Origin of the sequence: Rhizobium sp. 2YAF20, from assembly GCF_052114685.1 — a bacterium.
GTDB lineage: Bacteria > Pseudomonadota > Alphaproteobacteria > Rhizobiales > Rhizobiaceae > Rhizobium.
The window spans coordinates 110,514-167,481 of record NZ_JBFRFF010000007.1 but is presented as its reverse complement, the minus strand read 5'-3'; the positions used below and the strand labels follow the sequence as shown (position 1 = coordinate 167,481).

54 protein-coding genes (2 of these 54 only partly in view) are annotated in these 56,968 nt (G+C 59.0%); 13 read left to right on the top strand and 41 right to left on the bottom strand.

The window, feature by feature from the left end; all coding sequences use genetic code 11:
- The 3 genes from AB4Z52_RS12585 to AB4Z52_RS12575 form a co-directional block, all read left to right on the top strand.
- Positions 1-1,600, top strand: partial view of an SDR family NAD(P)-dependent oxidoreductase gene (locus tag AB4Z52_RS12585; protein ID WP_442218252.1) — the 3' portion only. Its footprint begins 3,965 nt before the window's first position; the window shows 1,600 of its 5,565 coding nt (coding positions 3,966-5,565); its start codon lies off the left edge, out of view; its stop codon occupies positions 1,598-1,600.
- A 38-nt stretch (positions 1,601-1,638) separates the two neighbouring features.
- Positions 1,639-2,283, top strand: a complete 645-nt coding sequence (locus tag AB4Z52_RS12580; RefSeq protein WP_442218251.1) for a carboxymuconolactone decarboxylase family protein — start codon at positions 1,639-1,641, stop codon at positions 2,281-2,283.
- Positions 2,284-2,367: 84 nt separating this feature from the next.
- A complete protein-coding gene (locus AB4Z52_RS12575) occupies positions 2,368-2,790 on the top strand; it encodes an acyl-CoA thioesterase (RefSeq protein WP_442218250.1) in 423 nt (140 codons plus the stop codon).
- A gap of 163 nt (positions 2,791-2,953) precedes the next feature.
- Here the strand turns inward: AB4Z52_RS12575 and AB4Z52_RS12570 are convergent, their stop codons facing one another.
- From AB4Z52_RS12570 to AB4Z52_RS12555, 4 genes are all read right to left on the bottom strand, one after another.
- On the bottom strand, positions 2,954-3,412 hold the full coding sequence (locus AB4Z52_RS12570; protein WP_442218249.1) for an SRPBCC family protein: 459 nt from the start codon (positions 3,410-3,412) through the stop codon (positions 2,954-2,956).
- A 172-nt stretch (positions 3,413-3,584) separates the two neighbouring features.
- Complete coding sequence (locus AB4Z52_RS12565) at positions 3,585-5,018, bottom strand: hypothetical protein (protein WP_442218248.1); 1,434 nt, start codon at positions 5,016-5,018, stop codon at positions 3,585-3,587.
- 40 nt (positions 5,019-5,058) lie between these two features.
- The gene (locus tag AB4Z52_RS12560) at positions 5,059-6,177 is read right to left on the bottom strand and encodes a hypothetical protein (RefSeq protein ID WP_442218247.1); all 1,119 of its coding nucleotides are present in this window, start codon (positions 6,175-6,177) and stop codon (positions 5,059-5,061) included.
- A gap of 71 nt (positions 6,178-6,248) precedes the next feature.
- The gene (locus AB4Z52_RS12555; protein WP_442218246.1) at positions 6,249-7,511 is read right to left on the bottom strand and encodes a hypothetical protein; all 1,263 of its coding nucleotides are present in this window, start codon (positions 7,509-7,511) and stop codon (positions 6,249-6,251) included.
- 1,149 nt (positions 7,512-8,660) lie between these two features.
- Between AB4Z52_RS12555 and AB4Z52_RS12550 the strand changes: the two genes are divergently transcribed.
- Complete coding sequence (locus AB4Z52_RS12550) at positions 8,661-8,894, top strand: hypothetical protein (RefSeq protein WP_442218245.1); 234 nt, start codon at positions 8,661-8,663, stop codon at positions 8,892-8,894.
- Positions 8,895-9,056: 162 nt separating this feature from the next.
- On the opposite strand, the gene AB4Z52_RS12545 is transcribed toward AB4Z52_RS12550, so the two are convergent.
- Entirely contained in the window at positions 9,057-10,664 is a 1,608-nt protein-coding gene (locus AB4Z52_RS12545) for an inorganic phosphate transporter (protein ID WP_442218244.1), read from the bottom strand.
- A gap of 223 nt (positions 10,665-10,887) precedes the next feature.
- Between AB4Z52_RS12545 and AB4Z52_RS12540 the strand changes: the two genes are divergently transcribed.
- Positions 10,888-11,178, top strand: coding sequence for a GCG_CRPN prefix-to-repeats domain-containing protein (locus tag AB4Z52_RS12540; RefSeq protein WP_442218243.1), 291 nt, complete (start codon positions 10,888-10,890; stop codon positions 11,176-11,178).
- Positions 11,179-11,233: 55 nt separating this feature from the next.
- Here AB4Z52_RS12540 and AB4Z52_RS12535 read toward each other — a convergent pair whose 3' ends face one another.
- The 5 genes from AB4Z52_RS12535 to cyoA form a co-directional block, all read right to left on the bottom strand.
- A complete protein-coding gene (locus AB4Z52_RS12535; RefSeq protein WP_442218242.1) occupies positions 11,234-11,992 on the bottom strand; it encodes an SURF1 family protein in 759 nt (252 codons plus the stop codon).
- A gap of 106 nt (positions 11,993-12,098) precedes the next feature.
- On the bottom strand, positions 12,099-12,494 hold the full coding sequence (gene cyoD, locus AB4Z52_RS12530) for a cytochrome o ubiquinol oxidase subunit IV (RefSeq protein WP_442218241.1): 396 nt from the start codon (positions 12,492-12,494) through the stop codon (positions 12,099-12,101).
- On the bottom strand, positions 12,491-13,123 hold the full coding sequence (cyoC, locus tag AB4Z52_RS12525) for a cytochrome o ubiquinol oxidase subunit III (RefSeq protein WP_442218240.1): 633 nt from the start codon (positions 13,121-13,123) through the stop codon (positions 12,491-12,493). The genes cyoD and cyoC overlap by 4 nt, the downstream gene beginning before the upstream one ends.
- A gap of 4 nt (positions 13,124-13,127) precedes the next feature.
- Entirely contained in the window at positions 13,128-15,131 is a 2,004-nt protein-coding gene (gene cyoB / locus AB4Z52_RS12520) for a cytochrome o ubiquinol oxidase subunit I (RefSeq protein ID WP_442218239.1), read from the bottom strand.
- A 67-nt stretch (positions 15,132-15,198) separates the two neighbouring features.
- A complete protein-coding gene (gene cyoA, locus AB4Z52_RS12515; RefSeq protein ID WP_442218238.1) occupies positions 15,199-16,314 on the bottom strand; it encodes a ubiquinol oxidase subunit II in 1,116 nt (371 codons plus the stop codon).
- 382 nt (positions 16,315-16,696) lie between these two features.
- Between cyoA and AB4Z52_RS12510 the strand changes: the two genes are divergently transcribed.
- The 5 genes from AB4Z52_RS12510 to AB4Z52_RS12490 all read left to right on the top strand — a co-directional run bounded on the left by AB4Z52_RS12510 (position 16,697) and on the right by AB4Z52_RS12490 (position 23,412).
- On the top strand, positions 16,697-18,034 hold the full coding sequence (locus AB4Z52_RS12510) for an MFS transporter (RefSeq protein WP_442218237.1): 1,338 nt from the start codon (positions 16,697-16,699) through the stop codon (positions 18,032-18,034).
- Positions 18,035-18,252: 218 nt separating this feature from the next.
- Complete coding sequence (locus AB4Z52_RS12505) at positions 18,253-19,278, top strand: iron ABC transporter substrate-binding protein (protein ID WP_442218236.1); 1,026 nt, start codon at positions 18,253-18,255, stop codon at positions 19,276-19,278.
- Between the two features lie 108 nt (positions 19,279-19,386).
- The gene (locus AB4Z52_RS12500; protein ID WP_442218235.1) at positions 19,387-21,000 is read left to right on the top strand and encodes an ABC transporter permease; all 1,614 of its coding nucleotides are present in this window, start codon (positions 19,387-19,389) and stop codon (positions 20,998-21,000) included.
- Positions 20,997-22,070 (top strand): ABC transporter ATP-binding protein, encoded by a 1,074-nt coding sequence (locus tag AB4Z52_RS12495; protein WP_442218234.1) that lies wholly within the window; start codon positions 20,997-20,999, stop codon positions 22,068-22,070. The genes AB4Z52_RS12500 and AB4Z52_RS12495 overlap by 4 nt, the downstream gene beginning before the upstream one ends.
- Before the next feature lie 160 nt (positions 22,071-22,230).
- A complete protein-coding gene (locus AB4Z52_RS12490; RefSeq protein ID WP_442218233.1) occupies positions 22,231-23,412 on the top strand; it encodes a M20 aminoacylase family protein in 1,182 nt (393 codons plus the stop codon).
- 8 nt (positions 23,413-23,420) lie between these two features.
- On the opposite strand, the gene AB4Z52_RS12485 is transcribed toward AB4Z52_RS12490, so the two are convergent.
- From AB4Z52_RS12485 to AB4Z52_RS12440, 10 genes are all read right to left on the bottom strand, one after another.
- Complete coding sequence (locus AB4Z52_RS12485) at positions 23,421-25,208, bottom strand: adenine deaminase (protein ID WP_442218232.1); 1,788 nt, start codon at positions 25,206-25,208, stop codon at positions 23,421-23,423.
- Entirely contained in the window at positions 25,205-26,128 is a 924-nt protein-coding gene (locus tag AB4Z52_RS12480) for a nucleoside hydrolase (RefSeq protein WP_442218287.1), read from the bottom strand. The genes AB4Z52_RS12485 and AB4Z52_RS12480 overlap by 4 nt, the downstream gene beginning before the upstream one ends.
- Before the next feature lie 4 nt (positions 26,129-26,132).
- Positions 26,133-27,161: an ABC transporter ATP-binding protein gene (locus AB4Z52_RS12475; RefSeq protein ID WP_442218231.1), complete on the bottom strand. Its 1,029-nt coding sequence runs from the start codon at positions 27,159-27,161 to the stop codon at positions 26,133-26,135.
- A complete protein-coding gene (locus AB4Z52_RS12470) occupies positions 27,154-27,933 on the bottom strand; it encodes an ABC transporter permease (RefSeq protein WP_442218230.1) in 780 nt (259 codons plus the stop codon). Before AB4Z52_RS12470 ends, AB4Z52_RS12475 begins: the two co-directional genes overlap by 8 nt.
- A complete protein-coding gene (locus tag AB4Z52_RS12465) occupies positions 27,930-28,760 on the bottom strand; it encodes an ABC transporter permease (RefSeq protein WP_442218229.1) in 831 nt (276 codons plus the stop codon). Before AB4Z52_RS12465 ends, AB4Z52_RS12470 begins: the two co-directional genes overlap by 4 nt.
- 49 nt (positions 28,761-28,809) lie before the next feature.
- Complete coding sequence (locus AB4Z52_RS12460) at positions 28,810-29,832, bottom strand: ABC transporter substrate-binding protein (protein ID WP_442218228.1); 1,023 nt, start codon at positions 29,830-29,832, stop codon at positions 28,810-28,812.
- On the bottom strand, positions 29,829-30,908 hold the full coding sequence (locus tag AB4Z52_RS12455) for a LacI family DNA-binding transcriptional regulator (protein WP_442218227.1): 1,080 nt from the start codon (positions 30,906-30,908) through the stop codon (positions 29,829-29,831). Before AB4Z52_RS12455 ends, AB4Z52_RS12460 begins: the two co-directional genes overlap by 4 nt.
- A 190-nt stretch (positions 30,909-31,098) precedes the next feature.
- The gene (locus AB4Z52_RS12450) at positions 31,099-32,487 is read right to left on the bottom strand and encodes a M20/M25/M40 family metallo-hydrolase (protein WP_442218226.1); all 1,389 of its coding nucleotides are present in this window, start codon (positions 32,485-32,487) and stop codon (positions 31,099-31,101) included.
- Between the two features lie 117 nt (positions 32,488-32,604).
- Positions 32,605-33,021 (bottom strand): MarR family winged helix-turn-helix transcriptional regulator, encoded by a 417-nt coding sequence (locus tag AB4Z52_RS12445; protein WP_442218225.1) that lies wholly within the window; start codon positions 33,019-33,021, stop codon positions 32,605-32,607.
- A 379-nt stretch (positions 33,022-33,400) separates the two neighbouring features.
- The gene (locus AB4Z52_RS12440) at positions 33,401-33,775 is read right to left on the bottom strand and encodes a hypothetical protein (protein ID WP_442218224.1); all 375 of its coding nucleotides are present in this window, start codon (positions 33,773-33,775) and stop codon (positions 33,401-33,403) included.
- Between the two features lie 123 nt (positions 33,776-33,898).
- On the opposite strand from AB4Z52_RS12440, the gene polA reads away from it, so the two are divergent.
- Entirely contained in the window at positions 33,899-36,904 is a 3,006-nt protein-coding gene (gene polA, locus AB4Z52_RS12435) for a DNA polymerase I (protein WP_442218223.1), read from the top strand.
- 11 nt (positions 36,905-36,915) lie between these two features.
- Here the strand turns inward: polA and phnN are convergent, their stop codons facing one another.
- The 14 genes from phnN to phnG form a co-directional block, all read right to left on the bottom strand.
- Positions 36,916-37,527, bottom strand: a complete 612-nt coding sequence (phnN, locus tag AB4Z52_RS12430; RefSeq protein WP_442218222.1) for a phosphonate metabolism protein/1,5-bisphosphokinase (PRPP-forming) PhnN — start codon at positions 37,525-37,527, stop codon at positions 36,916-36,918.
- Positions 37,527-38,666, bottom strand: a complete 1,140-nt coding sequence (locus tag AB4Z52_RS12425; RefSeq protein WP_442218221.1) for an alpha-D-ribose 1-methylphosphonate 5-triphosphate diphosphatase — start codon at positions 38,664-38,666, stop codon at positions 37,527-37,529. The genes phnN and AB4Z52_RS12425 overlap by 1 nt, the downstream gene beginning before the upstream one ends.
- Positions 38,667-38,679: 13 nt before the next feature.
- Positions 38,680-39,375 carry a DUF1045 domain-containing protein gene (locus AB4Z52_RS12420; protein ID WP_442218220.1) on the bottom strand — a complete coding sequence of 232 codons (696 nt, stop codon included), beginning with the start codon at positions 39,373-39,375 and terminating at the stop codon, positions 38,680-38,682.
- 138 nt (positions 39,376-39,513) lie between these two features.
- A complete protein-coding gene (gene phnE / locus AB4Z52_RS12415) occupies positions 39,514-40,857 on the bottom strand; it encodes a phosphonate ABC transporter, permease protein PhnE (RefSeq protein WP_442218219.1) in 1,344 nt (447 codons plus the stop codon).
- A gap of 7 nt (positions 40,858-40,864) precedes the next feature.
- Positions 40,865-41,830 carry a phosphonate ABC transporter, permease protein PhnE gene (phnE, locus tag AB4Z52_RS12410; protein WP_442218218.1) on the bottom strand — a complete coding sequence of 322 codons (966 nt, stop codon included), beginning with the start codon at positions 41,828-41,830 and terminating at the stop codon, positions 40,865-40,867.
- A gap of 85 nt (positions 41,831-41,915) precedes the next feature.
- Complete coding sequence (gene phnD, locus AB4Z52_RS12405; RefSeq protein WP_442218217.1) at positions 41,916-42,821, bottom strand: phosphonate ABC transporter substrate-binding protein; 906 nt, start codon at positions 42,819-42,821, stop codon at positions 41,916-41,918.
- A gap of 90 nt (positions 42,822-42,911) precedes the next feature.
- Positions 42,912-43,766, bottom strand: a complete 855-nt coding sequence (gene phnC, locus AB4Z52_RS12400) for a phosphonate ABC transporter ATP-binding protein (RefSeq protein WP_442218216.1) — start codon at positions 43,764-43,766, stop codon at positions 42,912-42,914.
- A gap of 178 nt (positions 43,767-43,944) precedes the next feature.
- Complete coding sequence (locus AB4Z52_RS12395) at positions 43,945-44,562, bottom strand: DapH/DapD/GlmU-related protein (protein WP_442218215.1); 618 nt, start codon at positions 44,560-44,562, stop codon at positions 43,945-43,947.
- Positions 44,563-44,648: 86 nt separating this feature from the next.
- On the bottom strand, positions 44,649-45,368 hold the full coding sequence (gene phnL, locus AB4Z52_RS12390; RefSeq protein ID WP_442218214.1) for a phosphonate C-P lyase system protein PhnL: 720 nt from the start codon (positions 45,366-45,368) through the stop codon (positions 44,649-44,651).
- Positions 45,369-45,393: 25 nt separating this feature from the next.
- Complete coding sequence (phnK, locus tag AB4Z52_RS12385) at positions 45,394-46,170, bottom strand: phosphonate C-P lyase system protein PhnK (RefSeq protein ID WP_442218213.1); 777 nt, start codon at positions 46,168-46,170, stop codon at positions 45,394-45,396.
- Entirely contained in the window at positions 46,167-47,048 is an 882-nt protein-coding gene (locus AB4Z52_RS12380; RefSeq protein WP_442218212.1) for an alpha-D-ribose 1-methylphosphonate 5-phosphate C-P-lyase PhnJ, read from the bottom strand. Before AB4Z52_RS12380 ends, phnK begins: the two co-directional genes overlap by 4 nt.
- On the bottom strand, positions 47,045-48,154 hold the full coding sequence (locus AB4Z52_RS12375) for a carbon-phosphorus lyase complex subunit PhnI (protein ID WP_442218211.1): 1,110 nt from the start codon (positions 48,152-48,154) through the stop codon (positions 47,045-47,047). Before AB4Z52_RS12375 ends, AB4Z52_RS12380 begins: the two co-directional genes overlap by 4 nt.
- A gap of 3 nt (positions 48,155-48,157) precedes the next feature.
- Positions 48,158-48,766, bottom strand: coding sequence for a phosphonate C-P lyase system protein PhnH (phnH, locus tag AB4Z52_RS12370; RefSeq protein ID WP_442218210.1), 609 nt, complete (start codon positions 48,764-48,766; stop codon positions 48,158-48,160).
- Entirely contained in the window at positions 48,763-49,242 is a 480-nt protein-coding gene (gene phnG / locus AB4Z52_RS12365; protein ID WP_442218209.1) for a phosphonate C-P lyase system protein PhnG, read from the bottom strand. Before phnG ends, phnH begins: the two co-directional genes overlap by 4 nt.
- Positions 49,243-49,341: 99 nt before the next feature.
- On the opposite strand from phnG, the gene phnF reads away from it, so the two are divergent.
- Positions 49,342-50,079 (top strand): phosphonate metabolism transcriptional regulator PhnF, encoded by a 738-nt coding sequence (phnF, locus tag AB4Z52_RS12360; RefSeq protein WP_442218208.1) that lies wholly within the window; start codon positions 49,342-49,344, stop codon positions 50,077-50,079.
- Between the two features lie 38 nt (positions 50,080-50,117).
- On the opposite strand, the gene AB4Z52_RS12355 is transcribed toward phnF, so the two are convergent.
- From AB4Z52_RS12355 to AB4Z52_RS12325, 7 genes are all read right to left on the bottom strand, one after another.
- Positions 50,118-50,753: a 2,3-bisphosphoglycerate-dependent phosphoglycerate mutase gene (locus AB4Z52_RS12355; protein ID WP_442218207.1), complete on the bottom strand. Its 636-nt coding sequence runs from the start codon at positions 50,751-50,753 to the stop codon at positions 50,118-50,120.
- A gap of 22 nt (positions 50,754-50,775) precedes the next feature.
- Complete coding sequence (gene dapB, locus AB4Z52_RS12350; RefSeq protein ID WP_442218206.1) at positions 50,776-51,600, bottom strand: 4-hydroxy-tetrahydrodipicolinate reductase; 825 nt, start codon at positions 51,598-51,600, stop codon at positions 50,776-50,778.
- A 37-nt stretch (positions 51,601-51,637) separates the two neighbouring features.
- Positions 51,638-53,431: an ABC transporter ATP-binding protein gene (locus AB4Z52_RS12345; protein WP_442218205.1), complete on the bottom strand. Its 1,794-nt coding sequence runs from the start codon at positions 53,429-53,431 to the stop codon at positions 51,638-51,640.
- A gap of 92 nt (positions 53,432-53,523) precedes the next feature.
- A complete protein-coding gene (locus AB4Z52_RS12340) occupies positions 53,524-54,549 on the bottom strand; it encodes a glucokinase (protein ID WP_442218204.1) in 1,026 nt (341 codons plus the stop codon).
- Positions 54,550-54,587: 38 nt separating this feature from the next.
- Entirely contained in the window at positions 54,588-54,962 is a 375-nt protein-coding gene (locus tag AB4Z52_RS12335) for a methylglyoxal synthase (protein ID WP_442218203.1), read from the bottom strand.
- 108 nt (positions 54,963-55,070) lie between these two features.
- Positions 55,071-56,084, bottom strand: coding sequence for a penicillin-insensitive murein endopeptidase (gene mepA / locus AB4Z52_RS12330; RefSeq protein ID WP_442218202.1), 1,014 nt, complete (start codon positions 56,082-56,084; stop codon positions 55,071-55,073).
- A gap of 114 nt (positions 56,085-56,198) precedes the next feature.
- Positions 56,199-56,768 (bottom strand): hydrolase, encoded by a 570-nt coding sequence (locus tag AB4Z52_RS12325; protein WP_442218201.1) that lies wholly within the window; start codon positions 56,766-56,768, stop codon positions 56,199-56,201.
- Positions 56,769-56,806: 38 nt separating this feature from the next.
- On the opposite strand from AB4Z52_RS12325, the gene AB4Z52_RS12320 reads away from it, so the two are divergent.
- A protein-coding gene (locus tag AB4Z52_RS12320; RefSeq protein WP_442218200.1) for a TetR/AcrR family transcriptional regulator crosses the window boundary here: on the top strand, positions 56,807-56,968 show its start. It continues 474 nt past the right edge of the window; the window shows 162 of its 636 coding nt (coding positions 1-162); it begins with the start codon at positions 56,807-56,809; its stop codon lies off the right edge, out of view.

Here is a 56,968-nt window from a genome sequence, read left to right as displayed (position 1 = left end):
GGCCGCCACGCCCAATTGCAAGTGCCTTTCCATTGAATGGACCGTGTGGGGCGCCGGAGGGATGGGCGAGAGACTAGGCACGATCGAGCGACTACAAGCTCGCGGTGTCGATCCGATTTCAACTTCGGATGCAAGGCGTGTCTTCTGCTATATGCTTGAACACGGCGTTTCCGGCACGATCTGCGTGACGAGTCGATTTGGCGCGCCGTCTAGGTCGCTTATCGGCAGCAGCGATATTCCCTTCTTGAGGTTCGTTGACGATCTTTTAGTGGACTACCCCGGCGTTGAGATCGTGAGCGAAACGAAAGTTTCACATGGAAGTGATCCCTATCTGGCTGACCATGTTATCGATGGAAGACCGGTTTTTCCGGGAGTTATGGCATTGGAGGCCATGGGGCAGGTAACGAGTTGCCTTACAGGCTCCGGGCGGCTGACAAACGCCTCGAGCGTCATGTTTATGAGAGCGATCTCAGTGCCGTTCGGCTCGTCAACACTGATGCGAATCGCAGCATGCCGGCAATGGTCGGGAGACGTAAGAGCGGCGATATTCGCCGACGATGACGGGTTCTCGGTGCCATTTGCCACAGCCATCTTTCAGAGCGATCTGGAATTATACGCGCCCGCTCCGCCGACGGTGGAGGCAGTTCCACCCGCCGTTGGAGACTGCTACGGGCCGCTATTTTTCGGGGCAGGTCGCTTCCAGCGTATTGCCTCGCTCAATACGCTTTCGTCTCGGCTGGTCACTGGTTCCCTGCGAAATGACAAGGAAGACTCTTGGTTTGGTTCGTTCCACCATCAAGCACTAGCCTTTTGGGATCCAGGCAGCGCTGATGCCTTGCTCCATGCACTTCAGGCCACGGTTCCAACACAACGCGTCGTACCAACGGGGATTGGGGGTCTGTACGTGTTGTCGAGCATGCCGGTTGCAAGCTTGGTGGCGCGTGAGAACTGGGCTCATGGGAACGAGTTCTGTTTCGATATTTGGGGTTTGGGAGCGTCCGGCGAGGTAGTCGTGCATTTTGGTGACGCCCGGTTTCATGCCATAGCGCCGCACGAATGGCGCACAGCGGTTGATAGTCAGCCAGCGTTGCTTGGTCCGGTTATAGAAAGAATTGCGCGAAATCAAAAAGTGGGTGGGGCCCTATCGGCCTCTTTGCTCTACGATCCCAACATGGACCGGAACCAACGTAGGAAACGTGTTCTGGAAAGACTCGGGATTGACTATGAAATCGGTCACGGCGGAGATGGCCGCCCCCTTCTCCAGTTGGGAGACGGTCATGTTGGACTAGCACACTGCCAACACATGACCGTGGCCATTCGCAGTACTGTGCCGGTAGCATGCGACGTTGAGGCATTCCACCACTTTGAAGGAGATGGCACCGCCGAAAAAGCTCTCCGATGGACCACAAATGAGGTGGCGCGCAAGCTGGACCAGGGCCTCGCGATAGAGGGCAGTCCCATCGACGGCCAGTTTCGACCGAAATGCGGCTCTGGCGAATCGGCCTTCCAATTGAGGTTTTCGATCCACGGCGAGCAATACTGGCTCGCGGTGGGTGTCACCGCTTCTAGGGAAACGGATCGTATCACCACCAATAGATAGTCAACTATGCAACCACAGTAAAATAAGGGAGTTCAGTCATGAGCGATGCAAGACAAGCCGAAAGAATCGGGCGCTCCCTCGAACAGCCCGTGGTCAGCGGCCTCCCGGAGCTTCCGGGAATCTTGGCGGCAATGCATATTTCAAAGGAGCTTGCTCAACCCCTTCGGGCTTTGGCGGACGTTCTCCTCGTGGCGCCTTGGGAAGGCGCCACGATCGACCGAGCCGAACGCGAAATTATCGCAACTGCGGTTTCAGCGGCAAATGACTGTATGTATTGCATGGACTCGCATGGGGCTTTCAGCCGTGCGCTACTGCTTCAGCGCGAGGGCGCCCAGGAAATGGTTGCGGAAATAATTTCCCAAGTCAAAGCCGGAAATCTATCCAATCTCTCGGAAAAACTCCAAGCCTTGCTCGCTATCGCGCTGACGGTCCGACGGCGAGCCCTCGACCTTACGTCCACAGAGGTCGTTCTTGCCAAAGGGGTAGGAGCCACAGATCAAGACGTTCAACTCGCCGTGCTCATCGCAGCCGGCTTCTCGATGTACAATCGCATAGTCGACGGTTTTCGTTCTGCAACCCCTTCAGACACGTCAGCATATGAGGCAAGAGGTTTGCAGATTGCAGCCTTCGGCTATCGAGATCAGCGCCTCACGGCAGTCCCCGGCGGTCCTGAAAATCACTGAGAGGTCGGTCAAATGCGAACGGATCATAGACCTGAATGCTCTGATGCAGTGTCCAATGAAGCCCATTTTTCATGGTGCCATACCGTGACATTCCAGGAAACAAATGTCGTCGGCAATGTTTACTTTAGTCACCATATTGCGTGGCAGGGAAGATGTCGCGAAATGTTCCTCAAGGAATTTGCTCCCACCATTCTGGAGCGGCTGACACGCGACCTGCGGTTGGTCACACTACGAGTAACTTGCGAATATTATCAAGAGTTGACAGCATTCGATGAAGTTAGGCTACGCATGCGGTTAAGTTACCAACGCCAAAATCGCTTGGGTCTGGAATTCGATTATCTGGCGGGCGAACCCGAGAGGTTGGTCGCCGCTGGATATCAAGAGATTGGATGTATGTGCATTGTCGATGATGGGGGGCTCATTCCATGTGCGGTTCCGCCCGAGTTGGTAGTCGCATTCGCCCATTTTGAAGATAGGAAATTCGCGGATCCAGTAACGGGATCGTGACTATTCTGGGAGATCGCCGGGTGCCTAACTTTTGAAGGGGGCCTTTCGTGTATGGTTTATTCGCTGACTTTGAATTGCTCCGTGATTTCGGAACGGCCGAAGTTGGAATTTTCCGGGGTTAAGCTTCAATTCCGCAACTGGCATGAATCAACCATCTGCACATTTAAGTATCAGATTCACCAAGAGTTTTGGCTTTGACGGAAGCATTCGTTTCCAAATACCATTTCAGCGACATAAGTGCCTCACCCCACCCGCACGCGACGTCTAGCATTGCGCGAACATCTTCGGGGGCATCTGAGAAGCCCTCCTCAGTAAGCGTCACTAATGTACGGTCAAGCCATCGTTGAATAGAGAGCTTGACAGTAGTTTTGCTCACTCCAGGCTTCCACGTAAAAATCAATAGCGATGGTTCGCTGAACTCAACTACTTCACCTTCATCTTCAATGGTCACTCTCTCGGGCCCAAACTCCACCCACCGGAACCAAATTCTTCCGCCCGCCCACTGATCAATACTGCTTTCCGTTGTAAACCATTTGTTTAGTCCGTCCGAATATGCCAGATGCTTGAATACAACGTCTTCAGGGGCATCAATTTCCATTTTGCAGATAATCGGCGGAAACATTTCAGTTCTCCACGGTTAGATGTCCAACTAGATGATAAGCGATGGGCCTAGGGCGCTCTAGGGCAAACAATGTAATCACGATACTGGTTCGTTGTAGCCACAGGATGGGGCGGGCCTCGGATTTCCGCAGCGCAGCTAATCATTTCCTTTTAGCCTCGTCCGCTGCCTTTGGTCAGAAATCAGATAGGAAATTTAGCGGTGGAGCCAGGAAATAATCCCCCGCGGTCAGTCTAAATACTTCTGAGTTTAAATGCAGCCTTAACGCTCGCACAACGTTCTGACGATATATGTTGACGGTGAAGTAAGATGTGCTCCTCGATCTAAGGCCAATCACGGGATCGCAACCGGTTCCGACTTCGGGATAGTCCGCGTTCGACGCAACGGACTTAAGCAGAAATTCAAACTGTCGTTCTAGCGATCGTTGGTAGGAAACGAACATAAGTCCGCGAGGCTTTTCCGGCTCCGTTGATCCAACCATTGGTATCCCTCGACGCAATATCCCGTTACTATAGTCAATCAGATCTTTCCGCTTCCGCGGCCGATGTATTGCCAGCGACATCTTTTGAACATGTGCGGCAGCCGGACAGTACCCTGCCGTGCCGATTGCTGAGGCCAATTTTTGGTCTGCTATTATTGCCTCCGCTTGGCTTTCCCATCTATCAACATTGGAATAATTTCCGTTGTCGGAAAACCCCGCCCCGAACGGCAGGCCAGAGGGCCAACGGCCAACCATGATAGCCTTGACGCCCTCGTCCGTTATAACAGTCTCGCCCGCCTCTCTATTTATTCGAGTCGCAATGTCATGACATTCACTCGCAAAATGCGCGTGGTCGACTTCGAATCGAAGACAGGCCAAATATGACGCATTGGTTAGGTTTGGTGAGTGTGCTGTTTGACTTGCACTGCCGTTGGTAGAGCTTCTGGCATCCCCAAGCGAATGCTGTAAAACGAATGCCTCCACTGGCGCCGTATATTTCGTGTCCCTAACGGCGTTTTCCAAATCTTGATATTGCCCTCCTAAGATACATTTTCCCCTCAGTGCAACGGGATAAATTGAATCTTTAAACCCAAGCAAGCTTGTGTTATCGGCGTTACGCTTCCCATAATCTATATGCACCACTTCTACGCTATCAGAGAGCTCGCGAATTAGTATTGATATTCTTGAGTTGATAGAATCTAAACTTAAGCCACCAAATATAAGGAGAAGATCTACAATGGATCCATCATCGGACCCTCTCGCATTGGACCAAGAGCAGCGTTCCGAGGCGCGCTTCCCGACCAGGCCGGCTTTCCTTCCTGCGAATCCGTCGATATAAGCATGATCTAATTGTTGAGATATTGCATCAGTATCGACAAAATTCGTTATGCAATGAAATGTAATTGCAAAATTTAACCAAACGACTTTATATTCCGGGCGACCTAGTCGCTTGGATTCAATAACAGTGCGGGCACTTGTCGAAATTTCGGAGATCTTTTGGATAATATCCTTCGTTCGTCGCGCGTCAGTTACTTTCAAGAAGACAAACGCCTGAGCTCTACTGCCAAATCCCGGATAGATATTGCCCTGGAGGGTGTCTATATCGACGCGCTCTGCATGACTATTCATTGGTGTCTCCCGATGCTTCGTCGCTGAACGTTGCTCTCGCCTAATCACACCCCTTGAACTTCGGTACAACCGAGATATTCTCAATCGAATAGTAGGAATTTTTCATTCCGATCGACGATCCGCCCATAACGGAACTAAAGTCTATTTCCGATGTAATTTCGCTTTTGAGCAGATCGTAACCATATATAACCTTGCGGTAACTTTCGCCAAACCATAAAATACCATCTCTAACGACTCCGCAGGTGCTGAAGAATCGTGGTGTACCCGGTACGCTTTCCAATATAACTGATTCTTTTCGCGATTTTGTATTGAACCTGGTAACTGCACAATGTCGCATTTTGGGCCAATCCATGCGAAAAAGGATAAGCTCACTGTTGTCTTCGGTGTGACAGACGCCGCAAATTCCTCCACTGCCAGGGCCGCGCCGTTTGAGCATTGTTTCGCAATGTCCGTTTGGTCGGACTGCAAGCAACTCGCCATCTTGCTTGGTTTGATCCGAGTTGCAAATCCACAGCGTTCCCTTTTTGTCGAGGATGGCCGTGACCGGGTCAACCAAAGGGGCGCCGACGGCCAAAAAATCTTGCTCGGCCGTTGTGAGGTCGAACCAATAAATAGCACCGGGGCTCTCAAAGTCGTTCGTCGCGCAAACTAACAGCCTAGCCTCGGAATCATAGAGTTCAATTCCACTCGGCATAAGCAATCGCTCGCCTTTCGCAATGGTGCTTACCTTCCCCGTCCGCAAGTCGATTGAGACAATAGCGCCCCACTTGTCCATTATTGCATATTCAAACGGACCATGTGCGACGCGCGTCCCTCCGAGACTACAGTAAATCTTTCCACTCGTGCTGGCCACGACGCGCCAAAGAAATGGTTTCCGGCGATGCTTCACCGTAAACAGAAACTCTATTTCACTTGTTTCAGGTGTAACCTGGTAGCAACTATTGTCATATTGGTATGTAACAAGTAAGCTTCCGGGTTTTAGGGTTGTTGCTTGATTGCACGCCGCGACGATTGAATCTGGATCCGGAAGTTGCTCGCCATAGCTTTCTATCGAAGAATTGTCGTCTTGAAAATAGCTTCCTTGCTTTGAGACGTCGAGAAAGCCTGCCAGAGCCTGTCTCAAAGCAAGACCTAATTTTTCCCACTCACTACTAGCCATATGCGCTCTCCCATTTTAGTTCACCGAGCGATCTCTACGCAACTAAAGGCGCGGCGCGGAACGATCTTTAACTAGGTTTTTTTACAGGGATCATATGGATCGGCGTTCGGCGTGCCGTTGAGCAAGTAATCTAGCTTGCCATCAAGAGTGGAATGACATCGCTCGGTGTTGATATCGAGAAATCCATCGCCGTTGAGATCGGATAGTTTGCCCTTAAAGGTCCCCCATAAAAATGTGTTTGTCAGAGGACCGGTAAATGGATGATGCAAGTCGGTCAATTGCACGTCGCCCGGCCCTAACTTCATGTTTTGCCTTATCAGTCTGCCCACATCGACGTAGGCAGTTCCGGTGTATCTCCCGCGAACTGATTCCACGATATTTCCGGCAAGTGCACGCGTACGATCGGTGTCGGGTATTGCTACCGGTTCCTGAATCTGGACTGTTTCAGCGATTCGTATAAGGCTGGCTTTAGCGTCATCTATTGGCGGAACCGAACAGTCCTCTACTTTGCCAGACGGGTAAAATGTGTGCGCTCCGATACCACTGTAGATATGATGCCTTACATATTTTGTGGGTTGAAAAGTTATCCCCCGGAATTTATAAATTTCGTAATGATCGCTCTTATCGCAGTGGTATTCTTTCATCCGCTTTTCAATAATGAGTTCATGTTCAAAAGTTCTTGCACAAGTGCATGCCATTACTCGCCCCATTATTGCCTCGAACCATTGAGGTGACAGGGTAGCTTGAACCCAGCCCATTCCGGGGACAATTGTCCGCGCGTATCCCGCGATCATCAACGGCAGGGTTTGGTCAAAAGGATTGCTCTCATCAAAGCGCGCTACACGCGCTGCGCCGCCGCGTCTTTGATGCCCAACGATTTCTCTTAGCAACATTCGCGCCCAGTCGCGGACTTCCGCATCAGAATCTTTGAGGGCTTTTTGTAGTAAGTCGGAGGCTCGGTCTGAGTTTTTCTGGATAAGCCACAGAAGTGACGATCGCGTTTTTGCATCATCATCTCGTTCAGCAGCCTCTACAACTGCAGCGAGAGCCTCTTTCCCCAGTCGCTCGGCATACTCCCATGCAGCACGCTCGCGCTCGAGACTTTCTGAATGGTCGAACATAGTCTCCTTTAGGGTTTCGCAATCCCGCACATCAAAGAGCGTCAACCTTTCATTGGGGACCCTAGAGAGCTCAAGGCGCTCTGCGGGGTCTCTGCATCGACTTTGCTCATGAAGATCGAAAACCGAGTTCGCAAAATAGCGCTCAGCCACCTCCTCGGGAAGTGTTCCAAAGATTGGCGCGTTCGACTGGCTGTCTCGGAGAACATCGCTCATATTACAATCTCTCGCACGTAGTTAGAGCCGTTTTGTGTGGTTTTGTTTTAAGCCGGCGTCCGATCGATAAACGTTGGCCTGTACTTCAGGCGCGATTGTTAACTGCGTTGCTCAGTCGAGATTCATCCGCAAGTTGCTCTCCATTGCAAATAAAAACTGCGATCTCCCAACTCAATTCGCGACGCCTGTCGGTGGTTTAGCTATAGCGCAGTGCCAACTGTTGAATATTGCAGCAGACACCGGTCACGAGCGGATCACGGAAGTATTGCGGGCCGTTAGTAAGACCGTGAATGGTGATCATTGCACTTTGGTGAACCGTCCCATTTTCGAGCCGACACCCAGAATTGCTCGAAGGCTCAAAGTACGTGTTTGAGGATCGGCTTACGTCCAACGGCTATCCGATAGGCCAATTTGAATGTTGGAGATTCCAGATCAGCGATGAAGTACATGGTCTCATGCTCGATAACAGGGTAGTTAAGGTCTACGGCAGACCAATATGCGACGGGAGGTTGCAGAGAAACGTGCAGGTGACGGAACCATGATCGGTCGGAAAACTTTTGGGTGGCAATATGCCCGTGGGGAATGATGGGAATAGGCAGGAGGCCGTGTGCCCGACAGAGTGATGTCTAAGATCTTCTGCCAATAAAGACGACCTTGGCCGACAATTGATTGAGTGCCATTGACCTTCCGCCATACCAGGTTTGCGCCCAGTTGCGAGTTATTTGGCAACTCTCTGTGTGATCAGGCCCCCGCAACCAACAATTCTTGCGATGCCAAATCGCCCACAGCCGCCGCCCCAACCGGGCGGCTTTTTTGGGTTTCGCAGCCACTGTATAAAAGCACCCGCCGGCGTCACCACACAAGGTAACCTGGGCCCCCAATGGCTGCCCGACAATCCAGCGATCGACGAGGATGAGGGCTGATCGGCAAACGCGACGTTGCTTATATGAACAACTTTCATCTGCATCATAAAATATTCTTAAGGCCTGACGGGCGGCGACAAATCTGCCAATATGTCGGTCGATACTTGATAGGTCGTTTGACGAAACCTTGGTTTGCGTCGATGACGCGACGCCTCTGCGCGAGAATATTGGCTGAAACAGATCGTTTCTCCCGCCGCTCAGTTCAACCCGATGAAGGATATGCGGCATGCCGAAGAGTGGCAAGGATACGTTGTTTAACCCGGAAAAAATTGCCAAGCGCGAAAAGGCGCTGGCCGACAATCCCGCGTTCCGCGCAATTGCACTCGAGGAGATGGCGGCGCGTCTCAAGAAGACGGCTCGCCTGAAGGAGTTGCGGCTTCAGAAGGAGGCTGAAACGGCGCTCCTTGAACCCGCACCGAAGGCAAAGCCCGTGTCGGTCAAGCGCGATACGAAGCGCTGAGCAGGGACATTTCATAGGGTCCTACGGTGCTTCTGTCGTTTCTTTTGCTACCCCTCGCTTCGGTGAACGACTGAAAATAAGAAGCCCGCGATCAGGTTCGAGATGAACGCGATCGCGGGCTATGTCGTTTAGCGTCGCGCCTGAATCGCCTGGCCGAAACGCCTAGAAGAGGTGGCGCAGGACGATGAACAGCACGAAGGAAAGACCGATCGATGCGGGCAGCGTCAGGATCCAGGCCATCAGCATATTGCGCACCGTCGACCATTGCAGGCCTGAGCCGTTGGCGGCCATGGTGCCGGCGACGCCCGAGGAGAGGACATGCGTCGTCGATACGGGTAGCCCAAGCTGGTCGGCAGCCCCGATCGTGATCATTGCAACCAGTTCAGCAGCAGCACCCTGGCCGTAGGTCAGATGCGTCTTGCCGATTTTCTCGCCGACAGTAATAACGATGCGCTTCCAACCGACCATCGTGCCGAGACCGAGCGCCAGAGCGACGGCGACCTTGACCCAGAGCGGGATGAACTTCGTCGCGTTGTCGACTGATTTGTGGTAGGCGCTCACCGACTGAAGGTCTGCCGCATCCATCGGCAGCAGTTTGCGTTTGTCGATCAGCTTCAGCGCTTCGCCGATCAGATAGATGTCATTGCGGATGTTGCCGACAAGGCCGTTCGGCAGTCTTTCGATGGTCGGATATCCGGAGACAGCAACACCAGTCGAATGAATATAGGCCTGTAGCGCCGGCGTGGTTGCATCCGTCCAAGTCTTGTTCTTGACAGCATCGCTGACTGCGGCCTTGGGGTCGGCCGGCGCAACGACGCCCGGCTTCACATATTTACCAAGCGCGGTCTCGACCTGAGCGGATGTGGCCTTATAGGCGTCGAGATAGTTGATGTCGGGAGTGCGATTAAGGGCGAAGGCGGTGGGAACCAGGCCGATGAGAATGAGCATGATGAGACCCATGCCCTTCTGGCCGTCGTTGGAACCGTGCGCAAAGCTGACGCCGGTGCAGGTGAAGACCAGGAGCGCGCGTATCCAGAGCGGCGGCGGGGCATTCGTCTTCGGCGCTTCGTAAAGCGCCTTGTTACGAACGAGTGTCTTCATGACCAGAAGCAGAAGGGCTGAAAATCCGAAGCCGATGAGCGGCGAGAGCAACAACGACAGGCCCACATTGCTGGCCTGCCCCCACTCGACGCCGCTCGTAGCGCTGCCGGCGGGCGCAAGAAACTGATTGGCAAGACCGACGCCGATAATCGATCCGACGAGCGTGTGCGAACTGGATGACGGTAGGCCAAGATACCAGGTGCCGAGGTTCCAGACGATTGCGGCGATCAATAGCGCAAAGACCATGGCAAGGCCGGAACTCGAGCCGACCTGCAAGATCAATTCAACCGGAAGCAGCGCGAGGATGCCAAACGCGACGGCGCCGCTTGATGTCATCACGCCTAGAAAGTTGAAGAAGCCCGACCAGATGACCGCCAGCTCAGCCGGCATCGAGCGCGTGTAGATGACGGTCGCGACGGCGTTGGCGGTGTCATGGAAACCGTTGACGAACTCGAAACCGAGCGCAATCAAAAGTGCGAGACCGAGCAGGATCCACGGAACGGCGCTGGCTGTCGCGAGATCTTGACCCAGCGCATAGGCAATGTAGCCAAGGCCGCCGAGAACGACGAAGCCGAAGAGTGGCAGGAACCATTTCGGCGAGCCGCCTGTCTTGTGGAGTGGATGCGCAGCCTCGCTGCCTCCGCTCGAACCCGAAACCACGTCAACCATGACTAACTCTCCATATGGTAAATAACATTCGTCACTTAAACCTGGATGATGAAGCTGTTGTGACGCCACAACGCTAGCGATCAATCTTCGGCTCGCGGGTAGTAGGGATAGCGAGCTATCGCCTTGATATCGCCACGAAAAAGTCAAGTTCGGTTCAGGATTGGTTCAGACATGCGGGCCTTTACTGCAAGGCGGAAGGGACTGGGTTAAAGGATCTATCGAGATGAAATTGTCTGTTATTGTCGCTGCTTTTTTGTTTGGCGGATTGGCTGCAACTTCAGTCGACGCCATGCCGATCGCTGCACCCGCTATCGCTGAACAAGCGTCGCGTGTCGTGAAGGTCGATTATGCCTGCGGTCGCGGATGGCATCTGACGCCTTGGGGCGCCTGCCGCCCGAACGAATGGCGTCGCCCGCCTCCCCGCTACTGGGGCCATCGCCCGCCGCCGCCCTATGGCTGGGGCTACTATCGGCCACGCCACTACGGTTGGTACTATGGGTCGCCTCGCTGGTAGCAGATGGGGATTTAACGACGAACACCGCTGTCGCAAGACGGCGGTGTTAGTCGCTTCAGCCGCCTGCTCGTCGTTCTGAGCGTAGCAGATAGACGGTCATTGCCAGCGTCATTGCCGCCATGCCGAACCATGTGATGGCATAGACGAGATGGCTGTTCGGAAAGACCACCTGCGTCAGGCCGCCGACCGGCAGCCCGCCGGCATTCGGCGTCGCATCGGCGTCTATGAAATAGGGTGCGACATTTGCAAGGCCTCGGCTGACCGCGATCGCCGAAACGTCGCGGGAATACCAGCGCTCCTCGACAGGCATGTTCGAGCGCAGCAGCGTGCCCATCGGCTCGTTGAGACGAAGAAGGCCGGTAATAGTGACCTCGCCCGAGGGATTGCCCTCGGCCCGGGTTTTCCTGTCCCTGCGCTCGGTCGGCACAAAGCCGCGATTGATCAGGATAATGGTGCCGTCGGCAGCCTTGAGCGGCGACATGACCCAGTAACCGGGACCGAGATTGGTGACGGCGTAAACCTCAGCCTCTTCCTCGTACAGCAGCGTGCCTCTTGCCTGTACGCGGCGATATTCATCATTGGCGGCAGAGATGGATGACCATTCCGTCGGCCCGGGCGCAGGCTGCGGCGCGGCGTTCACGCGAGCCTCGACACGGGCGATCAGGTCGAGTTTCCAGTGCAGCCGCTTCACCTGCCAGGCTCCGAGAGCGATCAGGACGGCGGTGAGAAACAGCAGCGCGGAGACCCAAAGGCCAAGAGCAAGCGTCGATCGGCGATCGGAGCGAGGGCCCGAAGGTGATGGACTGTCTGTCACGGCGCAAGCTTCCATCAAAGGTGCGTTGTCGGCGGAGGCGCGTATCGACCGGCGAAATCTGGTGGTGGAATTTTGCGGGCGATGCGTCGATCGCCCGCCTTCGTCCTCAAGGCATGTTGCGCATCATGTCCGGCGACATCGGCATCATATTGACATTGAGGTTATGCATGACCCACAGGGAACCGCTGAGCGCGATGACCACGAGCACTACCGTGAAGATCAGCGCCATCATGTTCCAGCCGCCTTCGGACTTGGTGTCCATATGCAGGAAGTAGATCATGTGGACGACGATCTGGATGGCGCCGAGCGCCATGACCAGCGCCGCAGTGGTTAGAGGGCTTGCGAAGACCTTCGCCATGACTAGCCAGAACGGGATGGCGGTCAGGACGACGGAAAGAGCGAAGCCCGTCATGTAACTCTTGAACGTGCCGTGGCTGGCCTGGTGACCATGCGTATCATGAGCGTCGTGGTGTGGGTGTGGTGCGTGGCCGTTCGAGCTCATCCGAGAACTCCCATGAGATAGACGAAGGAGAAGACGCCGATCCAGACGACGTCGAGGAAATGCCAGAACATCGAGAGGCACATCAGGCGACGCTTGTTCTCGGCGATCAGCCCACGCTGCCCGACCTGGATCATCAGCGTGATCAGCCAGATGATGCCGACCGTGACGTGCAGCCCGTGGGTTCCGACGAGGGTGAAGAAGGAGGACAGGAACGCACTGCGCTGCGGCCCGGCCCCTTCCTGTATCAGATGGTAGAACTCATTGAGTTCGAGCCCGACGAAGGCCGCACCGAAGAGACCGGTGACGGCGAGCCATAGCAGCGTCGCCTTTGTGTTGTTCTTCTCCATCATCAGCATGGCAAAGCCATAGGTGATGGAGGAGAGCAGCAGCATCGAGGTATTGATGGCGACGACCGACAGGTCGAACAGATCGGCCGGCGAGGGCCCCGCCGCATAGCTGCGACCGAGCACTGCATATGTTGCGAAGAGCACTGCAAAAATCAGGCAGTCGCTCATGATGTAGATCCAGAAGCCGAGCATCGTGCTCCCTTCCGGGTGATGTTCTTCCTTCAGGTAGAAGGCCGGCGCCTCTTCCTCGGCGGCAGCGATGTCAGCATGCGTTGTCGTCATCGTCCTATACCTGTCCTGCCAGAAGCTTCGTGCGTGCGTCTTCGGTTCTGACGACATCGTCGACCGGAATGTAGAAGTCGCGCTTGTAGTTGAAGGTGTGGCCGATCGCGATGGCCAGCATTGCGACGAAGGTTAGAAGCGCCAGCCACCAGATATGCCAGATCATGCCGAAGGCTAAGGCAACGCTGAGCCCGCCGAGGATGATCCCAGTTCCAGTATTCCTAGGCATATGGATCGGCAGATAGCCGCCCGTCGGGCGAACGTGGTTGCGATTCTTCATGTCCCACCAGGAATCGTGGTCATAGATGATCGGCGTCATGGCGAAGTTGTATTCCGGCGGCGGCGAGGAGGTCGACCACTCGAGCGTTCTGCCGTTCCAGGGATCGCCGGTGAAATCACGGAGCGCCTCGCGGTTCTTGATGCTGACGAAGAGCTGGATGATGAACGAACCGATACCGCAGGCAATCAGCACCGCTCCGAAGGCTGCGGTGACGAAATAGATCTGCAAAGACGGATCGTCGAACTGGCTGACGCGGCGGGTGACGCCCATCAAGCCGAGCACATAGAGCGGCATGAATGCAAAGTAGAAGCCGGTGAGCCAGAACCAGAAGGACATCTTGCCCCAGAACGGATCGAGCTTGAAACCGAATGCCTTGGGGAACCAATAGGTGATGCCGGCAAACATGCCGAAGACCACGCCGCCGATGATGACATTGTGAAAATGCGCGATCAGGAACAGGCTGTTGTGGAGCACGAAGTCGGCGGGAGGAACGGCGAGCAGCACGCCGGTCATGCCGCCGATCACGAAGGTTACCATGAAGCCCATGGTCCATAGCATTGGCACCTCGAAGCGGATGCGGCCGCGATACATGGTGAAAAGCCAATTGAACATCTTGGCGCCTGTCGGGATCGAGATGATCATCGTGGTGATACCGAAGAAGGAATTGACACTGGCGCCCGAGCCCATGGTGAAGAAGTGGTGGAGCCAGACGAGATAGGAAAGAATGGTGATGACCACCGTGGCGTAAACCATCGACGCGTAGCCGAACAGCCGCTTGCTGCAGAAGGTGGCGACGATTTCCGAGAACACGCCGAATGCCGGCAGGATGAGGATGTAGACCTCGGGGTGGCCCCAAATCCAGATGAGGTTCACATACATCATCGGGTTGCCGCCAAGGTCGTTGGTGAAGAAATTCGTTCCGGCGTAGCGGTCGAGCGACAGCAGCGCCAGCACGGCGGTCAGCACGGGGAAGGCCGCAACAATCAGGACGTTGGTGCAAAGCGCCGTCCAGGTGAAGATCGGCATCTTCATCATGGTCATGCCGGGAGCGCGCATCTTGACGATGGTGGCGATGAGGTTGATGCCCGAGAGCAACGTGCCAATACCCGCGATCTGCAGGCCCCAGATGTAGTAATCGACGCCGACGTCGGGGCTATATGCGCTCTCCGACAGGGGTGGGTAGGCCAGCCAGCCGGTGCGCGCGAACTCACCGATAAACAGCGAAATCATGATGATCACAGCGCCCGCTGTGGTCATCCAGAAGCTGAAGTTGTTGAGGAACGGGAAGGAAACGTCGCGTGCGCCGATCTGCAGCGGCACGACGAAGTTGATCAAACCGGTGACGAGCGGCATGGCCACGAAGAAGATCATGATGACGCCATGCGCCGTGAACACCTGGTCGTAGTGGTGTGGCGGCAGGAAACCGTCGGAGCCGTTGAAGGCCATAGCTTGTTGCAGGCGCATCATCAGGGCATCGGAGAAACCGCGCAAAAGCATGATGAGCGCAAGCACGATGTACATGATGCCGATCTTCTTGTGATCGACGCTGGTGAACCACTCGCTCCAGAGGTAGCCCCAGAGACGGAAATAGGTGATCGCGCCAAATACGGCAGCGCCGCCAATGGCCACGGCGATGAAGGTCATCACCAGGATTGGCTCGTGGTAGGGAATGGCGTCAAGCGTCAGCTTGCCGAAGATCAGTTTCAAGAGGTCCGGGTTGGAAAACATGGATTGCCTCTGTCCTTAATGAATGTCTTTGTTCTTGATTGCCTGGCTTCTTGATTGGCTGGCGAGATCACTTGCCGGGCTGTGCCGGCGCGCCGTTATCCATCTTCATGCCAGGCGCCATCTTCATGCTCGATCCAGTGCCCGATCCCATGTCCATGCCGGGCATCGAATGGTCGTCGTGCTTCGCATTGTCTGTAGAAGGTGGGGCAGCGTCGGCGCGGTTGTCGTAGATCAGCCGGGCGCGATTCTCTTGGCTTTCCTTGCCGCCGCCACCTTTCATGTCAATCATCATCATTTCGCTCATGCACATCTTGTTGGCATCGGCGCACATGTTGAGAATGGCGCTGTAGAGCCCGTCGTCGAAGGAGGAGAAATAGCGCACCGGCTCTTTCTCGCTCGGTTTGGCGAGCGCCAGATATTCCGTGCGGCCAAGGGCGGAACCCTCGGACTTGGCCTTTTGGACCCACTGGTCGAAGCCGGCCTGATCGACGCCGTGGAATTTGAAGCGCATATGCGAGAAGCCCGCACCGCTGTAGTTGGCCGACAGACCCTCGAATTCGCCGGGCTTGTTGATGACCGCATGAAGCTTCGTCTCCATGCCAGGCATCGCATAGATCTGGCCAGCGAGCGCCGGAATGTAGAAGGAGTTCATGACGGCGGATGAGGTGATCTTGAAATTGATCGGCCTATTCACCGGCGCGGCCATTTCGTTGACCGTTGCAATGCCAAGCTCAGGATAGAAGAACAGCCATTTCCAATCCAGCGCGACGACTTCCACCGTCAACGGCTTGACGTCCTGCGAGAGCGGCGTGGTGGAATCGATCCTGTCCAACGGCCTGTAAGGGTCGAGCTTATGCGTGCTGATCCAGGTGACCGCACCAAGCGCGATAATGATCACCAGCGGCGCCGACCAGATCACCACCTCTAGGCGGGTCGAGTGGTGCCACTCGGGATCGTATTTCGCCTCCGTGTTCGCCTGGCGATATTTCCAGGCAAAGAAAAACGTCAGGAAGATCACCGGTATGATGATCAGCAGCATCAGCACCGTCGAGACGATGATGAGGTCGCGCTGCTGAAGCGCGATATCGCCTGACGGAGCCATGACCACCATGTTGCAGCCCCCAAGCAGGAGCAGCAGGGACAGAACGGATAAATGGCTGAAAATCTTTGATACTCTGGGCACGGCTCAAAGCTCTTTTTGTTTCGACCTCACGGCGACTAAAGGACCGTGGTCATGAACGATATGAGGTGTTTCGTCGCACCGCAGCAAACATACCGCAATGCGGTATCTCAGAATTTTCGGACGTCCCGACAAAATCCTAAAAAATCCTGAAGGGTTTCCCGTCTGACAATAATCCGTAAAAAGCTTGTATCCGCACCCGGAAAAAAGGGCTGCCGACGTCGAAAGAAGAAACATGAGATCGGCCGAAAAGTCAAAAACACGGCTGCTGAATGCGAAATTTGTGAACTATTTCCGGGTTCAACACTTGATAAGCTTGCCGCTTAGTTCAACATCTCAATAGCGGGGGATTCTTGGAGGGATCCTGCAGGAGGGGAGGTTTCTTATGGTAGCAATGACACACAGGCCCGTGGAGCCGACTTCATCGGGCTTTGAGCGCGATGCGCGCCAGATCCATTCGGGCAAGCCCGTGGCACCCGGCAATATCGCCATCGGCGTGGTGATTGGCCGCACCTCGGAATTCTTCGATTTCTTCGTCTATGGCATTGCCTCCGTGCTTGTGTTCCCGAAGCTGTTCTTTCCCTTTGCCGACCCCCTGCATGGCACGCTCTATTCCTTCCTGATCTTTTCGCTGGCCTTCATCGCTCGCCCGATCGGTTCGGTGATCTTTATGGCGGTCGATCGCACCTACGGCCGAGGCGTCAAGTTGACGATCGCGCTGTTTCTACTGGGTGGCTCCACCGTCTCGATCAGCTTCCTTGGCGGCTACAACGAGCTCGGCTCTTCGGCGATCGGGCTGCTTGCCGCATTCCGTATCGGGCAAGGACTGGCCCTGGGTGGCGCCTGGGATGGCCTTGCCTCCCTCCTGGCGCTGAACGCCCCCTCCAACCGCCGCGGTTGGTATGCGATGATCCCTCAGCTCGGCGCGCCGATCGGCTTCATGATCGCTAGCGCCCTGTTTGCCTATTTCGTCTTCAGCCTCTCGGACGCCGATTTCCTTGACTGGGGCTGGCGCTATCCATTTTTCTGCGCCTTCGCGGTCAACGTCGTTGCCCTGTTCGCGCGGCTGCGCATCGTCGCAACGCCCGAGTTCGGCAGCCTGCTCGAACGTCACGAGCTGGAGGCGACCCGCGTCATAGACATGCTGCGGGCGCATGGTCGGGATGTCGTGATCGGCGCGTTTGCCCCGCTGGCCAGCTTCGCGCTCTTTCATTTGATGACGGTTTTCCCGCTTGGCTGGGTAACGCTGTACAGCGAGCAAACGCCGGCCGCCTTCCTCATGGTCGAGTTCATCGGCGCCATGTTCTGCATCGCGGGGATCGTCATATCCGGCCTAGTGGCGGACCGGATCGGCCGTCGCGCTCAGCTTGCCGTCTGTGCCGTGCTGATCGCAATTTTCAGTTTCATCGCCCCGCTGTTGCTGAGTGCTGGCCAGACCGGTCGCTACACCTTCGTCATTGTCGGCTTTTCGCTGCTCGGTCTGTCGTTCGGCCAGGCCGCCGGCGCACTGGCGTCACGGTTCGCACAGACCTACCGCTATACCGGCGCAGCGATGACATCGGACCTCTCCTGGCTGATCGGTGCCGGCTTTGCGCCTTTTGTGGCACTCAGCCTTTCCAGCCAGTTCGGCATCGCCTTTGCCGGCTATTACCTCTTGTCCGGCGCGATCTGTACGCTCGCCGCGCTCGCCTTTAGCCGCAAGCTCGAAACACTGGACACCTGAGAAGTCCACGAACAGCAAAAAGCCGCAGCACTCTTGGGCGCTGCGGCTTTTTGCTGTTTAGACAGCTGTCAGTTGAGTTTCATCGAGAAGCAGCCTGGGGGTGCGTCTCAAAATTTTGTGATGGCTTGCAACGCCATGAAACTTGAAAAGAATAATCAAGTTAAATATAGGCTTCCTAGTCGCCGTCGCAGACGGGCATAATTAGCGAGAGGACGTCCATGACATTTTCAATTTCCCATTTCACCGGCGCGATGGCGCTGGCGGTTGGCCTGGCTGCCACATCGCTTTTTTCTTCTGCCGTAAATGCTGCCGATGCCGATGGCATCGTCGTTTACAATGCCCAGCATGAATCGCTTGCAAAGGCTTGGGCCGATGGCTTCACCAAGGAGACCGGCATCAAGGTGACGATCCGCAACGGCAGCGACATGCAGTTTGCAAATCAGATTATCGAGGAAGGCGCAGCCTCACCCGCCGACGTCTTTCTGACGGAAAACTCGCCGGCCATGGCTCTGGTTGACGCCTCCGGCCTCTTCGCCCCGGTCAATGCCGATACGCTGGCTCAGGTTCCGGACACCTTCAAGTCAGCCGACGGCAAATGGACTGGAGTTGCAGCGCGTTCGACCGTCTTTGCCTATGACAAGACGAAACTCAAGGAATCCGACCTGCCGAAGTCGCTGCTCGACCTCGCTGATCCGAAGTGGAAGGGTCGCTGGGGAGCCTCTCCGGCCGGCGCCGATTTTCAGGCGATCGTCAGCGCGCTTCTCGAGCTGAAGGGCGAAGACGCTACAGCGGCATGGCTGAAGGCTCTGAAGGCAAATGCTACGCCTTACAAGGGCAACAGCGTCGCCATGAAAGCGGTCAATGCGGGCGAAGTCGAAGGAGCTGTGATCTACCACTACTACTGGTTCGGTGATCAGGCGAAGACCGGCGAAAACAGCAAGAATGTCGCCCTGCATTATTTCAAGCACCAGGATCCGGGTGCTTTCGTCAGCATCTCCGGCGGCGGCGTGCTTGCGTCCAGCCAGCATCAAAAGGATGCCCAGGCATTTCTGAAGTGGGTCACCGGCCAGGGCGGCCAGACGGTGCTGCGCGATGGTGATAGCTTCGAATATGCTGTTGGCAACGGTGCCCAGTCGAACCCCAAGCTGACGCCGCTTGCAGACCTTCAGGCACCGAAGGTCGAACCTTCCAAGCTCAACAGCAAGAAGGTTACTGACCTGATGACTGCAGCGGGCATCATCTGAAAGGCCTTGCATGGGGATCGCTTGCCCTGCTAGGGGCTTTTGGTCGCCGAGTGATTAGGTGAAACCGGCAATCGCCTTCCCGCGGCGGTTGCCTTCCTGTTTCAGGGAATGAAGGGCAGCCACGTCTTGCTGCAGAAGAACTCACATGCCGGTTCGGCGCTCCAGGCCGCGATCGCGCGCGCACCTCAAGCGGCGCTGCGGGCAAGGCTTCCGCATGCATCCCTGATCGCCATTGCGTCCGTCGTTTCTCTGTTGAGTCTGGTGCCGCTCGGCTTCATCATCTGGATTACCATTCAGACCGGCTGGACCGAGGTCATCGCCTTGGTGTTTCGAGGTCGTGTCGCCGACCTCCTGATCAACACCGCACTTCTTGAAATCTGCACCATTCCCCTCTGCATCCTCGTCGCGGTGTCGCTCGCCTGGCTGACGGAGCGAACCGATATTCCCGGCGCCCGCCTTTGGTCATGGCTCGCAGTGGCGCCGCTTGCCGTCCCCGCCTTCGTTCACAGCTATGCCTGGGTCAGCCTCGTGCCCGGGTTGCGCGGGCTTTGGAGCGGCGTGCTGGTTTCGGTGCTTGCCTATTATCCCTTCCTCTATTTGCCCGTTGCCGCAGCCTTGCGCCGGCTTGATCCGGCGATCGAGGACGCTGCCGCCTCGCTTGGCCTTGGACCCTGGCGCGTCTTCTTTCGCTCTGTGCTGCCGCAACTTCGCCTAGCCATTTGCAGCGGCTCCTTGCTGGTCGGGTTGCACCTGCTCTCCGAATATGGCCTCTTCGTTATGATCCGCTTCGACACCTTCGCGACAGCAATCGTCGACCAGTTTCAGTCGGCCTATAACAGCCCGGCCGCTAACATGCTCGGTGGCGTGCTGGTTCTCTGTTGCCTGCTTCTGCTCGGCCTGGAGATCCTTGTTCGCGGCAACGAGCGCTATGCCCGCGTCGGCTCGGGCGCGGCAAGGCCCGCGGATCGCCGACGGCTAGGCTCAATGACACTCCCTTGCATCGCACTGCCCATAGTCACTGCGGTGCTGACGCTTGGCGTCCCCTTCGTGACATTGGCGCGTTGGCTGGCAATAGGCGGCGCAGATACATGGCGGATGGAGACCGTTGGATCCGCATTTTTCCAGACGATCGTGCTCGCGGTTGCGGGCGGGATGTTGGCGACGATCGCAGCGGCGCCCATGGCCTGGCTTTCCGTCAGGGCGCCAGGTCGGCTGCAGCGCGTGCTTGAAGCCTGTCACTACTATGTTGGATCGCTGCCGGGCGTCGTCGTGGCGCTTGCGCTCGTGTCCATCACCGTGAAGCTGATCCTGCCGCTCTACCAGACCTTTGCGACCCTGCTGCTTGCCTACGTCCTGCTTTTCCTGCCGCGCGCCATGGTGGGGCTCCGTTCCAGCATCGCGCAGGCACCGGTGGAGCTCGAACGCGCCGCCATGGCGCTCGGCCGCACTCCGGGACAGGCCGTTCGCCAGATCACGATGAGGCTCGCCGCGCCAGGTGCCGCTGCCAGCATGGCGCTGGTCGCTCTCGGCATCACCAACGAGTTGACGGCGACCTTGATGCTGTCGCCGAACGGAACCGACACACTCTCCACTAAATTCTGGTCGCTGACCAGCGAGATCGATTATGTCTCCGCGGCCCCCTATGCCTTCATGATGGTCGTGCTATCGCTGCCGCTCACGCTACTTCTCTACGTGCAATCCAAACGGACGGCCGGCCAATGACCTTCCTGACGATCCCCACGCCCTTTCTGACGATCAAAGACATCAGCAAGCGTTATGGCCCGGTGCTGGCATTGGACGGCATCGATCTTGACATTGCTGCCGGCAGCCGCACCGCGATTGTCGGTCCCTCCGGCTCGGGCAAGACGACGCTGCTGCGCGTCGTCGCCGGTTTTGAGCAACCCGATACCGGGCAGGTCTGGCTTGAAGGCAGGATGCTTGCGGATGGCCCGGCGATCGTCCCGGCCCATCGGCGTGGCATCGGCATTGTCTCCCAAGATGGAGCGCTCTTCCCGCACCTAACCGTTGCCGACAATATCGGCTTCGGCATGGAGCGTGGTACGCCTGATCGCGACAAGCTGATCAATGGCCTCGTCGATATGGTCGAACTCGATCGCATCATGCTCGATCGGCGGCCGCACCAGCTTTCCGGCGGTCAGCAGCAACGGGTAGCCCTTGCCCGGGCGCTCGCGCGCAAGCCCCGTCTGATGTTGCTCGACGAACCCTTCTCGGCGCTCGATACTGGCCTTCGGGAAAACATGCGCAAGGCCGTCTCCCGCGTGCTGCAGAATGCCGGCATTACAGCCATATTGGTGACGCACGACCAGGCGGAGGCGCTTTCCTTTGCCGATCAGGTCGCGGTGCTACGCGACGGCCGGTTGATCCAGGCCGGCACCCCGCAGACACTCTACCTGAACCCGGTCGATCGCGAGACGGCAAGCTTTCTCGGCGATGCCATATTGATGCCTGCCGATCTTGGCGACGGCTTTGCCGACTGCGTCCTCGGCCGGATCGAAACGGATGCAACCAACAGACGCGGCAAGGCCGACATCATGTTGCGGCCCGAGCAGCTGCGCCTGACAGCGATCGGCGGCAACGGCGATGTGCGCCAGGCCTGCTCGGCGAAAGTGACGGATGTCGAATTCGGCGGTGCCGTCTGCACCGTGACGCTTGCGCTTTATGGCGTGCCTCTGGTCGTCAAATGCTCCAGTGTCGCACTTCCCGCGGTCGGCAGCACCGTGCAGGTCGACGTGCTGGGCAAGGCACATGTCTTCGCAAAGGCGCCCAACTAGCAGCCGGCCGCAACTCAGCGTCGATAGCCGCACATCCGGCTTACACGCGTCCGTTAGCCCAAGCAAAACGAGTTGTATCGCCCGCATTTTTTCTGGATAAAACGATATAGCCTTTAGGGCGCGGAACGGATTCTGTTGCCGCAACAAGGACTATTCATTGATGACGATTGCCAGTCTTTCCTCGAGTGACCTGCCTTTTTTGACTGAACTTCGCCACGATCTGCACGCCCACCCCGAACTCGGCTTCGAGGAAGCGCGCACCAGCGATATTGTTGCCAGGCTGCTGTCAGTAGCAGGTGTCGCTGTCCATCACGGCCTCGGGAAAACCGGCGTGGTCGGCACGCTTCAAGTCGGCAACGGAACCCGGGTTATCGGGCTGCGGGCCGATATGGATGCGCTTGCCATGCCGGAAAAGGCCGACAGACCCTACAAATCGACGATACCGGGAAAAATGCACGCATGCGGTCATGATGGCCACACGACCATGCTTGTCGGCGCTGCTCGCCAGCTGGCCGCAACGCGCAGCTTTTCGGGCACGGTGCATTTCATTTTTCAGCCGGCGGAAGAGGGAAGGGGCGGCGCCAGACGTATGGTTGAGGATGGCCTGTTCGATATCTTCCCCTGTGACGCGGTCTATGGCCTGCATAATATGCCCGGGCTGTCGACTGACGAAATGGCTGTAGTCGAAGGGCCGCAACTTGCTTCCTCAGATAGTTGGCGCGTCGTCTTTCGCGGAACTGGCACGCACGGCGCCAAGCCACATCTCGGCAAGGATCCGATAACCGCCGCTGCGACTTTCCTCTCCTCCGTCCAGACGATCGTCGGGCGCGTGATCGACCCGATGCAGCCCGCCGTCGTCAGCGCCTGTTCGCTGCAGGCAGGCAACCCGCTGGCGCTGAACGTCATTCCCGATACGGTCGAGATCGGCGGCACTGCACGGGCCTATACGGCAGAGGTTCGAGATCAACTGGAACAGGAAATTGGCCGGCTCGCCCGCGGTACCGCGGTCATGTACGACATAGAGATCGACTACGAGTTCGAACGGCGGATCCCGCCCGTTGTCAACGATCCGGAAGCGACGTCGAGGGCGCTTGTGGCTGCCAGATCGGTGTTCGGCAAGAAAGTGCTGACGCGATTTCCGCCTTCAACGGCCGGTGACGATTTCTCCTTCTTTGCAGAGAAAGTGCCCGGCTGCTACGTATGGCTCGGCAACGGGCCGGCGGTTGACGGCGCCCTCCATCACAATACTGGCTATGATTTTAATGACGACGCCATCGCCTCGGGCGTCGCCTTCTGGACGACGCTCGTCGAGCAGGAGCTTCAATCAGAAGTGCCGCTCTGATTTAACGATCAAGCGCTATCAATCACCGGGCTTTCCAACAATCTCCCCGCCACCACATCTGCGATGCCTCGGTCGGTTTGGTGCGGGCCGGGATTGCAGGCAAGCGTTGCTCCGAAGCACGCCTTAAAGACCAGATAGGGCGGCTTCCAATCGACGATTTTCTCCATTGCCGCGCGCAGCACTCGAAAGGCATGGGCGGTGTCATGAAGCGGCTTTTCGGTCATCAGCCCGGAAAGGGGAAGCGGCAGGATGGCATCGATCAAGCCGTTCGAGGCAACCGCCATTCCGCCGCCGGCAGCAATCACCGCGTTGGCGGCAAGCATCATGTCGCGGATGTTGCTGCCGAAAACAGTAAGATTGTGGCTGTCATGGGAGACGGTGGTGCAGAAGGCGCCGCGCCATTCGCCCCAATCCCGGAGGAAGCCGATACGTGGACGGCTGTCTGCCTTGCCATGCCGATGAACGACGGCAATCATTGTCGTCCCGGCAGGAGGCACGACAAACCCGCCCTCAACCTCTGCATCCATCTCGCCCCACTGCGTAAAGCGCGGCCGGTCGATCGTCGCGATGCGCACACGCCCGCCTGTCGCGGGAACCCGGAGATCCTCCTCGGAGAGCGGCGAAAGCTTGACGGAGTGAGCAAGCGGGGTGGCATCGCGCGGGGCGAGCGAACAAGTGGCCTTACCTTCACTGGCAACGACCCGACCATTGACGATGACCTTGCGTGCCGTAAAACCCCGCAGGCTATCAAAAAGCGCGATGTCGGCGCGACGGCCCACCGCGATCAGGCCGAGGTCGGGACGCTGGAGCCGCATGGCAGCATTCAGGGTCGCTGCCCGCAGCGCCCATGCCGGCCTCAACCCATAGCGCACAAGCCGCCGAACCACGTCATCGAGGCCACCGTCGAAGTAGAGCTCGTCGGGGAACACGTCGTCGGTGCAAAGCGTCACCGTTTGCGGCAGGTGGCCGAGCGTATTGATGACCTCGACGAATTGCGCCAGCAGATGGTCGTGCGATCCGCGCAGTTCGATCGTCAGTCCGGCGCCAAGTTTGTCGAGAAAATCGGCGCCGGAGATCAGCTCGTGATCGGAGCTGACGCCTGCTGCCATAAAGGCGTTGAGATCGGCTCCACCAAGCCCTCGTGCATGGCCAAAGAGCGGTTTGCCGGAAGCAAGACCCGCATTGACGATCTCGCTCATGCGCGGGTCGCCGTCGATGACGCCGCGCATGTTCATCACCTCGGCGATGCCGCCGATCTCGGGCCAGGATAGCATCTCTGCAATCCTAGAGGCGTCGAAATCCGCGCCCCCTAGTTCAAATCCAGGCGCCGAAGGCACGCAGGAGGGCGCCAGCGGGATGACGCGCAGGGCAAGCGAACCGATCGCTTCGACCGCCCATTTCACGCCGTCGAGACCGTGGACATTCCCCAGCTCGTGCGGGTCCCAGACGATTGTCGTCACGCCGCGGGGCAGGACCGCCTCTGCATAGGCTGCCGGGGTGACCATCGAGCTCTCGATATGCATATGCATGTCGATCAGGCCCGGGGAAACAAAGGCGTTGGTCGCGTCGAGCGTCTCGGTTGCGTCCTGTCGCGAACGCGATGCATGGACGCTGGCGATCAGCGGCCCGACGATGCCGATATCGGCGTCGCGGATTTGACCCGTTACCATATCGACGATCTTGCCGCCCGTAATCAACAGGTCGAACGCCAGGTCGCCTCGTGCCGCAGCGACGGCACGGGCGCGCAACTCTGGAAGGTTGAGGTCGGCGGGTTCTGGAGACAGGTGCTGGTTCATCGGCGCGCCTCGTTCACGAGTGCGCCGAGAATAATCGTGCGGGCCTTCTCGACATCGATTTCGGCTGCATAATGCGCGTTGAACGCTGCGTGCGAGGCACGTGTTTCAACGACGGTGCGCCCCCGCGTATGCTGTCCCTTCAGCTCGACGTCGATCCGCGCATGGCGGAACTCGGCAATCTCTGGCGCTACGAAGATTGCAGCGGCCGTCGGGTCGTAGATCGCCATCGCCGCACGCCCCCGGCTGATGCCGATATCGATATAGCCGCCAAAGAGATCGGCGAGCAATTCGGCGTTGCGGCCAGTCGCTTGACGGACGAGGTTTGCATCCTCGGGCTTCGCCAGCACCTGGCGACAAATGTCGAGGTCGACCATCCTCAGCTGGAGCCCGTGCGCAAGGACGATGGCCAGCGCCTCGGGATCTGCATAGGCGTTAAACTCGGCCGATGCGGTGTGGTTGCCGGACGTGACGCTGCCGCCCATCCAGACAAGCTCTGTGATGCGCCCAGCAAGATCCGGCCGGGCCAACGCAAGGGCTGCAATATTGGTCAGCGGTCCGAGCGCCAGGATCCGCCGTGGGCCAAGGCCACACTCGAGCCAGGAGCAGAGCGCCGTGAAGCCATCGCTTGCAGCAATTTCTATTGCCGGGGCGAGCGTGCGGCCCATCGTCGGAATGCCGCTGTCGCCAAGAACGCGCTGCGCCGTCTCCACTGCGCAGAGGACCGGCAGCTCGCGCCCCGCATGGATCGGAAAGCCCCAACCGAACGTGGCTGCCGCGCTGGCAGCATTGCTGCGAACCTGGGCAAGCGGCGCGTTGCCGCAGACGAGTGAAACGCCGTCGATCACAAGATCGGAATGCGCCACTACGAGAATGGCCGCGATATCGTCGAACCCCATGTCGGTGTCGATCCAGACCCCCATCATCTCACCCGTATCGTTGCAAGGGCGCCGCAGATGCGACGGGAAGGCCAAAAGCCAGCATGCTGCCGATCGAGTGCGCACCGATGGCAGCGTCAACCTCGGCCTTGATCGGGCCGAGCTTCGTGTCGAGCAGATATTCGCGTGTGTTGCCGGCAAAGGATGTGCCGCGCACCGTCCCTTGGAATGGCCCTGTTCCCAACGTGACCGCACGCGGTCGCCAGGCAAGGCCAACCGCGCCGCCTGGCGGTGGCTCGTCAAGCGTCACCGCTCCGTTTGCGGTTTTCAGCTGCCCGGCCTCGAGCGCAAACATGTTTTCGAAGCCGACGAAATCGGCGACGAATGCAGAAATCGGCCTGTTGTAAATATCCTCCGGAGTCCCGATTTGCTCGATGCCGCCGTTCAGCATCACAATGATCCGATCAGCTAGCGCCAGCGCCTCGACTTGGTCGTGCGTCACGAAGATCATCGTCACGCCGGTCTCTTTCTGAACGCGCTGCAGCTCGGTGCGCATTTCGAGCCGAAGGCGGGCATCGAGGTTCGACAGCGGCTCATCGAGTAGCAGCACCTTCGGCTCCATCACCATCGAGCGGGCAAGAGCCACACGCTGCTGCTGGCCACCGGACAGTTCGGCGGGCTTGCGGCTTGAAAGGTTGGCAAGGCCCACCGATTTCAACCCCTGGCCGACGCGGTCATCGAGTTCGCTGCCGCGCAGTCCTTTCAGCCGCAGCCCGAAGGCTACGTTTTCATAGACCGTGAGGTGCGGGAAAAGCGCGTAGGATTGGAAGACCAGGCCAACGGCGCGCTTGTTTGCAGCCACGCGAGTGATGTCGGCTCCGTCGAGATTGATCCTGCCCGAACTTGGGGCCAGCAGCCCGGCAATCGCGCGCATTGTCGTGGTCTTGCCGCAGCCCGAAGGCCCGAGCAACGCAACCAGCTCGCCCCTGCCGATCGAAAGATCGAGGTCCTTGACGGCCACGGTGTCGCCATAGGCGAGCGTTAGCCCTTCAAGGGTGAGGTAGTCAGGGTCAGACATATTTGGAGAATCCTAGGAAGCGTTCGGCGACAAAGACAATACCCACCGAAAGAAAGGCAAGCAGGGCGGACAGGGCAGCGACAGAAGGATCGTAGGTGGTTTCCATGTAGCCGAGCATGTTGATCGGCAATGTCTGTAAACCGGGGCCGGACAGAAACAGCGACACCGGAACCTGGTTGAAGCTGGTGACAAAGCCGAGGATAAAGGCTGCAAGCACTCCGCCGCGTATATTCGGCAGCACGACGCGGAAGAATGCGCCGACGCGCGACGAGCCGAGCAGAACTGCGGCCTCCTCGATATCGGCGCGCAGGTTGCCGAGGCTGGCTGAGACGACGCGCACCGCATAGGGCAGCACCAGCGCGGTATGGGCGAAAAACAGCGCGACGGTAATGCTGAAGGCGAAAGGGACGACCAGATAGCGCAGAACCGCAAGGCCGACGATGATGCCGGGTACGATGATCGGTGCAGAGACGATGGTTCGGATCGTCTCGCCAAAGGGCAGCTTGTAGCGCGACAATGCATAGGCGGCCGGTACCCCGAGGATCAACGCGAAGAGCGTGCCGCCGATTGCAAGCATCATCGACATCGCGAAACTGCTGCGGAAGCTGTCGATGGTGAACACCTTCACTATCCAGCGCAGTGACAACCCCTGTGGCGGAAAGGCGAGGGTCTCGCCGGCCGAGAACGATGCAGCGACGATGATCACGAAGGGTCCGATCAGGAAGACCAGAAGGAGGCAAAGGATCAGCGGCGAAAAAAGGCTGCGGCTCACGACCTGTTCCTCGCTGTAGCAAGACGCTTCAGCACCAGGTTTGCGGCGAAGCTCATGACGATGAGGACAAAGGCGATAACGCTGGCGGAAACGAAATCGTTGGAAACGGTGACGCGCTGGTATAGCAGCGTCTCGAGCATCAGCACCTTGGAACCGCCGAGAATGGCGGGGGTGATATAGGCGGTGAGCGACCCGGTGAAGACAAGCGTCCCGCCGATCACCAGTCCTTCACGCGTCAGCGGAAGGACGACCTTCCAGAAGACTTGCAGCCAGTTGGCGCCGAGCACGCGCGCTGCCGGTATCGCATCCCGTGGCAGGTTTTCAAGTGCGCTGATCAGCGAGAGGATCATCAGCGGCAAAAACAGCTGTAGCAGCCCGATGAAGACGGCCGTTTCGCTGAACAGCAGACGGATAGGACCGTCGGTCAGATGCAATGCGATCAGTGCCTTGTTGACGATGCCGGTTTGGCCGAGAATGACGATCCAGGCGTAGGTTCTGGCAACGGGCGAGATCATCAGCGGCAGCACGACGAGACCGACCATGCGGCCTTTGCCCTTTGGGGGCATGTTGACGATGGCAAAGGCTGCGGCATAGCCGATGACAGCAGATGCCGCCGTGACTTCAAAGGCAAGCCGTAGCGTCCGCAGGAAGACCGTCCGGTTCAAAGTCTCGGAAAAGAACGAGCTATAGGATGCAAACGACCAGTCGCCGACAGGAGAGCGAAATCCTTCGGCCAGTAGCATGACGACTGGCACCAGGAAAACTATCGAGGCAAATAGCGCGGCCGGGATGGCGAGCGCCAGCGCTTCGGTCCTGTTCTGGAACATTCAACCCAACCTTCCCAACGACGGATATTTGCGGATGGCAGCGACGCCCTTACTGGCTGACGATCTCGTTCCACTCCTTGACCCAGGTGTTGCGCTCATCGAGCGCCACGGCCGAGGGGATCAGCTTGAGGCTCTTCACGGTGTCCTCGCCATAGGTGAGGTTGTTGGCGACCTCGGGCGGTAGCTTGACCTCCTTGTTGGCGGGGCTGTCGACCAGCTTCTGGCCGAGCGCTGTCTGGATATCGGTGGAGAGCCAGAAATCCATGAACTCCCGCGCCAGATCCTGGTTTTTCGAGCCCTTGGTCATCACCATGACGTTCATGCCGCCGGTCTGGCCTTCCTTGGGCGTCGCCCAGGCAACGGGAACGTTCAGCTTGGTAAAGCCGGCCCAGGAAAAGCGGCCAATGGGCGCTGCCCAGATTTCCTCCTGCTGCATCAACTGCACCAGCTGCGAGGACTTTTCGTAGAAGGTGACGATATCGCCCTTGTGGTCGCCCATCGCCGTAATCGGCGCTTTCAGATCGGGCGTATCCTTGCCCAATGCCTGGCCAAGCATATAGAGCGCGGGCGGCCCCTGGTTCGTCGTAACGTTTGGAAAGGCGACATGGCCGACATATTCAGGCTTCAGCAAGTCGGCCCAGGATTCGATCTTCATCTTGTCGGATCGATAGGCGATCGACGTGGCGTAAAACGTGTAACCAACACTCATTCCATCGCCGTTCGGGTCCTTGGCAAGGTCATAGAGCTTGTTGAAATTTGAGAGCTTCGACGTGTCGATCTTGTCGATCAGGCCGGCGCGCGCCGCTTGCAACGCGTCGGCCATCGAGACCACCGCCATGTCGATGACGGGATTGGCCTTGTTTGCCTCCATCTTGGCCAGCCGCTCGACGCTATTGCCCGTCTCGACCACCAACTTGCAGCCGCATTTGGCTTCGAACGGATCGTAGACCAGCTTCTTGTAGTCGTCTTGCGCAAAGGCGTAGACCGAGATTGTCAGCGTTCTCTCGACAGCGCCAGCAGCGGCCGGCAATAGCGAAAGCAGCGTTGCCGATGCGATGAGCAGTTTTTTCATTCGCTGGGTTCTCCATCGGAAGGGTCTGTTTTTGTCGGCCGGGCAGGCCCGGAAGATTGACGAACGATCAGTTGCATCGGGACGCGCGATACCGTCGCCGTGACGATGCGGCTGATCCCAGAGAGCGGATCGTCCTCGAAGCTTTCGCCCGGCGGCCTCTTTTCAATCGCATTGACGAGGGCGGCGATTGCGACCTTGGCAATCGTCGCCATATCCATTCGCATGGTCGTCAGCGCCGGCGTGACGACCGGGGACCACACCAGATCGTCGAAACCGGTAACGCTGACGCTGCCCGGCACGGTAACCCCGGCTCTTTGCAATTCGGTAAGGGCGCGCAATGCTGCAAGGTCGGATATGGCGGCAAAGGCAGTAAAGCCCTCCCTTGCCTTGTCAGCGAGCCCAAGCAGGCATCCGGTGCCGTGGCGTTCTTCAATGGATTCTATCCAGAGGACCTCGACACGGGCGGATGGATCAAGGGCCGACTTGATGCCGCCAATGCGGTCGTTCTGCACGTTGGAGGCGGGGTTGTTGCCAAGAAGCAGGAAGTCGCGATGGCCAAGGTCGCACAGATAGGACGCGATCTGCCGCCCGCCCTGCCAATGATCGGCGGACACAGTGTTGCCCGGTGTCGACGGCGTATCGACCACCGCGACAGGACAGCCGATATCCGCAATGCGCGTGCCACGGCGCGGAACGATGATCATCCCGTCCACTCCACGCTCCAACAGCCTATTGATCGCCTCGGTCTGCCTGGCGACGTCGCCGCGGCTATCTGCAATCAGCACACCATAGCCGGCGATCGATGCGGCATATTCCATTGCCTGGGCGATCTGCGGAAAAAGCGGGTTGGAAATATCCGGCAACACCAGTCCGAGAACGCCGCTGCGCCCGGTCCGAAGTGCGCGGCCCGCTTGGCTCGGCACATAGCCGAGCGCAGTTGCCGTTGCCCTTATGCGCTCGCCAAGCTCGGCCGAGACTCGCCCCTTGCCGGAAAGGGCATTGGACACGGTTGCGACGGAGACGCCGAGTGAAGCGGCAATCCTGCTGAGATTTGGTCCGGAGCGGTTGGTGGCCATTGTTTTAACAAGCGTTGATTAATCGTTTAATCAACTGTTACATCAGCGCGGGCCGCTTGTCGAATCCGAATTTGGCCTGATGCGAACTTTGTGCCTTATTGGGCCGGAAAGCAAGTTTCCCTTGCAGCCGAGGATTTTCGTCCTTCTCGTACGGTCTATCTGCCACGTATGGATGAGATCTTGGCCAGCGTCAGACAGCAAGCGCGTCGAGAATGCGCACCCAGGAACGGATGCCCTTGTGATACGATATCAGGTCGTACTTCTCGTTGGGCGAATGGATGCGGTCGTCACTGAGCCCGAAGCCGACCAGCAGCGATTCCATACCGAGCATCTTTTGAAAATCGCCGACGATCGGGATGGAGCCGCCCATGCCGATGACCACGGCGGGCTTGGGCCATTCGGCTGACAATGCGACCTTCGCCTTCCCCAGCAGTGCCGAATCGTAGGGAAGCTGGATGGCCGGCGAGCCGCCGTGCTTGTGGAACTCGACCGTGCAGTCGGCCGGGATTTTCGAGTGGACATAGGTGCGGAAGCTTTCGCGGACCGCCGCCGGGTCCTGCCGGCCGACGAGGCGGAACGACACCTTCGCGGAAGCCTTGGAGGCAATCACCGTTTTGAATCCTTCGCCGGTGTAGCCACCGGTGATGCCGTTTACCTCAGCGGTTGGCCGCGCCCAAGTAAGTTCGAGGATCGAACGGCCTCTTTCGCCGGAAGGAATGGAAAGCCCGACGTCCTTGAGGAATGCCTCAGAGGCCGAATCGAGTTTTTTCCAGGCAGCTTTGACATCGTCGGGTGTCTCCGCGACGCCGTCGTAAAAGCCAGGCAACGTCACCTTGCCCGTGGCATCGTGTAGGCCTGCCAGAATGTCGGAGAGGATATGGATTGGGTTGGCCGCGGCTCCGCCGTACATTCCGGAATGAAGGTCGCGATCGGCGGCTGTAACGATAATCTCTTCGCCGACGAGGCCGCGCAAGCCGGCAGAGATCGCCGGCGTCTCGGCGTCAAGCATGCCGGTGTCGCATACAAGGGCGTAGTCCGCCTTAAGCTCTGCCGCATTGGCCTCGAGGAAAGGCTTGAGTGACGGCGACCCGGATTCCTCCTCACCTTCGAACAGAATGGTGATGCTGCAGGGGAGCGCCCCTTTGATGTCCTTGTAGGCCCGACATGCCTCGACGAAGGTCATCAACTGGCCTTTGTCGTCGGAGGTGCCCCGCCCGGTGATGACCTTCCGACCCTGGCCGATATCCTTGATGCCAGGCTCGAACGGATCGTTTTCCCAGAGATCGAGGGGATCGACCGGCTGGACGTCGTAATGACCGTAGAAAAGCAGATGCGGCGCATCGGTGCTCGCGCCGTCATGACGGCCAACGACCATCGGATGCCCGGCCGTGTCACGCACGGATGCGTCAAAGCCGATCGATATGAGGTAGTCCCGCAGCCATTCGGCAGCCTTTCGGCATTCGGGCTTGTATACGGGGTCCGTCGAGATCGACTTGATGCGAAGGAGCTCGAAGAGCCTGTCGAGGCTCGATGTGAGATTTGCGTCAGCGCGGTCGAGGACGGGCGATATGTCGGTCATATCTTGCTCCTTCTGATCTAGGCCTTGAAGATTCGCGCGGACGATAGACCAAAGCCGGTCTCGTTTCGAGGCAAAAGCACCTTAAATTTTCTGGTCCAGTCGCAAAGGTCGGCTCGCTCACAGCCGCTTGGCATTGTCGAGGATCCGGCGGATATACTCGATCAGCAGTGCGCGCTCAAAAGCGCGGAAGCCCTTGAAAAGATCCTGATCCGCGGCGATCGCCGCCTTGATGGCGTCTGCCTGCATCGCCATTGCCCTTTCGGTCAGAAAGACGAGTTGCGCCCGCTTGTCGGTTGGATGCGGCTTGCGCTCGATCAGGCCGTCGCGTTCCATGCGGGAAAGCGTATTGGCCATCGTCGCCTGCTCGATGTCGACGCGCTCCAGCAATTGCTTCTGCGTCAGCCCATCTTCGGACCAAAGTTCAAGTAGGATCGGGAATTGGCCGGGCGAAAAACCGAGCCCCGCCGCTCGTTGATGCAACGATCGGGAAAATCCCTTCGCCAATTGACTGGCAAGGTAGGCCGCGGAGTCCATCCGATTAAATCCCATGATTGTAGATATGCGCTCTTTTGCGGCAAAAACAATCGATAAATCGCAGGCGATTTAAGCCAAAAAAACCGCCCTTGTCGATTCGCCCGGCGACTGTCTTGCTGCCGGTGAAAGCGATCGCTGAAAAGGAAAAAGCCGCCATGGCCTGGAGGAACCATGACGGCTTCAAAAAGGGGGACAAAGGCCCGGAGAGGGGGGATAAGGCCTTTGTCCAAGTCTGGAGCGGCGGGGGACAAGCCGGCTGCCAAACCCTCGGCGTTTCTTGTACGCCGGTAACAAATAGATGAGAATGAGAATAAGGTTTTTCAAGGGAAGGCGCGGCTGCCGCCAATTACAAATTGGTAACAGTTTGGTGACCGAACTATTATCGAGAGCGGCGGTCGAAGACGAAGAATGCCACATTCCAGATCGTCATGAACCTTGCAAACGCAAGGAAGATGACGAGCGACTTGTTAACGCTAGCGTCTTCGGAGGGGCCGATTGACACTCTGAAGACGGACATCGCCAACGCAGTCAGCAATTGGAACGCGATCTGGGTGCCAACACTGCGGGTATTGTCGTTGAATCGCGGGAAATGGCTCCTAAGGCCGAGGATAGCCAACAGGAACAGTGGTGCCAAAAGCACCCTTCGAAAAATGACGGAACCGCTGTCACCAGGGGCCCAGTAGCAGACCGCAAAAATCACTGTTGTGAAGGCAAGGGCGCGCGTGTATGCCGCAAGAATATGGTGGATTGTCATTGAAAATTCTGTCTCTCAAAAAGAAATGGCGCAATAATTTATACATTCCGGTTGCAAGGATTTTACAGGCGAAATTCAACCCCGCAATGGACCTTTCCTTCGCGCCGCGCTATCCATTTCCCCATGAAAAACGGTGATCATCTCTTTCTTGTCGACGGCTCTGGTTTCATTTTCCGAGCCTTTCATGCGTTACCGCCGCTGACGCGCAAATCCGATGGATTGCCGGTCGGCGCGGTCTCCGGCTTCTGCAACATGCTGTGGAAGCTGCTGACATCGGCACGTGATACTTCGGTCGGGGTGACGCCGACGCATTTCGCGGTCATCTTCGACTATTCCTCAAAGACCTTCCGCAAGGATATCTATGACGCCTACAAGGCGAACCGCTCCGCCCCGCCGGAAGAGCTGATCCCGCAATTTGGTCTGATCCGCGAGGCTACGCGCGCTTTCAATCTGCCCTGCATCGAGACCGAAGGCTTCGAGGCCGACGACATCATCGCCACCTATGCGCGCCAGGCAGAAGCGACGGGCGCCGATGTGACCATCATCTCGTCCGACAAGGATCTGATGCAGCTCGTCACATCAACCGTCCACATGTACGACAGCATGAAGGACAAGCAGATCGGCATTCCGGACGTCATTGAGAAATGGGGCGTCCCGCCGGAAAAGATGATCGATCTGCAGGCGATGACCGGCGACAGCGTCGACAACGTGCCTGGCATACCTGGCATCGGCCCGAAGACGGCGGCGCAGCTTATCGAGGAATTCGGTGATCTCGATACGCTTCTTGCCCGCGCCGGCGAGATCAAGCAGGAGAAGCGCCGGGAGAACATCATTGCAAATGCCGAGCTGGCGCGTCTCTCCCGCCTGCTGGTGGCGCTGCGAACCGACGTGCCGATCGATATGCCGCTGGACGCGCTGGTGCTCGAAAAACAGGATGGGCCGAAGCTGATCGGCTTCCTGAAAACGATGGAATTCACCACATTGACGCGTCGCGTGGCCGAAGCCTGCGAGTGCGATGCGGCCGCGATCGAACCTGCCTACGTCAAGGTCGAGTGGGGCAACGCCGCTCACGGCCCAGATCTCGATGTCGACAAGGCCGGCGGTCTGGTAGCCGGCGCCCCGACTGACCTGGAGGGGCCGGCCACCTCCGTCCCCGATACGAAGAAGTTCAGAAATGCCAGTGAAGATGCTGCTGAGCCGGGCGAGCTCGTCAAAGCGCGGTCAGCAGCCTTTACCGCCTTGCCGATCGACCATTCGACCTATGTGACGATCCGCGACCTCACGACGCTCGACGCCTGGATTGCCGACGCGCGCGCGACAGGCCTCGTCGCCTTCGATACGGAGACGACGTCGCTCGACCCGATGCAGGCCGAGCTCGTCGGGTTTTCGCTGGCGCTTGCCGACAACACGCGCGATCCGGCAGGAACCGTCATCAGGGCAGCCTATGTGCCGCTCGGCCACAAGACGGGGGTCGGCGACCTCCTGGGCGGCGGACCGGCCGAGAACCAGATCGCCATGCGCGATGCATTGCCACGTCTGAAAGACTTGCTTGAGGACAATTCGATCCTCAAGGTCGCGCAGAATATGAAGTACGACTACCTCTTGATGAAGCGCTACAAGATGGAGGTCAGAGGCTTCGATGACACTATGCTGATGTCCTATGTCCTTGACGGCGGCGCGAACGCCACGCATGGCATGGACGGTCTTTCGGAGCGTTGGCTCGGCCACAAGCCCATCTCCTACAAAGATGTTGCCGGCAGCGGCCGGACCAATATCGGCTTCGATCTTGTCGATATCGACAAGGCGACCGCTTATGCTGCCGAGGATGCCGACGTGACGCTGCGGCTCTGGATGGTGTTGAAGCCAAGGCTTGCAGCCGCCAAGTTGACGCGCGTCTATGAACGGCTGGAGCGACCGCTGGTGTCGGTGTTGGCCAACATGGAAGAGCGCGGCATCACCGTCGACCGGCAGATTCTGTCGCGACTGTCCGGCGAGCTGGCTCAGGGAGCGGCCGCGCTCGAAGATGACATATACAAGCTTGCCGGCGAACGTTTCAACATCGGCTCGCCGAAACAGCTTGGCGATATTCTGTTTGGCAAAATGGGTCTGGCCGGCGGCAGCAAGACCAAGACCGGCCAATGGTCGACCTCCGCGCAGGTGTTGGAAGACCTTGCCGCTGCGGGTTTCGACCTGCCGCGCAAGATTGTCGACTGGCGCCAGCTCACCAAGCTGAAGTCCACCTATACCGACGCTCTCCCGACCTACGTTCACCCGGAGACCAAGCGCGTCCACACGTCCTATTCCATGGCGTCGACATCGACCGGGCGCCTGTCGTCCTCGGAACCGAACTTGCAGAACATCCCGGTGCGCACGGCGGAGGGGCGGAAGATCCGCACGGCCTTCATCTCGACGCCCGGCCACAAGCTAATCTCCGCCGACTACAGCCAGATCGAGTTGCGGGTACTGGCACATGTCGCCGAGATCCCGCAGCTGAAACAGGCGTTTTCTGACGGCATTGATATTCACGCCATGACGGCATCAGAGATGTTTGGTGTCCCGGTCGAGGGTATGCCCGGCGAAGTGCGCCGCCGGGCCAAAGCGATCAATTTCGGCATCATTTACGGTATTTCGGCATTCGGCCTGGCAAACCAACTCTCCATCGAGCGCTCGGAGGCTGGCGACTACATCAAGAAATATTTCGAGCGCTTTCCCGGCATCCGCGACTATATGGAAAGCACCAAGGCGTCCGCGCGAGAAAAGGGCTATGTCGAGACGATCTTCGGTCGTCGCGCCCATTATCCCGAAATCCGTTCGTCCAATCCTTCAGTCAGAGCCTTTAACGAGCGCGCCGCGATCAATGCGCCGATCCAGGGCTCGGCCGCCGACGTCATCCGGCGCGCCATGGTCCAGATCGAGCCCGCGCTACAGAAAGCCGGGCTCGGCGAACGCGTCCGCATGCTGCTTCAGGTGCACGACGAACTGATCTTCGAGGTCGAGGACGGCGATGTCGAGCGGACTGTACCGATTATCGTCCATACGATGGAAAACGCCGCGATGCCGGCTGTCGACATGTCGGTGCCGCTGAAAGTCGATGCCCGCGCGGCAACGAATTGGGATGAAGCCCATTAAAACCGGAGGCCTCAGAGCAGGCGGGCTCTTCTTGCCATGATCGCGTCAAGGGCTTCGACCATGGCGAGGCAGGCGTCCGCCAACGCATCGCTGTTGTCGATGTCGATGATGTCGTAGCGCCCTTTCATAACCGGTGTTTCCCGCGCCAGCCTTTTGAGGATATCTTCCCGGGTCTCGCGCCCGCGTGCTTGCAGTCGTTCCGCCAGCACGTCAGGCCGAGCGGTGACGTTGATCACCGTCATCAGCGGAAAGACTGCGTCGAAGCGATCGAGCACTGAGCGCGAGCCATTGGCGATGACCAGACGCCCCTTGGCAAGTTCATCGAAGACCGATGCCGGGATGCCGTATTTCAGCCCGTGTGCATCCCACCAGGCGGCAAAGCCCGCGGCTCGCTGCATGGCGTCAAAATCGCTTTCCGATACGCTTCGGTGGTCCTCACCGCCGGCATCGACATCGCGGGTTATGACGCGGCGAACGAAATGAACGTCGATGCGTCCGGCAAAATGCCTCGCCGCAAGCGCCATCAACGTGTCCTTGCCGGCACCACTCGGGCCGACGACGACAACCATCGTTCCCGTCGCAGCCTCGTTATTCTTAGCCGGCTTTTGATCGACCGCAGACATCAGGCCACACGCCGTCCTTCGCGCCAGACTGACCGCGTGACGGGAACGCCGTGGTCGCGGCGTACGCGCACCAGATCGGCCCTGAGACCCAGGGCAATGCGTCCGCGATCATCGAGGCTGACGGTGCGAGCCGGCGTCGCGGTCACCATGGCGATCGCCTTCGGCAGCGAGATGCTTTCAACCTCGTCGGCGACAATGAAGGGCGCATGCAACAGACTGAGCGGCACGTAATCCGACGACAGAACGTCGAGCACGCCCATCTCGGCAAGGTCTCGGGCAGCGATGTTGCCGGAGTGCGACTTGCCGCGCACAATGTTCGGAGCTCCCATGAGGACGCTCATTCCGGCGCCATGGGATGCCTTGGCGGCATCGACGCTGGTCGGGAATTCGGCGAGCCGCACGCCATAGGCGATGGCCTCCTCGACATGGTCGAGTGTCGCGTCGTCATGGCTCGCCATCGTGATGTTGCGCTCCTTGCAGACCTTGGAAATGGCATCGCGGTGCGGCCTCGCGTATCTGGCGGAGTCTTCCTGGCGCTTGGCGACGAAGCGGGCAAAGACCTCGTCGCTCAGGCCGCGCTTCTTCTGGTAATAGAAGATGTATTGCTCCATCGTCTGGAACTGGCGCTGGCCGGGAGCGTGATCCATCAGCGAGACCAGGCGCACGAACGGGTCCTGCTTGAAGTCCTCGAAATGCTCGAGCACGTTGCCCGACGACACCTCGCAGCGCAGGTGAATGAGGTGATCGGCGCGCAACCGATCTTCCCGCTGCGCGGCCTGAATGGCGTCCGCCATGTCGCGCATCTCGCCGCGCTCAAAACCGCCGTCCTCGTCCGAGCCCATGCGTAGGCAATCGAAGACGGTGGTAATGCCTGAGGTGACGATCTGCGCGTCATGCGCCTGGATCGCCGCCGTCTTGTTCCAGCGCACGCCGGGTCGGGGCGAGTAGTGAGATTCCAAATGATCGGTATGGAGTTCCACCAGGCCGGGCAGCAGGTAATCGCCGTCCACATCTTCGCCGACAGTGGACTTGCCCTCTGAAATATCGGCGATCTTGCCGTCGCGCATCAATACGGACCCGGAAACGATCTCGTCTTCGAGGATGATGCGGGCGTTCGAAAGAACGGTCTCTTTGGTCATGTCAGCAAGTCTTTCAGCTTTGAGCGCCGCCAAGCGGCAGCCAGGAACGGACAATAAAGGGCGCACCGCGCGTCTCTTCGACGAAGACGGCAAGGCCGGAGATGGAAAGTGGCCGGCCGATGTGATCGGCAAATGTCTCGCGCAACACCCGTTCGATGGCCGGCTGCCGTTCAGGCACGACTGGTCCACTCAGCGTCATATGGAAACGGAACTCGTCCATGACATAGGGATAGCCCCAGCGTAACAGGTTGGCATGGTGCGCCTTGCTCAGCTCCTCCGGCTTGCGGCGCGCGATATCGGCATCACTGAGCGCAGCACGGAATGGTTCAAACGCCTTGACGACGCTCGCCGAAAAATCCTGAAGCTCCTGGCACAGGCTTGCCGGCACGAGCGCGAAGAAGGGACCAAGCTGGGCGAGCACCAGCTCGGGAATGGTAAAGGGCGCCATGCGCGAAGCGAAGTCGCCGGCGACATCCATGAGATCGTTCTCGTTGACCGAAGCGGCCAGCCCGAAAGGCGCCTTCAAGGTCGCATGGAACCCGTAGCGTCGCGGATCCGCAGTAACGGCGTAATGTTCTTCGCCACTGATATCATCCTGAGACGACGGGGGAAAGGCCACCCCCGTAAAGGCGTCACGGCCAAGCCAGCGGCTGGCCAATGCGTTGAGCGGATCGTCCTTCGGCGGCGTAAAATAGAGAGCGTAGCGCAAGGGACATCCTTGGGGAATCATTCGTGGGGAATATTGATAGCGCCGCACAGTGCCGTGATTTCCGCCACGGCGGCAAGACAGGTCCTGCGCTAAAAGATTTCCATGACAGAATGATGATGAAGATGGCCGAACGAGCCTTCAATGCGGGTTTTGTGTTCCCATGAGGCGCGTCCGCAACGCGTTGGATGCAGCGTCGAACAGGATTACGACGACGAGCGTCAGAAGCACCATGTAGGCGACGTTTTCCCAGTTCTTGTTGGTGCGCATTGCCTCCCAAAGCTTCAGGCCGATACCGCCTGCGCCGACCGCGCCGATGATGGTCGCTCCGCGCACATTGGACTCCCATTGATAGAGCGTCTGGCTGACGATGATCGGGACGACCTGCGGCATGATCCCGTAGCGCTGCACCAGCACCTCCTGCGCACCGGTCGACTGGATGCCTTCGCGCGGCTTGTCGTCGATATTTTCCAGCACCTCGGAATAGATTTTTCCGAGCGTGCCGGTCTCTGTGAAGAAGATCGCGGCACTGCCGGCAAGCGGTCCGGGGCCGAAGGCGCGAGTAAAGAACAGTGCCCAGATCAGCATGTCCATCGAGCGCAGAAAGTCGAAGAACCGTTTGAAAATGTGATTGACGATACGGCTGGAGGTGATGTTGCGGGCGGCAAGAAAAGCCAAGGGAAAACTCACGATAGCGCCGAGCAGCGTGCCGAGAAACGCCATCACGACCGTCTGTAGCAGCTTCGTCAAAACGTCGCCGTGCTGCCAGGTATTGTTGTTCCAGAAGTCCTGAAAGGCCAGCGACCAGTTCGATTGTCCAGCGACAAGCTGCGGTCCGCTCACCAATAGCGTTGCGACCTCGAGCGGTGATTTCTCGAAGAATTTCGACTGGGTGTCGAAGATGAAGTTTGGCCAGCCGAGAAAGCGCTTGCGGATCTTGACACGATCGCTGTCGATGCTGACATCGCCGGCAAAGCCGAGATTGGCAAGGACATTGTCGTCATAGACGGTCATCCAGGCAGGGATCGGCCCCTGCACCTTGGGTTGACCGCTCGAAAGCAACACGGCGACACTCTGGCCGTGGGCTTTGACGGTAATCTCCGATTTGGCGATCGTGACCGTCTTGCTCGTTCCTGCGACGTCGATGGTTACGGTGCCATCATTGTTTTGCCGCACCCAATCGGGATGCGGATCATCGCCCAGCGGCGAGAAACGCGGATAATGAATGCTTATATCGCCGTCGGAAAGCCGGAACTCCGGCTGTACGTCATAGCTGATCCACTGGCTGAGAAAGATGCCGACACGTTCCCAATGGGCTTCGGCCATGAGCTTGGGCAGGTCGAAGAACCAGACCGAATAGATGGCGTAAAGCAGCAGTCCAATGACCGTCAGCAATGAGCCGAAACGCTTGATCAACGGGGGATTGAAGGCGGCCGGAAAGCGCTCTTCGATGGATGCGGCATGGTTTTCGGCGGTGCGCGTCATGACGTCCTCAATGCTGCAACAGAAAGGCGTGGTCGCCCACGAGCCGTCGTCTCAGCCAGGCGGAAAACTGGTCGACCGCGAGGATGGTGATGAACAGCAGAAGGATCAGCGCCAGCGTCTTGGCCCCGAAACCGCGTGAGATCGCCAGCTTCAGCTCTTCGCCGATGCCGCCGCCGCCAACCGCACCGATGATCGTCGAGGCGCGGACGTTGATCTCGACGCGCAGCAGCGCATAGGACATGAAATTCGGCAATACCTGCGGAAGTGCCGCAAACCTAACGCGCTCGCCCCAGCTGGCGCCGACCGACTTGATCCCCTCATCGGCCCTCATGTCGACATTTTCCACCGTTTCGTAAAACAGCTTGCCGAGCGCGCCAATCGAGTGAAGGCCGACCGCGATGATGGCGGAAACCGGCCCGATCGAGATGATGGCGGCAAAAAGCCCGGCAATCACGATCTCGGGAAAGGCGCGCAGTATTTCCATGAAGCGCTTGACGACGATCCGCAGCGGTTTCGACGGTGTCAGGTTCCGCGACGCGATGAAGGAAAGCGGCACGGCGAAAATGAAGCCGATGATCGTCGATACCAGCGCCACGTTGAAGGTGATGAGCATCAGCTCGAAATATTCCGGGATGTAGAAGCTGCCCCAGATATAGTGGCGCCCGAGAGGGAAGTTATATTCCTCGCCGCCGGTCCCCGGATCGTTCGGGCTCGGCAGATCGAACAGCGCACGCCAGACATCGCCCCAGTTCTTCGGGACGAGCCAGCTCAGGAAATCGAACAGATGCGGCAATCGCTCGAAGAAGTGTCCGGCATTGCTTTCGTTGGCAAACTGCACCGACGAGACGAAGGCGGCGGCCAGCACCAGCAGGCCGAAGATCGTATAGATCCGCCGGCGGGCGACCTGTCTGCTCCACGCGTCGCCGATCTCCTGGGCGCTGGGTAGTTGCGGATGAAGATCGGCAAGGGTCATCGATGATTTACGCTCGTGCATAGACTTTAAAACGACAGACGGAAAAAGGGCGGCCGGCAGAACCGACCGCCCTCAATAGGCTCGATCAACCGCCGATCGCGTGCTTGCGAACGTCGATGATGGCGTTGTAGAAATCAGGCTTCACAGGAACATAGCCCTTGAAGTCGCCGCCTTCGACAGCGTCGAAGCACTTCTTGTCGGTAGCCGGCAGCTTCGTGAAGAAGTCGGCGAGCTTGGTCTGCCATTCAGCGCCGAGTGCGGTGCGCACGACCAGCGGGCCGTTCGGGATCAGCGGCGAACGCCAGACTTCGACGAGCTTGTTCGGATCGACGGCCCCCTTGTCGACTTCCTTGCGGAAGGTGCCCGAGGTGAAACCGTCCTTGAAATTGCCGATGCCCGAGGAGTCGTCAACGGCAACGTCGACCTTGCCATCATAGGCTGCAAGAAGGTTGTTCTCGTGGCCACCGTTGAACTGGGTCGATGCGAAGAACTTGTCGTTCGGCATGTTGGTAGTCTTCGGAATCTGCGTCAACGGAACGAGGTAGCCCGAGGTGCTGTCCGGATCGGCGTAGCCGAGCTTTTTGCCCTTGGCGTCCATGATCGTCTTGATGCCGGAGGACTTCAGTGCGAGACCAATCGAATAATAGCCGGTGGAACCGTCCTTTTGCTCAGTCGTCAGGATCGGGGTTACAGCCTTCGGGTCCTTGATATGGGTTGCGGCATAACCGGAGGCGCCGAGTTCGGCGAAGTCGAGGGTACCGCCGAGAAGGCCTTGGATAACGCCATCATAGTCGGCGGCCGGGAAGAGCGATACTTTTTCGAAACCGAAGGACTGCTTCAGGTGGTCGGCAAGGCAGGCATAGTTGCGCAGGCGGTCAGCTTCGTTCTCGCCGCCGAGGATGCCGACGCGAAATTCCTTGAGGTCGGCAGCAGATGCCGAGCCGGCAAGCGCAAAAAGCGCTGCGGCTGCAAAAAGGGTGTTCTTCAACATGGGTTCGTCTCCTGATTAACCGGTGTCCCCGGCTGTGTTCGGTCTGAAGAGATGTGCCCTTGACGCGGGCCGTCGATCCCGGTCTCTCCCTCAGAGACCGGCGAGTGCCAGCGGTTGCACGCCGGCAGATGCTTGTGCCGCGGCAAACGCGGGCAACTCGGGAATATTAATGCTCGTCGACGTCATCGTCTCATCGATGCCGGCTCCGTCCTTGTCGGTGCCGTAAATGGCGTTGACGGCCTCGGCAGTCAGCGTCGAAGGCGCGCCGTCGAAGACGACCCGACCAGCCGCCATGCCGATGATGCGCTCGCAATAATTGCGCGCCGTGTCCAGCGTGTGAAGGTTAGTGATCACTGTAATGCCTTCGCGCTCGTTGATGTCGCGCAATGCATCCATGACGATCTTTGCGTTCAGGGGGTCGAGGGAGGCGATAGGTTCGTCGGCAAGCAGCATCTTCGGCTGCTGCATCAGGGCACGGGCAATCGCCACGCGCTGCTGCTGTCCGCCCGACAAGGTCCCCGCCATCTGCATCGCCGTCTGCTCGATACCGAGGCGCTCAAGCGCCATGATGGCGTCGATCCGCTCCTCGCGGCTGAAGACGCTGAGGAGGCTCAGAGTGGTCGAGCGATGATTGAGCCGACCGAGCATGACGTTGGTGAGCACGTCGAGGCGCGGTACGAGGTTGAACTGCTGGAAGATCATCGCGCAGTCGCGCTGCCAATTGCGTAGCGCCTTGCCGCGCAGTGCGGAAACCTCGGTACCTGCAAAATGGATCGAGCCGGAGGACGGCACCGCGAGGTGGTTGATCATACGCAGCAGCGTCGATTTCCCGGCGCCGGAGCGGCCGATGATGCCGACCATTTGGCCTTGGGGAATGTCCAGCGTCACAGAATCGACCGCGAGTTTGCTTCCGAACTTGCGCGTCACATTCCTCAGCTCGAACATCCTGCTTTTCCCTAGTCGTTCAACCAGTGTCCAGCTAGGCATTAGCCCCGCTTCGTGAAGCGCAAATGTCATTTTTGTGTAACAACTGTCACAAAGGGGCTGGCAGTTGTCACAATTGCCATTGCGCAGGTTGCAGCCAAACATGTGTGCCTACGCGCCGATACTTACGCAACGGACGTCAGGCCCCGTAACGCGAGAGGAAATCCTCAGCGGAAAGCGCACGAAAATCGGCAAGGGCGGTGCGCAGCCGGTCATGTTCCCAATCCCACCAGGAAAGCCGGTCCATGCCCTCGCCGATGTCCTTGGAAAAGCGCTCGCGAATGAGCTTCGCCGGAACGCCGCCGACGATCGTATAGGGGGCGACGTCCTTCGCCACGACAGCGCCCGCACCGATGACAGCCCCATTGCCGACAGTGACGCCGGGCAGAACCGTCGCGCCGTGGCCGATCCAGACGTCGTGACCGATGACGACGCGATGCTCCCGCCGCCATTCGAAGAAATCCGTCTCCATGTCTGCGTCCGGCCAGTAGTCGGTAGCGCGGTAGGTGAAGTGATGCAGCGTCGCGCGCCAGGTCGGATGATTGGTGGCATTGATGCGCACGGCGGCAGCGATGTTGACGAATTTGCCGATCGTCGTGCACCAGATGGCGCTGTCCTGCATGGCGTAGGAATAATCGCCCATGTCGACCTCATCGATCCGGCAGCGTTCCGAGACTTCGGTATAGCGGCCAAGTCTTGAATTGGTGATGCGTGCGGTCGGATCGATATAGGGCTGCTCGCCAAGTGTTCTGGTCATGATGGTGCCTTTCGGGCGCAGGTTCGCAACGCCCGGCGTCGGCTCAAAAGCGACACGAGGCGGGTCGTGGAAAAGACGAGGCGATGTCAGGCGCCGATGGCGACACGCGACGTTCTTGGTGAGAATATGCTGACATCGAGGATGCGATCGGCAACAGCCTCGCGCACTTCCTCGCCATGGAAGATGCCGAGAAGCGCTACGCCTTTCTTCTTCTTCGCCTCGATCAGCTCGACGACGACGCGCCGGTTCGTGGCATCGAGCGAGGCAGTCGGCTCATCGAGCAGCAGGATCGCATGGTCGGTGATGAAGCCGCGGGCGATGTTGACGCGCTGCTGCTCGCCACCCGAAAATGTCGCCGGCGGCAATTGCCACAGTTCTTCGGGCAAATTGAGCTGCGACAGAAGCTCGCCGGCTCGCGCCCTGGCGGCAGTCGCGGTCTCGCCACGCGCCAGCAGCGGCTCGGCGACGACGTCAATCGTGGCAACCCTAGGCACGGTGCGCAGGAATTGGCTGACATAGCCCATAGTGTAGCGGCGCACGTCGATGACGGTTCTGGGATCGGCGGTCGCCAGATCAACGATACGCCCCTTGTGATTGACAAGGATCTGACCACCGTCGACGGCATAGTTTCCATAGGTCATCTTCAGCAGTGAACTCTTGCCGATGCCGGAGGGGCCGCCGAGCACGACGCACTCGCCGCTGGCGACGGAAAAGGAGACGTCGGCGACGACCGGCAGGCGAATGCCGTCGCGCAGATGCATGATGAAGCTTTTGAAGACTTCGGAAACGACGAGGGGCGTTGCCATGGCTTTTGTTCCCTAAGGTTCCGTATCAGACTTGCAGGATCGAGGAGACGAGCAACTGCGTATAGGGCTCGTGCGGATCGTCGAGGACGCGGTCGGTAAGGCCGTGCTCGATCACCAGCCCGTCCTTCATCACCATCATCCGATGTGAAAGGAGACGGGCAACCGCAAGGTCGTGGGTGACGATGATTGCCGAAAGCCCGAGATCTTGAACCAGGCCGCGAACGAGGTCGAGCAGCCGGGCCTGGACGGAAACATCCAGACCGCCCGTCGGCTCGTCCATGAACACCAACCGCGGTGCTGTCACCAGGTTTCTAGCGATCTGAAGCCGCTGCCGCATGCCGCCTGAAAAGGCGCGCGGCTGGTCGTCGATGCGGTCGGCGTCGATTTCGACGCGGCCAAGCCAGTCAATCGCGGTCGCACGAATATTGCCGTAGTGACGATCGCCGATCGCCATCAACCGCTCGCCGACATTGGCGCCGGCAGAAACCGTCATACGCAGGCCGTCGGCCGGATTCTGGTGCACGAAGCCCCAGTCGGTGCGCATCAGGAAACGGCGCTCGGCCTCGTTCATACGGAACAGGTCGCGATAGTGGCCGTCGCGCATGTGATATTCGATGCTGCCGGTGGTCGGCATCAGCCTCGTCGAAATGCAGTTCAGAAGCGTGGTCTTGCCCGAGCCGGATTCGCCGACGATGGCCAATACTTCGCCCGGCCAGAGATCGAAGGAGACGTTGCGGCAGCCGGTGCGGCTGCCGTAGAATTTCGAAATGTCCTTGACCCTTAGAAGTGGCGTCTCGCTCATTCCGCGGCCTCCTTGTTCTGTGCCAGCAAATGGCCGGCATGGCCCTTCGTGCGGCGGTCCTCGCAGTGGTCCGTATCGGAGCAGACGAACATCCGTCCGCCCTTGTCGTCGAGAATGACCTCGTCGAGGTAGACGTCCTCGCCGCCGCAGAGCGCGCAGGGCTTGTCGAAATGCTGGATCGTGAAGGGATGATCCTCGAAATCAAGGCTAACCACCTCGGTATATGGCGGGACGGCGTAGATCCGCTTCTCGCGCCCGGCGCCGAACAATTGCAACGCATTCGACATATGCATTTTCGGATTGTCGAATTTCGGCGTCGGCGAAGGATCCATGACGTAGCGTCCGCTGACCTTGACCGGATAGTCGTAAGTCGTGGCGATGTGGCCGTTGCGCGCAATGTCTTCGTACAGCTTCACATGCATGAGGCCGTATTCCTCAAGCGCGTGCATCTTCCGGGTCTCGGTCTCGCGAGGCTCCAGGAAGCGCAGGGGCTCCGGCGTCGGCACCTGGTAGACCAGCACCTGATCGGCCTGAAGCTTCTCCTCGGGAATGCGGTGACGCGTCTGGATAATCGTCGCTTCGCCGGTATGCGTCGTCACTGCAACGTTGGCTACCTTCTGGAAGAACGCGCGGATCGAGACCGCGTTGGTCGTATCATCGGCGCCCTGGTCGATGACCTTCAGAACATCGTGCGGCCCGATGATCGAGGCCGTCACCTGCACGCCGCCCGTTCCCCAGCCATAGGGCATCGGCATTTCGCGCGAGGCGAAGGGCACCTGGTAGCCGGGTATCGCAATGGCCTTCAGGATCGCGCGGCGGATCATCCGCTTGGTCTGCTCGTCGAGATAGGCAAAGTTATAGGATGCAAGCTCGCTCATTCGGCAGCCTCCGGCATGGGTTCCTTGCCACCCCTGCGGGCAGCGTCGAAGTCGCGGCGCATACGCCGGACAAGGTCGAGTTCAGCCTGAAAATCGACATAATGCGGCAGCTTCAGGTGCTCGACGAAGCCGGTCGATTGCACATTGTCCGAATGCGAGATGACGAATTCCTCGTCCTGCGAAGGGGCGGTGATATCCTCGCCCAGTTCCTCGGCGCGCAATGCGCGGTCGACCAGCGACATCGCCATCGCCTTGCGCTCGCTATGGCCGAAGACCAGGCCGTATCCGCGGGTGAATTGCGGCGGCGCCTTGGCGGAACCTTTGAATTGATTGACCATCTGGCACTCGGTGACCTGAATGGTTCCGAGCGAAACCGCAAATCCCAGTTCCGGCACGTCAAGCTCGACCTCGACCTCGCCGATGCGGATTTCGCCGGTGAAAGGATGGTTTCGGCCATATCCGCGCTGCGTTGAATAGCCGAGCGCAAGGAGAAATCCCTCGTCGCCCCGCGCCAGTGCCTGCAGTCGCAGATCCCGCGTCATCGGAAACTCCATCGGCTCGCGCGTCAGATCGCCGATCTCCTGGTCCACTGGGAGGTCGCCGTCGCTCTCGATCAGGCCCTCCTGTGCAAGGATTTCGGAAACGCGCATGACGCGGCCTTGTTCGGCAGGCTTTTGCGCCCCCTCCTCGACCACCTCGTCGCTAAGAAGCGAGGGGTCCAGCAGGCGGTGGGTATAATCGAAGGTTGGCCCAAGAAGCTGGCCGCCCGGTAGATCCTTGTAGGTCGCGGAGATGCGCCGCTCGATCTTCATCGCCGCCGTGTCGAGCGATTTCGAATAGCCAAAGCGCGGTAAGGTGGTGCGATAGGCGCGCAATAGGAAGATCGCTTCGATCATGTCGCCGCGTGACTGTCGCACTGCAAGTGCTGCAAGCTTGCGGTCGTAAAGCGAAGCCTCGGCCATGACGCGATCGACGGCCAGCGCCAATTGCTCGACGATCTGTTCGATGCCGATGGCCGGCAGCGAGCGGTCGCCGCGGCGGCGGTCGGCAAGGAGCCGGTGAGCGTTGGCGATGGCGGCTTCGCCACCCTTGACTGCAACATACATGGATCACATCTCCGTTGCGGTGATTTTGGTGGTGCGAGGCAGGCAGACGAAGCGCGAGCCCGCCGTCAAGATGATGTCGACACCGCGGGGGAAAATCGCGCGATTGTCGGTCCAGAGCCTCAAGAAAGTCTCGGGCAGGCCGATCGGCGAGATCATCTGGATGCTCTTGATCCCGGGGCCTGTCAGCGCCAATTGCTTGCCGCCCTCGAGTTCCGCGACTTCGAGGATCAGCGTTGCCGAGCGGTCCGGATATTCCTGCGTCCCGAGCGAGAATTGATTGAGCGACGACACCATCGCGCCTGCCTCGATGAACACGAATCGGGCCTCGAGCTTGTCCGCCGCCAGCGCCGCGCCGGTGTGAAAGCCGAGCCATGCGGGGACTGAGGACTTGGCGAGGGTGGAGGTGAGCCAGACAGGCGTGTCTTGGTCGCAAAGCGTCAGACCAAGCGCGCCTGCCGCAACGTCGAGCGGCGCCGGCGGCGATATTGCCGGATCGACGGATTGAATCGTGCCCGGTCGCGCCATCCCGTCCATTGCCGCCTTGAAGACGCTCTGCGAATTGAAGACCGGTTCCTTGAACCCGCCGACGAGAGCTTCGCTGCTGGAAATCATTTGTCTTCTCCGCGAACCATGGTGAAGAAATCGACGCGGGTGGCCGCGGTCTCATCCGCCTTCTTGGCATCGGCCGCTCCGATCCGTTCGGCAACTGGAGCAAGGATGGTCCGTTCGACGAAGTCCTTAGTAGCCGGCTCTTGCCACAGTGCGTCGAAAATCGCCGCCACTCGCGACCGCTCGCGATCGGTGCCGAGCGCATGTGCGTGACCGACTTTGCCGGAGGCAATACGTATGGTGGTGCGCGTCACCGTCACCTCGCCGAGATTGAAGGGCGATCCGCCACCGCCGATACGGCCGCGCACCATGACGAGGCCGGTCTCCGGTCCGCGGACCGGCTGGACTGCCGGTCTTTCGGGCAGCGCTTCCCAGGCGGCATCAAGCTCTTCGCGTTCCGCCCGCGCAAGCAGGTCGGTCACGCGCTTGCGTTCGCGCATCTCCATGGCTTCGGCCTCGTGCCTCTGTGCTGAATTCATTGCCGGTTCCTCAAAATGTCTATTGATATAGACAACTATACAATGTAGTATTATCCATAGTGGTGGCAGATGACAAGCGTGTGACGCAGTTTGGGCAGGATGGGCGGACCGAAGGAAATACAGCGACAGACCGGCGTGGCTCTGTGGCGGCAGATTGCCGACCGGATCCGCGCGTCGATCAATCACGGTGATTTCGACGCGACCGGCATGGTCCCGCCCGAGACGGTGCTGGCGCAGCAGTTCGGCGTCAACCGACATACGGTGAGAAGCGCGCTCGCCGCATTGGGCCAGGAAGGGGTCGTCCGCGCCGTACAGGGCCGAGGAACCTTGATCGAGCGAAAGGAAAGACTGAATTTCCCGATCTCGAAACGCACGCGGTTCTCGCAAGGGATCGGTGATCAGGTCCGCGAAACGCGCGGCTTGCTTTTGGCGCTGGCCGAGGAGCCGGCAAGCGCCGAGGTGGCGCGCTGGCTGAAGCTCTCGGAAGGCACAGGCGTCATCCGCTTTGAGACACTTGGAACCGCGGACCAGCGACCCGTCTCGCGCGCCACGAGTTGGTTCCCAGGCGATCGCTTCGCCGGCATCGGCGAGGCCTACAGAAAGACCGGCTCGATCACCAAGGCTTTTCGTGAAATGGGATTGTTGGACTATATCCGTGCCATGACCGAGATCAGCGCCGTGCATGCCGAGGCGGGCGATATCGCCGACCTTGAATTGTCACCCGGTGCGATCGCGATGGTCACGCGAGCGCTGAACATCGACCTTAGCGGTGTCCCCGTCCAATATTCCATCAGCCGCTTCGCCGCCGATCGGGTGCAGTTCACGATAGAGAACTGAAGGCCGCTCGGCGAGCGACCCTCCAGCGAAGGGTGCGCTCAATGCGCTGCGGACATGTCTCCGAGCACTTCCTTCGATGCGACCGTCGAATCCGTTTTGAGCTTGTAGACCATGGGAACGCCGGTCGCGAGGTTGAGGGCGAGGATCTGTTCCTTGGTCAGGCGGTCGAGCACCATGACAAGCGACCGCAGCGAGTTGCCGTGGGCTGCTACTAGAACTTTCTGGCCGGCAAGGACGCGCGGCAGAATTTCCGTCAGGTAATATGGCCAGACGCGGGCGCCAGTATCGCGCAGGCTTTCGCCGCCTGGAGGTGGGATGTCATAGGAGCGGCGCCAGATATGCACCTGTTCTTCGCCCCACTTTGCCCGGGCGTCGTCCTTGTTCAGGCCTGAAAGGTCCCCGTAGTCGCGCTCGTTGAGTGCCTGGTCGCGGATGGTCTCAAGGCTCGGCTGGCCGACATTTTCAAGAATGATCTTGCAGGTGTCCTGCGCGCGCTTGAGGTCGGATGTGAATGCGATGTCGAACTTGATCCCATAATCGGCGAGCGCTTTGCCGCCGGCATTGGCTTCGACGATGCCGAGCTCGGTAAGATCGGGGTTCTTCCAGCCCGTGAAAAGGTTCTTCAGGTTCCAGTCGCTCTGGCCATGGCGAACGAGGACGAGGGTACCGCTCATGAATAGTTCCTCCGTGTTGGGATCAATGTGAAGACAGCCCGAGCACGTCGAGCATGGAATAATGGCCGGGCTTCTTGTCGCGCGCCCAGAGCGCCGCCTTGATTGCTCCGCGCGCAAAGATCGAGCGATCGCCGGCGCTATGAGAAAGCGTTACCTGTTCGCCTTCGCCGGCAAGGATCACCGAGTGCTCGCCGATAACCGAGCCGCCGCGCAGCGTTGCAAAGCCGATGGCGCCTGGCGGCCGCGCGCCCGTGTGGCCATCGCGGATACGTACCGAATTCTCACTAAGATCGATGCCACGGCCCGCAGCTGCGGCCTTGCCCAGCAACAGCGCAGTGCCCGAGGGCGCATCGACTTTATGCTTGTGGTGCATTTCCAGGATTTCGATGTCCCACTCGCTGGGCGGAAGCGCCCGCGCGGCCTGCTCGACAAGGGCGCTAAGCAGGTTGACGCCGAGGCTCATATTGCCGGATTTGACGATCCGGGCGTGGCGGGCTGCGGCCTCGAACTTCGCCTCGTCTTCCGACGAACATCCGGTCGTGCCAATAACGTGCACGATGCGCGCCTGCGCGGCAAGGCCGGCAAAGCCGACGCTGCTGGCCGGTCTGGTGAAATCGACGACGCCTTCGGCATGGAGAAAAGCTAGGAGCGGATCATCGGTGATCGAAACGCCGTTGGGCCCCAGACCGGATATCTCGCCGGCATCCTTGCCAACAAATGGCGATCCGGGGCTTGCTATCGCCGCATGCAGCGCAGCACCCTCGATCGAATGAATGGCGCGGATCAGCGCCTGTCCCATCCGACCTGCTGCGCCAACCACCACCAGCTTCATTGCGTTGTCGCTCATATCGGTCCGTCTTGTCAGTGTCGTTGCAGCCGTCGTGCTATCGGCCATTGCCGGCCACGGCAGGCCGCTGGAGATTGTTCAGCCGAGCGTAAAGGCCGTCACTTGCGACCGCAAGCGTCTCGTGATTGCCTTGCTCGACGACGCGGCCCTGTTGCATGACGACGATCTTGTCCGCCCTGACCACCGTCGAAAGCCGATGCGCGATCACTACCACCGTGCGCCCGCTCATTGCTTCATCCAGCGCTTTCTGAACGGCAGCTTCGGATTCTGTGTCCAGCGCTGAGGTGGCCTCGTCGAGCAGCAGGATCGGGGCATTTCGTACAAGCGCGCGGGCAATCGAGACACGTTGGCGCTGGCCGCCGGAAAGCGTCACCCCATTTTCACCGACGGCGGTCTCGTATCCGCGAGGCTGGGCGATGATGAAGTCATGGGCATAAGCGAGACGCGCGGCTTCCTCGACCTCCGCATCTGTGGCCTCCGGCCGGCCGTAGCGAATGTTGTCGCGGATCGTGCCTTCAAACAGATATGGCTGCTGCGACACGTAAGCCAGGTGCTGGCGCAGCGAATGCTTGGTGATCTGGCTGATATCCTGCCCGTCGATGAGGATTTGTCCCTCGAGCGGATCGTAGAACCGCGGGATCAGGCTGATGACGGTGGACTTGCCGGCACCGGACGGCCCGACGAGCGCGGTTGTCCGCCCGCCTTCTGCTGTAAAGTCGACGCGGTTGAGCACCGGCTCTCCCTGGGCGTAGCCAAACGTCACGCCCTTGAATTCGATCTTCGCCTCGGTAACCACAAGTTCCTTGGCGTCGGGAAGGTCCCGTTGGCGGGGTTCCATGTCGAGAATATCGTAGATCATCCGCGCATTGACGACGGCCCGCTCCATCTGAACCTGCAGGCGGGCAAGTCGGCGCGCCGGGTCGTATGCGAGCAGCAGCGCGGTAACAAAAGAGAAGAATGCCCCAGGCGGCACGTTCTGGTAGATCGCCCGATAGGCCGCGTAGGCAAGGACGCTGGCGATGGCAAAACCCGCAAAGCTGTCCGTCAGCGGTGCGGTCCGCTCGGACAGACGCGCGATCCGGTTGGCTCGGCCTTCGGCGGCAGTGATCAGCTTGTTGATCTTGCGATCGAGCTCCTCTTCCATCGTGAAGGCTTTGACGATGGAAATGCCCTGGATCGTTTCCTGCATCGCGCCGAGAACGTGGCTATTTAGGTTGATCGATTCGCGCGTCGCGGCGCGCAGGCGCTTCGAGACATAGCGCAGCGCATAGAGCAGCGGCGGTGCCAGAACCATCACGGCAAGGCTCAGCAGCGGATCCTGGATGATCATCACGCCGATCAACGTGATGAAGGTCAAGACATCGCGCACCGTGGAGGTGACCGTCAAGTTGAGGACGTCGCGGATGCCTCCGACGTTCTGGCTGACCTGTGCTGCAATATGGGCGGAGCGCGCCTCGTTGAAATAGCCGACCGAAAGCGACATCAGATGCGTGTAAAGCCGCCGCTGATAGCGGGCGACGATATTATTCCCGATTTTCGACAAAGCCACAGCCTGGCCGTAACTCGCAAAGCCACGCAGCATGAAAGCAACGAAGATCGACAGGCAGATGATCCACACCATACCGGCGCGTCGGTTGACGAAAGCCTCGTCGATGACTGACCGCATGATCCAGGCGGTAAAGCCCGTCGAAAGCGAAACAACGATCAGGCAGAAGATAGCAAAGGCGTAGCCCCGGATATGGTCGCGGCCGTTTTCCGCGATGACCCGCTTCAGGACATCGACAACGGTCTCGGTACTGACGCTAACCTTTTTGCTCTCGGGCAATTTCAAAAATCGGCTTCCTGTCTCAAACCAAGCGAGCCGCGGATGGCATGGGCTTTTGCGGCTCTATAAAGAGTTCGGACCGGTTTGGCTAGCGCGGTTCAGCGCCGCCAGCGCCGGCCTTCGGTGGCAACGCCGAAATTCTGCGGCATGCGCGCATAGGACGATAGGCCCTCGAGTGCCGCCAGCGGATGGGTCACGACATAGGTCGGGATCGCACGCATCATCGCCGAATGCGGTGCCTTGTCCTCGAATGCGGCGCGGAATTCCGGCTTCTTTAGAGCCGGGATGATCTTTTGCGAAATCCCGCCGGAAAGATAGACCCCGCCTTGGGCCATGAAGAGCAGCGCGACGTCGCCGGCCAGCCGGCCGAGATAGGTGACAAACAGTGACACCGTTTCCTCAGCGAGCTTGTCGGTGCCGGCCAGGGCATGCGTGGTGATGTCGGCGGGCTCCATCAAAGTGGGCTCGACGCCGTCGACCTTGCAAAGCGCATGGTAGAGGTTCTGCAGTCCGCGACCACACAGGATCTGCTCGGCGGAAATGCGACCCTCGATCGCTTCGAGATGCGGCCAGAGCTGCAGGTCGCGCGCCGTGCGCGGTCCAAGGTCGATATGTCCGCCTTCGCCCGGGATCGGGATCCAGGCGTGCTGGGCGTGGACGAGACCGGCAACGCCGAGGCCCGTGCCGGGTCCGAGCACCGCGCGCGATGCGATGATGGTCTCGTGCTCCGGCCCGATCGTCTCGCGGGCATCGCTGGAAAGGGTGGCGACGGCCAATGCCTGCGCCTCGAAATCGTTGATGATAAGAACGTCTTCAAAGCCAAGATCGCTGATCATCGTCTTCGGGCGAACAACCCAGTGCGAATTGGTCAGCGGGATCTCGTCGCCCTTAATCGGGCCAGCGATCGCAAGCACGGCCGAGCGTGGCCGCACCGAGGTCTTGTCGAGGACGCCCTGCTGGATCGCGTCGTCAATGGTCTTGAAGTCCGCCGCATGAAGATTGGGAAATTGCTTCGGCTCGGCATAGGCATCGACGAGAATCGAGAAACGCGCATTGGTCCCGCCGATATCGCCCATCAAGATGGGAAAGGGCTGGGGGGCTTGGCTGTGACTGAGCTTTGGCATGGCCGGTTCCGTATCTGCCGCCGACGGGCGGATTGGTCTTAAAGCGTGGAGATCAATCGTTCGGCCGTCGCTGCGTTGAGCGCCATCGGAATATCGTAGACGATGGCAAGCCGCATCAAAGCCTTCACGTCGACATCATGCGGCATCGGCGTCAGCGGGTCGACATAGAAAATCAAGACATCGATCTCGCCGGTGGCGATCAGCGCGCCGATCTGCTGGTCGCCGCCGAGCGGTCCGCTCTTCAGCCGCGTCACATTGAGATCGGGGCAGACGTCCAGGACCCGGCCGCCCGTCGTTCCGGTGGCGACAATACGAAACCTAGACAAGATATGCTGGTTCCGGCGGGCGAAATCCGCCATCGCGTCCTTCTTTTCGTCATGCGCGATCAGCGCTACGCATTTGTCGCCAGCCATGAAATATCGACTCCGCCCGATCTCTTAAATCGATTTGGTAGCCTTCTATAGCAAGCCTCAGCGGTTTGAAAGATAGTCAGGCCAGGGGTTCGGCCTGTTTATTCGCTCTTACTGCTCCGTTGCCGGCAATTGGTCGTCGGGTTCCGCTCCGGATATCGGCTGAACAGGTACCACTCCTATCTTGCCGCCAGACGTGGTCGCATTGATTGATGTGGTCGACGGGGCCGCAAGCACGGCCTTACAGGCGGTGGGTAGGTCGGAGACCATCATTTCCCGCGGTTTTACCGGCTTGGCGCCGGGCTTCGGCACGGGCTTCGCCCACGGCTCTTTCGTGAACCACCAGGCAAGCGTCTTGTCGCAACCGTCACCGGTCGCCACCGGCGCCTGCGGCGTACAGCCGATCGAACCCGCAGGGCAACGAAGACGGATGTGGAAATGCGAATCGTGACCATATTCCGGCCGTAGCTTGCCAAGGTTGCTGCGGTCGCCGGACCAGGTGTCGCACATCTTCTTTTTGATCGCCGGATTGACGAAGATCCGCTCGACCTGTGGATAGCTTGCGGCGCGCATCAACAGTTTCGCACGCGCCTCGGTCCAGACGTTCGGATCGATGGTTAGGAATGCGTTCTTCTGCAGCATCGTTGTGAAAGGCAGGCTCTCACGCTCCGTAGGTGTCAAAGTCCGTTTCGGCATCGGCGTCAGCCAGACGTCCGCGTCGAGGCCGATCTGGTGCGAGGCGTGACCATTGAACATTGGTCCGCCGCGCGGCTGAGAGATGTCGCCGACAAGAATGCCGGGCCAACCGTCAAATTTGGCAGCGTCCTGCGACAGGCGTTCGAGGAAGGCGATCGTTTCCGGCCGACCCCAGCGTCGGTTGCGCGAAACGCGCATCGCCTGCCAGGTCGGGCCTGTCACTGGCAGCGCGACGGCGCCGGAAAGGCAGCCCTTGGCATAAAAGCCGATCGACTGTGGCGGCCCCTGTGTCGGCAGGGCGACCGCGCCGAAAATGGCCTTGGCACTGCCAGGCGTCGGGACCGCCTGTTGCGCTGTGGCGTCGCCGCCGACGAGACCGGCCACCATGCTCACGGCGAAGGCGAGTTTGCTGATTGCACGAAGCGTCATGCCGTTCCTTGAATGCTGCCGGCGGCTGCCGAAGTGATTTGCGATGGAATCTACCGCGAAATGGAATTCAGGTGAATCCATGTTTTGCCGTGGGCGGAAGGAACGGCATTTCGCCTAGTTCGCAAGGATATCCGCGGTCTTGCGAACGCGAGAAAGCCGCGGGAATATCCGCGTCAAAGCGAAATCATGCATTTCGGGGGTGAAGGTCGTCGCCGCATCACTTGCGACAATCACCGCGTAATTGTGGCCGTAGGCATCGCGGACCGTCGATTCCACGCCAAAATTGGTGGCGACGCCGGTGACGATGACGGTCTTGATGCCGCGACGACGAAGCTGCAGGTCGAGTTCCGTGCCGTAGAATGCACTCCAGTGACGCTTGAGAATTCTGACATCCGGCGTGAAAGCGGCAATGTCCGCCGGCTCTGCCATCGCTGCTTCGGGCAGGCCTCCCTGCGGAAAGCTGATGGTTTCGTCGGTGGGCTGGTTGACAGCGTCGGCATAGTCTGCGGAAAATCCGACGGTGACGAAAACGACGGTTCCGCCATCGGCTTTCAGTTTCCTGGCAATCGCTGCCGTATTCTCGACGATCTCCTGTGCGGAATGGGGTGCAAGGGCCCTGCCGAGCACGAGGCCTTGCAGGTCGATGGAAATGAGTGCGGTTGTCTTTGGATCATATAGGGTCATGAGAAAGGCTCCGAGAATAATATGAGGGTATCCTCACGATGCAGAATATGAGGGAACCCTCGCAAAAATCAACCCCTGAGCTGAGATCGCGCGCGCCAAAACGCCAGCGCGGTCACGACCGTGTTGCGGTTCTCCTGGAAGCGGCGGCGAAAGTCTTCTGTGAAAAGGGCTATGACGCCGCTACCATGACGGAGATTGCA

Bases quoted from the DNA above. Each gene is read 5' to 3' on its own strand.
- AB4Z52_RS12565 (WP_442218248.1), bottom strand. From the start codon at position 5,018: ATGAATAGTCATGCAGAGCGCGTCGATATAGACACCCTCCAGGGCAAT.
- AB4Z52_RS12335 (WP_442218203.1), bottom strand. From the start codon at position 54,962: ATGGCTGGCGACAAATGCGTAGCGCTGATCGCGCATGACGAAAAGAAG.
- AB4Z52_RS12495 (WP_442218234.1), top strand. From the start codon at position 20,997: ATGACCTTCCTGACGATCCCCACGCCCTTTCTGACGATCAAAGACATC.
- phnH (WP_442218210.1), bottom strand. From the start codon at position 48,766: ATGATTTCCAGCAGCGAAGCTCTCGTCGGCGGGTTCAAGGAACCGGTC.
- AB4Z52_RS12545 (WP_442218244.1), bottom strand. From the start codon at position 10,664: ATGGTTGACGTGGTTTCGGGTTCGAGCGGAGGCAGCGAGGCTGCGCAT.
- phnC (WP_442218216.1), bottom strand. From the start codon at position 43,766: ATGTTCGAGCTGAGGAATGTGACGCGCAAGTTCGGAAGCAAACTCGCG.
- cyoD (WP_442218241.1), bottom strand. From the start codon at position 12,494: ATGAGCTCGAACGGCCACGCACCACACCCACACCACGACGCTCATGAT.
- phnE (WP_442218218.1), bottom strand. From the start codon at position 41,830: ATGACCCTTGCCGATCTTCATCCGCAACTACCCAGCGCCCAGGAGATC.
- polA (WP_442218223.1), top strand. From the start codon at position 33,899: ATGAAAAACGGTGATCATCTCTTTCTTGTCGACGGCTCTGGTTTCATT.
- AB4Z52_RS12375 (WP_442218211.1), bottom strand. From the start codon at position 48,154: ATGTATGTTGCAGTCAAGGGTGGCGAAGCCGCCATCGCCAACGCTCAC.
- AB4Z52_RS12570 (WP_442218249.1), bottom strand. From the start codon at position 3,412: ATGTTTCCGCCGATTATCTGCAAAATGGAAATTGATGCCCCTGAAGAC.
- AB4Z52_RS12505 (WP_442218236.1), top strand. From the start codon at position 18,253: ATGACATTTTCAATTTCCCATTTCACCGGCGCGATGGCGCTGGCGGTT.
- phnL (WP_442218214.1), bottom strand. From the start codon at position 45,368: ATGGCAACGCCCCTCGTCGTTTCCGAAGTCTTCAAAAGCTTCATCATG.
- AB4Z52_RS12555 (WP_442218246.1), bottom strand. From the start codon at position 7,511: ATGAGCGATGTTCTCCGAGACAGCCAGTCGAACGCGCCAATCTTTGGA.
- cyoC (WP_442218240.1), bottom strand. From the start codon at position 13,123: ATGACGACAACGCATGCTGACATCGCTGCCGCCGAGGAAGAGGCGCCG.
- AB4Z52_RS12475 (WP_442218231.1), bottom strand. From the start codon at position 27,161: ATGTCTGACCCTGACTACCTCACCCTTGAAGGGCTAACGCTCGCCTAT.
- AB4Z52_RS12440 (WP_442218224.1), bottom strand. From the start codon at position 33,775: ATGACAATCCACCATATTCTTGCGGCATACACGCGCGCCCTTGCCTTC.
- AB4Z52_RS12380 (WP_442218212.1), bottom strand. From the start codon at position 47,048: ATGAGCGAGCTTGCATCCTATAACTTTGCCTATCTCGACGAGCAGACC.
- phnK (WP_442218213.1), bottom strand. From the start codon at position 46,170: ATGAGCGAGACGCCACTTCTAAGGGTCAAGGACATTTCGAAATTCTAC.
- AB4Z52_RS12510 (WP_442218237.1), top strand. From the start codon at position 16,697: ATGGTAGCAATGACACACAGGCCCGTGGAGCCGACTTCATCGGGCTTT.
- phnF (WP_442218208.1), top strand. From the start codon at position 49,342: ATGGGCGGACCGAAGGAAATACAGCGACAGACCGGCGTGGCTCTGTGG.
- AB4Z52_RS12425 (WP_442218221.1), bottom strand. From the start codon at position 38,666: ATGACCAAAGAGACCGTTCTTTCGAACGCCCGCATCATCCTCGAAGAC.
- phnN (WP_442218222.1), bottom strand. From the start codon at position 37,527: ATGTCTGCGGTCGATCAAAAGCCGGCTAAGAATAACGAGGCTGCGACG.
- AB4Z52_RS12465 (WP_442218229.1), bottom strand. From the start codon at position 28,760: ATGTTCCAGAACAGGACCGAAGCGCTGGCGCTCGCCATCCCGGCCGCG.
- phnE (WP_442218219.1), bottom strand. From the start codon at position 40,857: ATGACGCGCACCGCCGAAAACCATGCCGCATCCATCGAAGAGCGCTTT.
- AB4Z52_RS12550 (WP_442218245.1), top strand. From the start codon at position 8,661: ATGCCGAAGAGTGGCAAGGATACGTTGTTTAACCCGGAAAAAATTGCC.
- AB4Z52_RS12395 (WP_442218215.1), bottom strand. From the start codon at position 44,562: ATGACCAGAACACTTGGCGAGCAGCCCTATATCGATCCGACCGCACGC.
- AB4Z52_RS12325 (WP_442218201.1), bottom strand. From the start codon at position 56,768: ATGACCCTATATGATCCAAAGACAACCGCACTCATTTCCATCGACCTG.
- AB4Z52_RS12450 (WP_442218226.1), bottom strand. From the start codon at position 32,487: ATGACCGACATATCGCCCGTCCTCGACCGCGCTGACGCAAATCTCACA.
- AB4Z52_RS12580 (WP_442218251.1), top strand. From the start codon at position 1,639: ATGAGCGATGCAAGACAAGCCGAAAGAATCGGGCGCTCCCTCGAACAG.
- AB4Z52_RS12455 (WP_442218227.1), bottom strand. From the start codon at position 30,908: ATGGCCACCAACCGCTCCGGACCAAATCTCAGCAGGATTGCCGCTTCA.
- AB4Z52_RS12340 (WP_442218204.1), bottom strand. From the start codon at position 54,549: ATGCCAAAGCTCAGTCACAGCCAAGCCCCCCAGCCCTTTCCCATCTTG.
- AB4Z52_RS12500 (WP_442218235.1), top strand. From the start codon at position 19,387: ATGAAGGGCAGCCACGTCTTGCTGCAGAAGAACTCACATGCCGGTTCG.
- AB4Z52_RS12485 (WP_442218232.1), bottom strand. From the start codon at position 25,208: ATGAACCAGCACCTGTCTCCAGAACCCGCCGACCTCAACCTTCCAGAG.
- AB4Z52_RS12540 (WP_442218243.1), top strand. From the start codon at position 10,888: ATGAAATTGTCTGTTATTGTCGCTGCTTTTTTGTTTGGCGGATTGGCT.
- phnG (WP_442218209.1), bottom strand. From the start codon at position 49,242: ATGAATTCAGCACAGAGGCACGAGGCCGAAGCCATGGAGATGCGCGAA.
- AB4Z52_RS12560 (WP_442218247.1), bottom strand. From the start codon at position 6,177: ATGGCTAGTAGTGAGTGGGAAAAATTAGGTCTTGCTTTGAGACAGGCT.
- AB4Z52_RS12490 (WP_442218233.1), top strand. From the start codon at position 22,231: ATGACGATTGCCAGTCTTTCCTCGAGTGACCTGCCTTTTTTGACTGAA.
- AB4Z52_RS12445 (WP_442218225.1), bottom strand. From the start codon at position 33,021: ATGGACTCCGCGGCCTACCTTGCCAGTCAATTGGCGAAGGGATTTTCC.
- AB4Z52_RS12460 (WP_442218228.1), bottom strand. From the start codon at position 29,832: ATGAAAAAACTGCTCATCGCATCGGCAACGCTGCTTTCGCTATTGCCG.
- cyoB (WP_442218239.1), bottom strand. From the start codon at position 15,131: ATGTTTTCCAACCCGGACCTCTTGAAACTGATCTTCGGCAAGCTGACG.
- AB4Z52_RS12480 (WP_442218287.1), bottom strand. From the start codon at position 26,128: ATGGGGGTCTGGATCGACACCGACATGGGGTTCGACGATATCGCGGCC.
- dapB (WP_442218206.1), bottom strand. From the start codon at position 51,600: ATGAGCGACAACGCAATGAAGCTGGTGGTGGTTGGCGCAGCAGGTCGG.
- AB4Z52_RS12355 (WP_442218207.1), bottom strand. From the start codon at position 50,753: ATGAGCGGTACCCTCGTCCTCGTTCGCCATGGCCAGAGCGACTGGAAC.
- phnD (WP_442218217.1), bottom strand. From the start codon at position 42,821: ATGTTGAAGAACACCCTTTTTGCAGCCGCAGCGCTTTTTGCGCTTGCC.
- mepA (WP_442218202.1), bottom strand. From the start codon at position 56,084: ATGACGCTTCGTGCAATCAGCAAACTCGCCTTCGCCGTGAGCATGGTG.